Raw genomic sequence first — 56531 nt, 5'->3', positions numbered from 1 at the left:
CTGCTGAATAATATCCTCCTCGCTGCTTTTCGGCGTTTGCCCTGATAAAAAGATCAGGTTGCCATATTCGACGCTGGCGGAAAGACGCGGCTGCGGATTGTTACGGATAATGTTCATGCTGATTTTTTCCATGTCAGGCCATCTAAAGCGATGGCGGGGTTTTCTCTATCGAGCAGGGCGCCGAGCACCGCCGCGCTGCCGGCGGCGAGGGTGAAGCCCAGGCTACCCTGGCCGAGGTTCATCCACAGGTTTTGGTAGCCGGCGCGTCCCAGCAGCGGAGGGCCGGCTGGCGTAGAAGGGCGCATACCGCTCCAGGCCTGCGCATCCTCAATGCCCTGGAGCTCGGGGAAGCTGCCGGTAACAATTTTTTTCAACGCCGCAATACGCTCAGGGCGCAACCCGTCGCCGTCGTAGCCGATATCAACCATCGCGGCGATACGCAGCTGATCTCCGAGGCGGGCATAGACAATTTTGTGCCCATAGTCGGTGACGCTGACATCCGGCGCGATCCCGGCCTGGGCCGGATAGGGCAGCGTCAGGCTGTAGCCTTTCAGGCCGCAAAGCGGCACGTGAACTCCCGTGCCTGCCAGTAACGGGCTGCTGCCATTGCCGGCGGCAACCACAAAATCATCGCCGGCAATCGTTCCCCGGCTGGTTTCCGCCGAGTGAATACGACCGCCTTTTTTATTCAGACGGCGAACATCACAGTCGCCGGTGAGGGTAAAGCTGGCGCTGGCGTTGAGTTTCTCCAGCAGCGCCAGGCAAAACTGATGGCAGTCAGCGGTTTCGTCGCCGGGGGAATAAATACCGCCGCAGAGCGAGGCGCGGATATGCCTGAGCGCGGGTTCAAGTTCGATACACTCGGCGCCGCTCAGGGAGCGCTGATATTGCGGATTGATCCCTGTTTCCGCTTTATTCAGATCGTACTCCCGGCGATGGACGACTAATTTCCCGCAGCGTCGCCAGTGAAAGTCGCTCAGATTATCCTCATTCAACCACGCCTGCATAACCTGACGGCTGAGTAGCGACAGGCGAAGGATATGATCGCCGTTAACCTTATTGGTCCGGCTGTTGCAGGCACGCAGGAACTGCAGCAGCCAGCGCCACTGGTCTGGCGACATCCTCAGTCGCATATTGAGCGGCGAGTCGCTCCTGCCCATCCACTTTATTCCCTGTAGCGGCACGCCGCGGTCGGCCAGCGGCGCGACGTAGCGGTAGCTAAGCTGGCCGCCGTTAGCAAAGCTCGTCGCCAGGCCGGGGGTCGCATTGCGCTCCAGCAGTTGGACCTCGTGGCCGCGCTTAATGAATACGTAGGCCGTCGCCAGCCCGATAACGCCCCCACCGATAATAACAATGCGCTTTTTCATAACCTGAGATATCCACCGCTGATAAATGCAATGGCGTTATGTCAAAGCATTTACCCCTGCGGCGCAATTGACTTTTTATTTTCAGGGTATAACCCCAGGTTAATTTCCTGCAGCTGTTTACGCAGCTGCCGGCAGATAAAATCGACAAATTTATGCGCAATCGGACTCAGGGAAACATCCGCCCGACGCAGCAGGCAGAGAGGGATCGTCATCGGCGGTGAAATAGGGTGGATCATCGTCGGGGTCAGGTTATGACGCGCGGAAAAAATATCGGTAATGCTGCAGCCCATGCCGCGTTTAACAAATTCAGTTGCCATGTAATAGGTCTGAACGTTGAGGCGGGTCGTCGAGAAGTCGCGACGGGTAGCAATGGCGGCCGACAGCGAGTGGGGGCCGGGAGAGATCCAGCGCTGCTGGTCTATCTCATCAATTGCCACCACGCCCTGGCGGTAGTCACGGTCGATGTAGACCAGCGGCACTTCGGCAATGGTGGTGGTGATGATTTCGCCCTGCTGAACCGGCTGGAGCGTCAGGGCCAGATCGATCTCGCGCAGATCCAGTTTCTTGACCAATGTCTCAGTATGTTCCGTGGTCAGGGTCATCACCAGATTCGCATTTTGCTGATAGAAGTCGGTCACCATTTCCGGCACCAGGCTCAGCCCGAGGCTGGGTAAACAGCCGAGGCTAATTTTCGCCCGCGGGTCGCGCGCCAGGTTGTCGGCAAGCAGGCGTAGATTATCCAGATCCTGGTAGATATTCTGCGCCTTCTCGAACAGCGTCAACGCTTCGCTGCTCGGCAGCAGCTTGCCGCGAACGCGCTGAAAGAGCTTAAAACCCAGCTTCATTTCGGCGTTTTTGAGCGCCTTACTGGCCGCCGGTTGAGAGATATTCAGCGACTCCGCTGCTCGTGAAAGGGGGCCGCAGGTCATCACGGCGTGGAAGATTTCCAGGTGACGCAGTTTCATCAGGGGTTAACTCAGGGTTATAGGTGCCAGATAAAAATTCATTTTCTACTAACAATAAATTAACATAAATTCAATTCACAATCAGCGTTCTGTTTACTTATTGCGCTTTTTGCCCCGCCGGTAGGCGGATAATCCGATTCTCAGAACAATACCTGTTGTCCCTACGCAAACCCTCAGGCCTTCGCGCCAACAATTATAACGAGGGGGATATTTTCTGAGCTGGCCCAAATGCGCTGACCTGAAATAGCGGTTGGTTTTATTGGCATCAAGGAGTTGTATGAGTGACTCAACGCTCTCCGGTAATCCTGTTACCCGAAGAACTATTACCAGGAAAAATATCGTTATTGGCCTGCTGTCAGGGCTGTTTTTATTGATTGCATTTTGGTGTCATGGCCGCCCCAGCGCAGAGCTGGGCCTTCTCAGCTTTACCCCGCTGGTAGCATTAGCCGTGCTGTCGCTTATTGGCGTGGATATCGTGCTGGCGGTTATTTCATCAATTATTATTGCGATGATCATGACCTCTACCGGGCTGCCGGAAATGGGCACGATGCTGGCGAAATCGACCGGCTCTTTTATTGCCACCGTCGGGCTAATCATTATGCTCGGCGCCGGGGTGGGGGAAGTGGCTACCCGCACCGGCGCGGCGGTAGAGCTGGTGAAATTCGTGGTTCATCGCATCGGGCTGTCCAGCCAGACGCGGGTGAAATTTGGTATCGTCGCCTCCTCGATTCTGATTTGCGGCGCCCTGGGCACCATGGCCGGCGGTAACGCTATTATCGTCGCGGTGATTATTCCCATCGCCGCTGCGGTGCGCCTGACGCCGCCAACGGTGGCCGCGCTGATGATGACCGCCGGTTCCATCGGGCTGTTTACCGGCCCCTTTACCCCGAGTACGGTGACTATTCTTAAGCTCGGAGGCCTGAGCTATCCGGACTATTTGCTCTATGTCGGTCTGCCGATGAGCGCCGTCACGCTGCTGGCCGGCTGGGCCATGGCGGGGCGTATCCAGAAGATGACCGAGGGCAAGCTGCGCTATGAGGTTAACCTTGCTGAGCAGCCGCAGGATGAGAATAACCCGACTCTTACCCGCCGCAGAAAGCTGAGCGCGCTGGCCTTTGCGGCAACGATTATCGTGATGGCGGTGGTGGGCGTGGTCATTAAGGCCGGCTTTAGCTTCGCTATTATCGTGATGCTGCTGGTGGCGCTGATTACCGGCCTGGTCGGCGGGCTGCGGCCAACGCAGATCCTGCAGGCGCTGTACCACGGCTGCGGTCGGCTGGTGTGGATGTTCCTGCTGTACTGGCTCTACAACCCCATTCTTGAACTGATGGACGGGCTGCACGCTTACCAGGGGCTGCTGGACTACACCCAGCCGCTGCTCGAGGGGATCTCTCCCGCCTGGCTGTGCTTTAGTATTTTTGCTTTTAATATTATTGGCCATGTCCCCGGCGCGGCGGTAGCGCAGATGACCTTTACCCATAAAATCTTCGGCCCAATGCTGATGGCGGCAGGCGTCCCGCCGCAGGGGACGACCGCCGTGCTGCTGGCATCATCGCAGGTTGACTGGTTTGGCCCCTTCCCGTCGTCGGATATGTTTGGACAGATGGGGCTGGCGCAGTCCACGCATTTGAAATATATGCTCTATAACGGCTGGGCCATCGTTCTGGCCAATATTGTTCTCTTCGCCGTTCTGTTCCAGGTCCTGGTGTAACCGCTGCGCTAGCGGGCAGCGCGATTCTGCCCGCTAGCATCCGTCGATATGCGCCATGAGCCGATGTTTTGCTTTTCTCCCCGCAATACCCACCGTAAAATCAAATACATCTCTTTCTTGCATCCCGGTATTTATGCAGACCTTTGCTCAAATTCAACAGCGCCGCAGCCGGCGCTGGCTCGTTGCTTTACTGCTGCTGCTGCTGGCGATGATGGCCGCCAGCCTCTGCGCGGGCGATCTCTGGATCCCACCGCAGGAGTGGCTCAGCGCCAGGGGGCAGCTCTTCATCTGGCAAATTCGCCTGCCGCGCACCCTGGCGGTGCTGCTGGTGGGCGCCGCTTTAGCGCTCTCCGGGGCGATCATGCAGGCGTTGTTCGAAAACCCGCTGGCGGAGCCGGGGCTGCTGGGGGTCTCTAACGGCGCGGGGGTCGGGCTCATCGCCGCCGTCCTGCTGGGTAAAGGGTTCCTCCCGGGCTGGGTGTTGGGGCTTTGCGCCATTGCCGGAGCGCTGGTTATCACCTTTATTTTGCTGCGTTTTGCCCGCCGGCACCTCTCAACCAGCCGTCTGCTGCTGGCAGGCGTTGCGCTGGGCATTATCTGCAGCGCGCTGATGACCTGGGCCGTCTATTTCTCCACCTCGTTCGATTTACGTCAGCTGATGTACTGGATGATGGGCGGCTTTGGCGGCGTAGACTGGCAGCAGCTGTGGCTGATGCTGGCGCTTCTGCCGGTGCTGGCCTGGGTGGGGCTACAGTCGCAGCCGCTGAATATGCTGGCTTTGGGAGAGGTATCGGCTCGCCAGCTGGGCTTACCGCTGTGGCTGTGGCGTAAGCTGCTGGTGGTCGCCACCGGTTGGCTGGTGGGGGTGAGCGTGGCGCTGGCCGGAGCCATCGGTTTTATTGGCCTGGTGATCCCGCATATCCTACGGCTATGCGGCTTAAGCGATCATCGCGTTCTGCTGCCGGCCTGCATGCTTGCCGGGGCCAGCGCGCTGTTAGGCGCCGATATCGTCGCCCGCCTGGCGCTGTCGGCGGCGGAGCTGCCGATCGGCGTGGTGACCGCGACGCTGGGCGCGCCGGTGTTTATCTGGCTGTTGCTGAAGTCCGTGCACGCGCAATAAGCGCCGAATCCAGGCGCATCGGCAGGGCGTCTATCGCCTGCCGATGCGCAGATTAAGTGCTATTACCACCCTTTGATGGCATCACCTTTATAAACTTCCAGCGCTTTGTCAGCGACCTCTTTAGTCTGGAACGCCTCTTTCAGCTCCTGAACTTTTTTGCTGTCTTTATTATCTTCGCGAGACACGATAGCGTTCACGTACGGCGAGTCCTGGCCTTCCATAAACAGACCATCCCGCGCGGCGGACAGGCCAACCTGCGCCGAGAAGTTGGTGTTAATAATCGACAGGCTAACGTCAGGATCGTCCAGGGTACGCGGCAGCTGCGGGCTGTCCACTTCGACAATTTTCAAATGCTTAGGATTGTCGATAATGTCCAGCGCCGTTGGCAGGTAGCCGACGCCATCTTTCAGCTTGATCAGGCCCTGCGCCTGCAGCAGCAGCAGGCTGCGCCCCAGCGTCGTGGTCTCGTTGGAAATAGATACCGTCGCACCATCCGGCAGCTCGCTGATATTTTTTATCTTGCGAGAGTAGGCGGCGATAGGGAAAACAAAGGTTTTGCCGACGACGGCGAATTTGTAGCCACGCTCTTTCGACTGCGCTTCGAGGTAGGGCAGCGTCTGGAAGGCGTTAGCGTCGACGTCTTTATTATTTAACGCTTCGTTAGGCAGGACGTAATCATTAAAGGAGATCACCTCGACGTCGAGGTTATATTTATCCTTTGCAACCTGCTCAACGACTTTCCAGATAGCCTCATCCGGACCGGTATTGATCGCCACCTTGACCTTATTATTATCGTCAGGGGAGCAGGCCGATAACAGCACCACCGATGAGGCAATCAGCACCGAACTCAACAGCTTCTTCATCTATAAAACTCTCTTAAATTAATCAGTAACGAAATGCTATTACATCCGTTTAACACTGTACACTGAATTGCGCGACGTCCCTATTGAGAGGAATTCATGTTGCCGCACGGGCATGGTACGGTATGCCGGTCAGACGATTCAAAGTACAATGACCGCGCCTCAATCCGCTACAGTAGATAGGGATCACCTGAACCAGAAATCGCTTTTATTCACAGAGGGAAGGCTATGCAACACACTATTCTTGATACCGAAGTTACCACTATCGATGGCGAGAAAACGACGCTTAACGCCTATGCGGGCAAAGCGCTGTTAATCGTTAATGTAGCCTCAAAATGCGGCCTGACGCCGCAGTATGAACAGCTGGAAGCGCTGCAGCAGGAGCTTGAGAACGACGGCTTCACGGTGCTGGGTTTCCCCTGTAACCAGTTCCTTGGACAGGAGCCGGGCAGCGAGGAGGAGATCAAAACCTTCTGTAGCACCACCTATGGCGTGACTTTCCCGCTGTTCAGTAAAGTTGACGTCAACGGCGAGCATCGTCATCCGCTATACCAGAAGCTGGTTGAGGCTGCCCCGCAGGCCGTCGCGCCGGAAGGGAGCGGCTTTTACGAGCGGATGGCAAGCAAAGGCCGCGCGCCGCAGAACGATGGCGATATTTTATGGAATTTCGAAAAGTTCCTCCTGAGCGCCGATGGCCAGACTATCCAACGCTTCTCGCCCGATATGGCGCCGAACGATCCGCTGCTGCTGGCGGCGATTAAAGGAGCTTTAGCGAAATAATGCCGTTTTTGATGCAGCTACAGGACGTAGAAGAGCCGGGGCGGCTGGCAGCGTTTAGCGCCGAGGTTCGAGCGGGAGAAATGATCCATATCGTCGGGCCGAACGGGGCCGGGAAAAGCACGTTGCTGATGCGCATGGCCGGCCTGACGACGGGACCCGGGCACATCATCCTCAACGAACGGCCGCTAAAAACGTGGCCGGCCTCCGAGCTGGCGCGGCATCGTGCTTACCTGAACCAGCATCAGGCGCCACCCTTCGCGATGCCGGTCTGGCACTACCTGTCGCTGCATCTGCAAAATAACGCGCGGAGCGATCTGCTCGGCGCGCTGGCCGAGAGGCTGGGGCTGAGCGATAAGCTTGGGCGTCAGGTCAATCAGATTTCGGGCGGCGAGTGGCAGCGCGTGCGGCTGGCGGCGGTCATTCTGCAAATCGACCCGCTGGCCAACCCTGCGGGACAGCTGCTGCTGCTCGATGAGCCGATGAACAGCCTCGACGTGGCGCAGCAGGCGGCGCTCGACAGCGTTCTCAGCGAACTGTGCGCGGCAGGGATCTCGGTGGTTATGAGCAGTCACGATCTCAACCACACGCTACGGCATGCGCAGCGGGTGTGGCTTATCTGCCGGGGAAAAACGATAGCCTGTGGCTATACCTCAGAGGTATTGACCGAAGAGAATTTAACCGCCGCCTATGCGATTTCTTTCCAGCGGGTGGCGTTTGGCGGTCATTTTATGCTCATCGCGTCACAGTAGCACGAAGCAAGCTTGTCAGTTCATTGATAAACCAGCTAAATTATCCTGACAATAAGATAAGGAACAGAGGAATCGTCTGAGATGCGTTTGTGGTTCATTCTTTTGACGGCACTATTTCTGGCAGGCTGCAGCAGTCACCGGGCGCCGCCGCCCAATCCCCGGCTTGCGGATTCTATTACCGTCATCGCTAATCTTAACGATCAGCTGCGGAACTGGCGGGGTGCGCCGTATCGCTACGGTGGGATGACGCCGCGCGGGGTGGACTGTTCCGGCTTTGTGGTGAGAACCTTCCGCGATAAGTTTTCCATGCAGCTGCCGCGTGAAACCCGCGAGCAGGCAGAGATCGGCACCCGCATTGATAAAAGCGAACTGCTGCCTGGGGATCTGGTGTTCTTCAAGACCGGCTCCGGCGAGAGCGGTTTGCACGTAGGGATCTACGATACCGATAACCAGTTTATCCATGCTTCGACCAGCAACGGCGTCACGCGCTCTTCGCTGAATAACGTGTACTGGAATAAAAAATTCTGGCAGGCACGCAGAATCTAGCGTCGCAGGTGGTTTGTCAGGGCGGAGCGGCGTTCATGCCGGCCAGTTAATTAACTGACCGGCATTTTTGTGTCTACGTACCGCGATTTTGAACGCCCTGTAGTGAAAAGGCATGCAGCGGGGCCCTTGCTCCCCGCTGAAATCGGCGAACCGAAGGCCGGAAGACAAGGGCTGGCCGCCAGGGATGACGGCAAGAGGCGAATCGAGACAGGAGCGAGCCCCGGAACGGGCGAGCAGGTCGAGTTGAGCCGACCGCAGGCTGCTGGCCGGGAGGTGAGCGCAGTGCGCAGCACCGATTTCCGTGCGGGACCGCGGGGATTGTTAAGGGGAAGACGGTTATCTTCCCCTTAACCCGGTCACCTGGCGCCAAGGCTACATGTTCTGCCAGACGTCCGGTGAGCGGAACTTCTCTTAGTTAACAAACGCAGGTACAAACGCGAGACCCCCGGCTTCCTCACTTTATCTTGATAACCCTGCTATTCGCCCGTGTTAATACTTTGTTGAAGGCACTACACTGAAGGCCGGAGGAACCCATGACCCTGTCTTTTACAACCCACTGGCGTGATGAACTGCCAGATTTCTACACCGCCCTGACCCCGACGCCGCTGAGCAATGCGCGGCCGATCTGGCACAACGCGCCGCTGGCGCAGACCCTGGGCGTGCCTGAGGCGCTATTTCAGCCGTCAACGGGCGCCGGCGTATGGGGCGGCGAAGCGCTGCTACCCGGCATGTCGCCGCTGGCGCAGGTCTATAGCGGCCATCAGTTCGGCTCCTGGGCCGGGCAGCTGGGCGATGGCCGCGGGATCCTGCTGGGCGAGCAGCAGCTGCCCGATGGCCGGCGGATGGACTGGCACCTGAAGGGCGCCGGACTCACGCCCTACTCGCGAATGGGCGACGGGCGCGCTGTGCTGCGCTCGACGATCCGCGAAGGCCTGGCATCGGAAGCGATGCACGCTTTGGGCATACCCACCACCCGCGCGCTATCGATCGTGACCAGCGACACGCCGGTGTATCGTGAAACCGTCGAGCAGGGAGCGATGCTGATGCGCATCGCTGAGAGCCACGTGCGCTTTGGCCACTTTGAGCACTTTTACTATCGCCGGGAGGCGGAAAAGGTGCAGCAGCTGGCCGACTACGTGATTCGTCACCACTGGCCCGAGCTCGACGGAGAGGCGGATAAGTACTTTCTGTGGTTCCGTGACGTTGTCACTAAAACGGCGACGCTTATCGCCAGCTGGCAAACGGTAGGCTTTGCGCATGGGGTAATGAATACCGATAACATGTCTATTCTCGGCCTGACGATGGACTACGGCCCGTACGGGTTCCTCGATGACTTCAAGCCTGATTTCATCTGCAACCATTCGGATTACCAGGGGCGCTATAGCTTTGAGAATCAGCCGGCGGTAGGGCTGTGGAATCTGCAGCGTTTGGCGCAGTCGCTGTCGCCGTTCATCAGCGCCGATGCGCTAAACGCGGCCCTGGATGGCTACCAGCACGCGCTGCTGAGCGCCTACGGCCGCCGCATGCGCGAGAAGCTTGGCCTGTTTACCCAGCAGCAGGGCGATAACGATCTGCTGGACGGTCTGTTTGCGCTGATGATGCGCGAAGGCAGCGATTACACCCGCACCTTCAGGATGCTGAGCGCCAGCGAGCAGCTCAGCGCCGCCTCGCCGCTGCGCGATGAGTTTATCGATCGCGCCGCCTTTGATAGCTGGTTCGACGGCTACCGTGCGCGCCTGCGTGATGAGCAGATTGATGATGTGCAGCGTCAGCAGCATATGCGTGCCGTCAACCCGGCGCTGGTGCTGCGTAACTGGCTGGCGCAGCGGGCCATCGAGCAGGCGGAACAGGGGAACACCGGCGAGCTGGAGCGGCTGCATGAGGCGCTGGTTCAGCCGTTTATCGACCGGGAAGATGATTACGTCAGCCGCCCGCCGGACTGGGGAAAAGGGCTGGAAGTCAGCTGCTCCAGCTGATGCATCGCTTCAATCGGAGGCAGTGCTCTCCTCGCGCCAGGCGGCGGGGAGGGCTATTTTGTCAGGATCAGCTTGCCGGCATGGGTTTGACGCAGCAGATAGCGCTGGCCGTCATGCTCGATCACCACCCGACCTTCGGGACCTAGCAGCACCCGGCTGCAAATTTTGCGATCCGTGGCGACAGGGTAAGGGGCATTGTCTTTTGTTTTTTCAGCTGTGGCAGTGTTATCCATTCGCGTCATAGCACCAAAAATAAAAATAAAAGTAACAATGATAATCATTATCAGTAATGTTAATTTTTACGGCAAGCGTTTTTTATCAAAGTACTATATTTGGCAGGTTAGCGGTGGGGATATTCTGGCGCGTGGGGGACGAATTCCCACCGCATGCGCGGTGGGAGAGAGCGGCTACAGGCGAGTGGCGGTTGCCCCAGCCAGTTCAGCCAGCAGGCGCTCGCTGTCTTCCCAGCTCAGGCACGGGTCGGTAATCGACTGACCCCAGGTCAGCGGCTGCCCGGCGACCACTTTCTGCGTCCCTTCCTTGAGGAAGCTTTCCGCCATGATGCCGGCGATAGCCGTCGAACCGTCGCGGATCTGCTGACACACGTTTTCGCACACTTCCAGCTGGCGACGATGCTGCTTCTGACAGTTGCCGTGGCTGAAATCCACCACCAGCTGCTCCGGCAGATCAAACTCGCGCAACGCATCGCAGGCGGCGCTAATATCCGCCGCATGATAATTTGGCCGTTTGCCGCCGCGCATAATGATATGCCCGTAAGGGTTGCCGCTGGTCTGATAGATGGTCATCTGACCCTGCTTGTCCGGAGAGAGGAACATATGGCTGGCGCGGGATGCGCGAATAGCATCAACCGCGATGCGCGTGTTGCCATCGGTCCCGTTTTTGAATCCGACCGGGCAGGAGAGCGCGGAGGCCATTTCACGGTGGATTTGGCTCTCGGTGGTGCGCGCGCCGATGGCGCCCCAGCTGATCAGATCGGCAATAAACTGTCCGGTCACCATATCGAGGAATTCGGTGGCGGTCGGCACGCCCAGCTCGTTGATCTGCAGCAGCAGGCGACGCGCTACTTCGATACCGTGATTGACCCGATAGCTGCCGTTCAGGTCAGGGTCGGAGATCAAACCCTTCCAGCCGACAACGGTGCGCGGTTTTTCAAAATAGGTGCGCATCACGATTTCCAGCTGCGGCTGGTAGCGCTCACGCATCGCCTGCAGGCGGTGCGCATACTCCAGCGCGGCCTCGGTATCGTGAATGGAACATGGGCCAATAACCACCAGCAGGCGGCGATCTTCACCGTTAAGGATCTTTTCAATTCGGCGGCGGGAAGCGGAGACGTGTGCCGCGACATCGGCAGATACGGGATGCCGCTGGGCCAGCTCCGCAGGCGTTACCAGGCTTTCAATGCGCGCGGTACGCAGTTCGTCTGTTTTATTCATTGGGGTCTCAAAAATCTGTTTCTTCCGCGACGAAACTGCCGGGAAGTGATGCGCATCACGATAAACCAATCCCCGCTTATTGCAAGAGCGGGGGATGATGCTGTATAGGCCACGGGTGATAGCATAAACAAATTTTCAACAATGTACTAGTTCGTTAGTACATTCTTCGTTTCAGTCCCATGATGTCCATGATTTTCGTCGCGATTTCCTCGACCGAATAGTTGGTACTATTCAGGCAGGGAATTTTATTTTTGCGGTACAGGGCCTCCACCTCGGTGACCTCCATTCGACACTGACGCATCGAAGCATAGCGGCTGTTTTCCCGACGTTCTTCGCGGATCGCCGCCAGGCGCTCCGGATTAATGGTCAGACCGAACAGCTTGTGCTGGAGAGGTTTGAGCGAGGCGGGCAGGATTAAATTATCCATATCGTCGGCGATAAACGGATAGTTGGCGGCGCGGATACCGTACTGCATGGCCAGATACAGGCTGGTCGGCGTTTTGCCGCAGCGCGAGACCCCCAGTAGGATCACCTGCGCCTGATCGAGATTGCGCAGCGAGATGCCATCGTCGTGGGCGAGGGTGTAGTCAATGGCGGCAATACGCGCATCGTACTTGTTCAGGTTACCCGGCGTCAGGCCGTGGGTACGATGAGCGATCGGCGTGGGGTCGAGGTGCAGCTCCTGCTGCAGCGGCGCCACCAGCGCCTGAACGATATCCTGACAGAATCCTTCACTTTGCACGATAATGTCGCGAATTTCCGGAATTACAATGGAGTAAAAGACCAGCGGACGGATACCGCTTTGCTGATAGATCGCGTCGATTTGCTCCTTCACCGCCCGCGCCCGGCTGATGTTCTCCACGAACGGCAGGGTAACGCTGCTGATAGCGACCGGAAACTGCGACATCACCGCGTGCCCCAGCACTTCGGCGGTAATGGCCGTTCCGTCGGAAATATAAAATACGTGGCGATCTACAGCACTTTCCATTTTGACCATCCGGTATAATGAGTTTAATTACCTGAAAGCAGTTATTAAATTTAAGCATATCCGTTTATGTTTTGTCTCATTTTAAAAATGAAACGCTATTTTTATTTTTAATGAAAAGGTAGGTTCATTTTTGCTGGCTGGTTGTTTTTTGTTTCTTATTGCAGCAGATTTAAGAAGAATCATTGAGTTAGCTATATCAGGTGAACTGTCCTAAAAAAGAAAAAATAATTTGCTTGAACGATTCACCGTTTTTTTCAGCCGCGTAAATATGTCAGGATAAATCCCGTAGTTGATCGTGAGTTTTTTATCACTGGTATTAAATCACAAAAGGATTGTCTCGATGTCCAACAATGGCTCGTCACCGCTGGTGCTTTGGTATAACCAACTCGGCATGAATGATGTAGACAGAGTTGGGGGCAAAAATGCCTCCCTTGGTGAAATGATCACTAATCTGTCCGGTATGGGTGTTAGCGTACCGAACGGATTTGCCACCACCGCTGATGCCTTCAATCAGTTCCTGGACCAAAGCGGCGTAAACCAGCGCATTTATGAACTGCTGGATAAAACCGACATTGACGACGTTTCCGCATTAGCGAAAGCGGGGGGACAGATCCGTCAGTGGATCATCGATACCCCGTTCCAGAGCGAACTGGAAGACGCGATTCGCGATGCCTATAAGCAGCTGTCCGCCGACAACGCTGAGGCCTCTTTTGCCGTGCGCTCCTCCGCCACGGCCGAGGATATGCCTGATGCCTCCTTCGCCGGGCAACAAGAGACATTCCTGAACGTGCAGGGCTTCGATGCCGTGCTCGTCGCAGTGAAGCACGTGTTTGCTTCGCTGTTTAACGATCGTGCGATCTCCTATCGCGTGCATCAGGGTTACGATCACCGCGGCGTGGCGCTTTCCGCCGGGGTGCAGCGCATGGTCCGCTCTGACCTGGCCTCGTCCGGCGTCATGTTCTCCATCGATACCGAATCCGGTTTCGACCAGGTGGTGTTTATTACCTCTGCCTGGGGCCTGGGGGAAATGGTGGTGCAGGGCGCGGTAAACCCGGATGAGTTCTACGTCCATAAGCCAACGCTGGAAGCTGGCCGTCCTGCTATCGTGCGCCGGACCATGGGATCGAAAAAAATCCGCATGATTTATGCGCCGACCCAGGAGCACGGCAAGCAGGTGCGTATCGAGGATGTGCCGCAGGCGCAGCGCGATATTTTCTCGTTGACCGACGAGGAAGTGCAGGCGCTGGCGAAGCAGGCGGTGCAGATCGAGAAGCACTACGGGCGTCCGATGGATATCGAGTGGGCGAAAGATGGCCATACCGGCGAGCTGTTTATCGTCCAGGCTCGTCCGGAAACCGTGCGCTCGCGCGGCCAGGTCATGGAGCGCTATACGCTGCATGCTCAGGGGCAGATTGTCGCTGAAGGACGTGCCATCGGCCACCGCATTGGCGCGGGCCCGGTGAAGGTTATCCATGATATCAGCGAGATGAACCGCATCGAGCCGGGCGACGTCCTGGTTACCGACATGACCGACCCGGACTGGGAACCGATCATGAAGAAAGCAGCAGCCATCGTGACCAACCGCGGCGGGCGTACCTGCCACGCGGCGATTATCGCCCGTGAGCTGGGGATCCCGGCGGTGGTGGGCTGCGGCGACGCGACCGATCGTATCCAGGAAAACCAGAACGTGACCGTCTCCTGTGCGGAAGGCGATACCGGCTACGTCTATGCTGAGCTGCTGGACTTCAGCATCAAGAGCTCCAGCGTGGGCGAAATGCCAGACCTGCCGCTGAAAATTATGATGAACGTCGGTAACCCGGACCGGGCATTTGACTTTGCCTGCCTGCCAAACGAAGGCGTAGGCCTGGCGCGTCTGGAGTTCATCATCAACCGCATGATTGGCGTTCATCCGCGCGCGCTGCTGGAGTTCGATGACCAGGAACCTGGCCTGCAGAACGAAATCCGTGAGCTGATGAAAGGCTACGATTCACCGCGAGAGTTCTACGTTGGTCGCCTGACGGAAGGGATCGCCACGCTGGGCGCGGCATTCTATCCGAAACGCGTTATCGTGCGCCTGTCTGACTTCAAATCTAACGAATACGCCAACCTGGTGGGCGGCGAGCGCTATGAGCCGGAAGAAGAGAACCCAATGCTCGGCTTCCGCGGCGCCGGCCGCTACGTTTCCGACAGCTTCCGCGACTGCTTTGCGCTGGAGTGTGATGCGGTTAAGCGCGTGCGTAACGACATGGGGCTGAGCAACGTCGAGATCATGGTGCCGTTCGTCCGTACCGTCGCCCAGGCGAAAGCGGTAGTGGAAGAGCTGGAGCGTCAGGGCCTGAAGCGCGGCGAGAATGGCCTCAAAATCATCATGATGTGTGAAATTCCATCCAATGCCCTGCTGGCGGAGCAGTTCCTTGAGTACTTTGACGGCTTCTCTATCGGTTCGAACGATATGACGCAGCTGGCGCTGGGCCTGGATCGCGACTCTGGCGTTGTTTCTGAGCTGTTTGACGAACGTAACGACGCGGTGAAAGCGCTGCTGTCGATGGCGATTCGCGCGGCGAAGAAGCAGGGTAAATATGTCGGTATTTGCGGGCAGGGCCCGTCCGACCATGAGGACTTTGCTGCCTGGCTGATGGAAGAGGGGATTGATAGCCTGTCCCTGAACCCGGACACCGTGGTGCAAACCTGGCTTGGTCTGGCTGAGCTCAACAAATAACGCACCCTTTGCCCATGCAAACCCCGTCGCTAATGGCGGGGTTTTTTATTTTCCATAGCCTCCTTGTTATATATTTTACAGTCAGTCTTATAGAGCGAAAAATATCCTAAGTAGCAGAGGGTTTTGTTATTCATAAAGCCAGCGACCTGATTTGGCAGACTTAACGATCATTTCCACCGTAAGTGGTTTAAATTCTCTTTCAAGGGGGGCGTTTTGCCAGAATGGATACTCATATTCAAAATAGTTCGTCCCGTCAAAGCCGGAGTGTTCAAACACGTCCAACAGAAAATCATGTGCATCTTCGGGTGAAAATTTGAAATCATCCTGAAGCGTCCATTCTTTTGTCACCTGTTTCAAACCCGGTTTTAACCAGTGGCGCCTTACAGGATAGTTATCCATTAAATATTGTATAACTTCTGATTCAAAATCTCTCATTAGAAGTCAGTCCATAATATACGGTCTGAAGGTCTGGCAATCTGGTTGTATTTATCTCGAGAACGCTTGGCTGTCACTGTAACTGCCACAATCAATTGAGTATAACCTATGAACGGTACCCAGCGGCCTATGAACGTTGCTAGTTTAGGCGTTGAAACCATCTTAAGTTTAGAGAGCTTACCCATAGGTGCTGAGAATTTGAGACTGTAATCTAAATTGTGTAATTGCCTGTATATTCCTGACCCATTCGCTCAGCCGTGTCAGTGTCAGATCTTTTTGCCAGAACATCCTGCAACATCGCCTTGTCGAGGCTGAGATCGGCAATCGGCCTCTTCAGCCTGAGATTTTTCTCTTCCAGCTGCCATATATGTTTGAGTTCAGAAGGGGAAATCCCATCGTATTTTTTATGTCACGTGTAAAACGTGGCATCAGAGATACCGCAGCTTGCGCCTGACATCCGGTAAGGACGATACTGCCAGTTATGGCTGTTTACTTACCGTTTAAGACCGTGTCAACGGGCCATTCTCTGCTTACTCAATGGGCGGGATGTAGTCAAAATTAGACACATATTCAGGCAGGCAATACACACTCCATCTCTTTGATTTTGAAGTGGGTACTATGGATGCCCCTGAACCCCCTGGCTGTACATAAGTAGTGCATTGAGCGTTTGCGATATATATCTAAGTAATCGGTTTTAGACAAAAAAATGCCCATCATGGGAGATGGGCAAAGACTACACACAGCAATTCGTTGTTTCACTCAGGGGATTTCCATGCTTATAAATCAAGGTGTTGATTTATAACCGTGCTCATATAGTAGACACGGGGACTTTTTGCGTCGATCGGATTCCTCTCAATAGTTAAATTGAAGTGAAGAATATGCGTGGGATATGTAGCCAAAGGTACGGTGAGAGCGTCAGGCAGGCATGAATGTATAAGGTTTATTTATGTTTAAGGCGGGTTTCCCCGCCTTACTATGTCCCTGCCAGATCTTATTTGCTGTTTTTGATATTGCCGTCATTAAGCTCGGTGAGCTCGGCCAGCACCTGCTCGGGGTCTTTCGGCGGCGGCGGAACTTCGTGCACCCAGGCGTCGTACAGCCGCCATGACACGGCGAGCAGGACCGGGCCGATAAACAGGCCAATCATGCCAAAGGCAATCAGGCCGCCGATAACGCCGGAGAGGATCAGGATCATCGGCAGGTCGGCACCCATGCGGATAAGCACCGGACGGATGACGTTATCCATGGTCCCCACCACGCAGCTCCACACCAGCAGCACGGTGCCCCAGGTAGTATCGCCGCTGTAGTACAGCCAGATAATGGACGGGATGAGCACAATCAACGGCCCCAGCTGAACGAGGCAGGTGAAGATCATCACCACCGTCAGCAGCGCGGCGTAAGGCACGCCGGTGACCGCCAGGCCGATGCCGCCCAGTACCGCCTGAGTCAGCGCGGTAACCACCACCCCCAGTGCCACGGCGCGAATGGCCTGTCCTGCCAGCAGTACCGCGGCGTCGCCGCGCTTGGCCGCCAGGCGAGTGGCGAAATAGCGGAAGCCATAGGCCACCTTTTCACCCTGCCAGTAGAGCAGGGCGCTAAACAGCAGCATCAGCCCGCAGTAGACCAGCAGTTTGCCAATGTGCGCCGCCTGGCCCACAAACCAGGTGGTGGTGGTGCCGATATAGGGTCGAATTTTGGCCATGATCGCCGCTCCCCCCATATCCAGCAGGCCATGCCATGCGGAGTAGAGCTTGCCGCCAATCAGCGGGATGCTGTTCAGCCAGGCAAAATCCGGCAGGCTCACGCTGCCGGTGGTAAACATTTTAATCAGCGGCGCGCTGTTATCGACCAGGCTGTTGACCAGCAGCGCGATCGGGATAACGAACAGCAGGAATAACAGCACGGTCATGACCAGCACCGCGAGAGCGCGTTTGCCAAACAGCAGCCGCTGCAGGCGGAGAAGTACCGGCCAGGTGGCAATGACCACGGTACCTGCCCAGGCAAATGACAGAATAAAGGGCTGTACGACCCACAGGCAGGAAACAATAATCAGGGACAAAAACAGCACCGATAGCAGAACCTGCGGTATATCCCGGGGCTGACGATCGTTAATCATAGAGAAATTTTACCTTTCCAGTGGCGCCAAAAGGCTGACGCAGCGTAATTCCATATACGGATAATAATACCAATAATTTCACCAGCCTGATTCTGCACATAAATCTGGTGGGCGCATATGAAAAAAATGTGATAAAAAGTTGACTGCACTACGCAATCGTTTAGTTACCCACACGCAAAATCATCCAGGATACCTCGAACCGGCAGGTGAAAGCTCGCGACGTTTGCCTAAGTCAACGTTCGGCGCAGCAAAAGCGGCTGACGACAGCGCTCCTAAGGATGAAGTTTTTACAACACAACATAGTCAGGCAGGGTCAAGCGTTATGATCCCACAAATTTCTCAAGCACCAGGCGTTGTTCAGCTGGTATTGAATTTTTTGCAGGTACTGGAGCAACAAGGTTTTACCGGCGATACCGCCACCAGCTATGCCGACAGGCTGACGATGGCGACGGATAACAGCGTCTATCAGCTGCTGCCGGACGCGATTTTATTTCCCCGTTCCACGGCGGACGTCGCGCTGCTGGCGAGAGTGGCGGCGGATGAGCGTTTTAAAACGCTGGTCTTTACGCCACGCGGCGGCGGCACCGGCACCAACGGCCAGTCGCTGAACGCGGGGATAGTCGTTGATATGTCCCGCTATATGAACCGCATTATCGAAATTAACCCGGAAGAGGGCTGGGTTAGGGTCGAAGCCGGGGTCATTAAAGATCAGCTCAACCAATATCTTAAGCCGTACGGCTATTTTTTTGCGCCGGAGCTTTCAACCAGCAACCGCGCCACCCTCGGCGGAATGATCAATACCGATGCCTCCGGCCAGGGGTCGCTGGTGTACGGTAAAACCTCCGATCACGTGCTGGGCGTGCGCTCGGTGCTGATGGGGGGCGATATTCTGGATACCCAGGCGATTCCCGCGGCCCTGGCAGAAACACTGGCAAACGAGCAGTCGGCAATCGGGCGCATTTACCGCACCGTCTACCAGCGCTGCAAAGCGCAGCGCCAGCTGATTATCGATAAATTCCCCAAACTTAACCGCTTCCTGACCGGCTACGATCTGCGCCACGTCTTTAATGACGATCTCAGCGAATTCGACCTGACGCGGGTATTAACCGGTTCGGAAGGGACGCTGGCGTTTATTACCGAAGCGCGTCTCGACATCACCCGGCTGCCGAAGGTGCGTCGGCTGGTGAACGTTAAGTATGATTCGTTTGACTCCGCGCTGCGCAATGCGCCGTTTATGGTGGCGGCCAACGCGCTGTCGGTGGAAACCGTCGACTCGAAGGTGCTCAACCTCGCGCGCGAGGATATCGTCTGGCACTCCGTCAGCGAACTGATCGCCGACGTGCCGGATAAAGAGATGCTGGGGCTGAACATCGTCGAGTTTTCCGGCGATGACGTCGAGCTGATCGACGGCCAGGTGGCTTCGCTGTGTCAGCGCCTGGAGCGGCTGATCGCGCAGGGTGAAGCCGGCGTCATCGGCTGGCAGGTATGCGGCGAGCTGGACGGCGTTGAGCGTATCTATGCGATGCGTAAAAAGGCGGTAGGGCTGCTGGGTAACGCGAAGGGCGCGGCTAAACCGATTCCCTTTGCCGAAGATACCTGCGTGCCGCCGGAGCATCTGGCGGATTACATCGTCGAGTTTCGCGCGCTGCTGGACGCCCACGGCCTGAGCTACGGCATGTTTGGTCACGTTGATGCCGGGGTGCTGCACGTGCGCCCGGCGCTGGATATGTGCGATCCTCAGCAGGAAGTGCTGATGAAGCAGATCTCCGATGAAGTGGTTGCCCTGACGGCCAAATACGGCGGCCTGCTGTGGGGTGAGCACGGGAAGGGGTTCCGCGCCGAGTACAGTCCGGCGTTCTTTGGCGACGAGCTCTACGGCGAGCTGCGGAAGGTGAAGGCGGCATTTGACCCGGATAACCGCCTTAATCCGGGTAAAATTTGCCCGCCGGAAGGCGTCGATGCGCCGATGATGAAGATAGACGCGGTAAAACGCGGCACCTTCGATCGCCAGATCCCTATTGCCGTACGCAGCTCATGGCGCGGGGCGATGGAGTGTAACGGTAACGGCCTGTGCTTTAACTTTGATGTTAAAAGCCCGATGTGCCCGTCGATGAAGGTGAGCAATCATCGTATCCATTCGCCGAAAGGCCGGGCAACGCTGGTGCGCGAATGGCTGCGTCTGCTGGCCGATCGGGGTATCGATCCCAATCAGCTGGAGAGCCAGCTGGCGGAGAAACGCGCCAGCCTGCGCGAGCTTATCGAGCGTACCCGCAACAGCTGGCACGCGCGCAAGGGCGAGTATGACTTCTCCCATGAGGTCAAAGAGGCGATGTCCGGCTGCCTGGCCTGTAAAGCCTGCTCTACCCAGTGTCCGATTAAAATCGACGTTCCTGAGTTCCGTTCGCGCTTCCTGCAGCTTTACCACAGCCGCTATCTGCGCCCGGTTCGCGACCATCTGGTGGCGACGGTGGAATCCTACGCGCCGCTGATGGCGCAGGCGCCGAAAACCTTTAACTTCTTCATTAACCAGCCGTGGATGCGCAAGCTGTCGGAAAAGCACATCGGGATGGTGGATTTACCGCTGCTCTCTACGCCGTCGCTGAAGCAGCAAATGGTCGGCCACCGTTCGGCGAATATGACGCTGGAACAGCTTGAAGCGCTGAGCGCCGAGCAAAAGGCCAAAATGGTGCTGGTGGTGCAGGATCCGTTCACCAGCTACTACGATGCGCAGGTGGTGGCTGATTTTATCCGGCTGGTGGAAAAGGTCGGCTATCAGCCGGTGCTGCTGCCGTTTTCACCAAACGGTAAGGCGCAGCATATTAAAGGCTTCCTGTCGCGTTTCGCCCGTACGGCGCAGAAAACGGCGGACTTCCTCAACCGGATGGCGCAGCTCGAGATCCCGATGGTCGGCGTCGATCCGGCCCTGGTGCTGTGCTATCGCGATGAGTACAACCAGACGCTGGGCGATAAGCGCGGCGACTTCCGCGTGATGCTGGTGCATGAATGGCTGCCGCGGGCGCTGCCTGAAAACGCGGTGCAGGATAACGGCGGCGAGGCGTGGTATCTGTTTGGCCACTGCACGGAGGTCACGGCGCTCCCGACGGCCCCGAAACAGTGGGCCGAAATCTTTGCGCGCTTTGGTGCGAAGCTGGAAAACGTCAGCGTGGGCTGCTGCGGTATGGCCGGAACCTACGGCCATGAGGTTAAAAACCATGCCAACTCGCTGGCGATTTACGCGCTTTCCTGGCAACAGGCGATGCAGCGTTTGCCGCGCAACCGCTGTCTGGTGACCGGCTACTCCTGTCGTAGTCAGGTTAAGCGTATTGAAGGCAGCGGCGTACGTCACCCGCTGCAGGCGCTGCTGGAGATTATGGGATGATTTGGAAACGTCAGACAACGCTGGAACAGCTCAACGGCATGGGCGAGGGCAATATGGTGGGTCTGCTGGATATCCGCTTTGATGTGTTTAGCGATGACACCCTTGAAGCCACGATGCCGGTAGACAGCCGAACCCATCAGCCGTTCGGCCTGCTGCACGGCGGCGCATCGGTGGTGCTGGCCGAAACGCTGGGTTCGGTTGCCGGCTATTTATGCAGCGAGGGCGAGCAAAAGGTGGTGGGGCTTGAGGTTAACGCTAACCATATCCGTTCGGTTCGCGGCGGTCGGGTGCGTGGCGTCTGCAAAGCACTACACGTCGGGTCTCGCCATCAGGTGTGGCAGATTGAAATATCCGACGAGCAGGGACGTCTGTGCTGCTCATCGCGGCTGACGACGGCGGTGGTTTAAGACCGCGCTCGTTGCCTGAAGTGATATATGGGGGAAATTTTTCCCCCATATTCTTTATAGCGATTCATCCTTAATTATTTCACTCGGGCCATTCTTCTGCACCGAGGCAATTCCTTTTTTCGCCGCATCCTTCGAGGAATACATTTCACTGGTGGCGATGGTTTCGTGGTTATCGGCCTTCAGTAAGAAATACCAGGGTTGGGACACGCTCTTCTCTGACTTCTTAATGACGTAATACCCCATCTTTTACCTCTTTTAACGTTAACAGCTCCCCATGATATGTAGACCATGACGGCTTGTGCGGCAAGTAATCATCTAATAAATATATAATTCATGATTCATTCGTTCTGCGTATGCTACTATTTAGTTACTGTACTTGCAGAGCAACAAAGAGGACGGAGTTAACCATGGGTATCATTTCCTGGATCATTTTTGGTCTTATTGCCGGTATTTTAGCTAAGTGGATCATGCCGGGCAAAGACGGCGGCGGCTTTTTTGTCACCATCATTCTGGGGGTCATTGGTGCGGTAGTGGGCGGCTGGATCAGCACCTTCTTTGGTTTTGGCAAGGTTGACGGGTTTAATTTCGGGAGCTTTGTCGTTGCGGTAATTGGCGCGCTGGTGGTGCTGTTTATCTACAAAAAAATTAAGAGCTAATAGCCCTTCAGTATCAGACTGAGTCGTTTGATATAAAAGCTGCCGCTATTACTGGCAGCTTTTTTTCGTTTGCATAATAGCCATGCCAATGCGTCGGGTGACAAACAACCCCATAAACCCGGCGGGCAAATCCATTTCAACCGCTTATTCATCGCGCCTGCACGGTTTAATTAAGCCGACAAAATCACAGGGGCCCGGTCTCTGCCATATTGGGTACGGCGACGACTTCGACATGGACTTCATAATGCCGGGCTTTGCTGGCAGGGATTAACGCGGTGAGCTTATTAATGGTATCAGTCGGATTATCGCTGGCAACGGTCGCGGAGAAGAGCAGCGGCTTTCTCGGCGGCAAGGGCATGGGGCCACGCTGCTGGTTCATCTCAAACGGCGGCTGTCCGGCGTTATCCCGCGCAGGCGGCGTTTCGCTTTTATCCGCGGCGAAGGCGCTGGCGGCGGCAATAGAAACGGTTGCTAACAGGGCAATGATTGTTCCTTTCATCTTCGTTACCTCTTAAGTGTGTGGCTAAAATCTTAGAGGTTAGGTTTCGGGCCGACAATCCCACCGGGGGCGAATCCTCCAAATCTCCTTATTTATTAACGACTGTGGAGGGCGTGCGGGAAGGTAAAACCGAGGGCCGGTTTCATCAGGACACGGCTATGGCCGGCCGATAAACGGCGAGAATCGGAACAGCGGCGGCATAAAGTTGTGGCGCAACAGGCTTTCAGTCCAGCAGTACGCTCATCACCAAAAGAACGACCATGCACATCGACATAATACTGATATCTATCATCCGTTACGACAAAAGCTCCAGGTTATCAGTGGCTCCGACATCATGCCGAAACCTGTAGAAATTATAGACGAGGATTGTACACCAGCTTGATCATAGCGATTAAAACTTAATCCCCGAAGGACGGTCGACTTTATAACCAAAATGTCTACACATAGCCACACAACAACCCCTGTTTTCAGATAATGCTTATAGATTGGGTGTGATATTCGTGAGGTCAGTCAACGTTATGCGATTGGGTCAGGTTTTTAGCGGCATAGCTGAAAAGCCGCCGCGCCTTCAGCGCCGGGCGGGAAGAGACCGGAGGCGCTTGATGGCGCAACGTTGTGACTATATAACCCCTTGAATATCCGATAAGTCACTGAAAGGCGGATTTTTTCATCTCCTGGCTCAAAAATCGGTATTTTCGATGCATCTTTTCCATTGCCGCATCTTCTGCCAACCCACATCAAATAACTTATTATTTTTCAGTCTATTAAATAGAAAAAAAGAGACCTGATAAGCAGTAAAGCAGGGTCTATGCTTATAAAAAGGGCCATAAAAGGGTCGCATGGGCGAATACCCCTTCTCCAGATGGGTTGAAGTGATAATCGTTATCACTAACATGGTGAGATGCCCTGATGGCGCCAACCAATGAGGTAGACCGATGGAATTACAAGCAGGAACCTTTAACCCCGACGATTTTAGTTGGCGTGGCCTGATCATGACGCCCGCTGCTGCCGCCCATATCCGTGACCTGGTGAGCAAGCAGCCGCCAATGCAGGGGCTGCGTCTTGGCGTGAAAACCAGCGGCTGTGCCGGCTTTGCCTACGTGATGGAGCTTATCGCAGAGCCCGCGAAAGACGATCTGCTGTTTGAGTTCGAAGGCGCGAAGCTGTGGGCGCCGCTGCAGGCCATGCCGTTTATTGATGGTACGGAGCTGGATTACGTTCGGGAAGGATTAAATGAAATCTTTAAGTTTCATAACCCGAAAGCGCAGCACGAGTGCGGCTGTGGTGAAAGCTTTGGGGTTCAGGCGGAGTAATTATGTCTCGTAATACTGAAACAACTGACGATGTCAAAACCTGGACCGGCGGGCCGCTGAATTATAAAGAAGGCTTTTTTACCCGGTTACAGACTGATGAGCTGGCCAAGGGCATCAACGAAGAGGTGGTGCGGGCGATCTCCGCCCGCCGCAACGAGCCGGAGTGGATGCTTGAGTTCAGGCTGAACGCCTTCAGAGCGTGGCTGGAAATGGAAGAGCCGCACTGGCTCAAGGCGCACTACGATAAGCTGGACTATCAGGACTATAGCTACTATTCCGCGCCCTCCTGCGGCAACTGCGACGACACCTGTGCCTCCGAGCCGGGTGCGGTGCAGCAAACCGGCCCCGCTGACTATCTGACCAGCGAAGTTGAAGAGGCCTTCAATCTGCTGGGCGTGCCGGTGCGCGAAGGGCGTGAAGTGGCAGTTGACGCCATCTTTGACTCGGTCTCGGTTGCCACCACCTACCGGGAAAAGCTGGGAGAGCAGGGCATCATCTTCTGCTCCTTTGGCGAAGCGATCCACGATCATCCGGAGCTGGTGAAAAAATATCTCGGCACCGTGGTGCCCGGCAATGACAACTTCTTCGCCGCGCTGAACGCCGCGGTCGCCTCCGACGGCACCTTTATCTACGTGCCGAAAGGCGTGCGCTGCCCGATGGAGCTATCGACCTATTTTCGTATCAATGCCGAAAAAACCGGCCAGTTTGAACGCACGATCCTCGTCGCCGACGAGGGCAGCTACGTCAGCTATATCGAAGGCTGCTCGGCGCCGGTTCGCGACAGCTACCAGCTGCACGCGGCGGTGGTTGAGGTCATCATCCACAAAGATGCCGAAGTAAAATACTCCACGGTGCAGAACTGGTTCCCCGGGGATAACAACACCGGCGGGATCCTCAACTTCGTCACCAAGCGAGCGCTCTGCGAAGGTGAAAACAGCAAAATGTCGTGGACCCAGTCGGAGACCGGCTCGGCGATAACGTGGAAGTATCCGAGCTGCATTCTGCGCGGCGACAACTCCATCGGCGAGTTCTTCTCGGTGGCGCTGACCAGCGGCCACCAGCAGGCGGATACCGGCACCAAAATGATTCATATCGGTAAAAACACCCGCTCGACGATTATCTCCAAAGGGATCTCCGCCGGTAAAAGCCAGAACAGCTACCGCGGGCTGGTCAAAATTATGCCGACGGCGACCAACGCGCGAAACTTTACCCAGTGCGACTCGATGCTGATCGGACCGGACTGCGGGGCGCACACCTTCCCGTACGTCGAGTGCCGTAACAACAGCGCCCAGCTGGAGCATGAAGCCACCACCTCGCGAATTGGTGAAGATCAGCTTTTCTACTGCCTACAGCGCGGGATCAGTGAAGATGATGCGATCTCCATGATCGTTAACGGCTTCTGTAAGGATGTCTTCTCAGAGCTGCCGCTGGAATTTGCCGTGGAAGCGCAAAAACTGCTGGCGATTAGCCTTGAACACAGCGTCGGTTAACAGTCTGGCCCATGCCGGCTGCGCGATGGCGCCGCCCGAAGCAGACTGCCGAATTAAGGAATATACATGTTAAGTATTAAAGATTTGCAGGTATCCGTTGACGATAAAGAGATCCTGCGCGGGTTGAACCTCGATATCCGACCCGGCGAAGTTCACGCCATTATGGGGCCCAACGGCTCCGGGAAAAGCACGCTCTCCGCAACGCTTGCCGGGCGGGAAGACTACGAGGTGACCGGCGGCAGCGTTGAGTTTAAGGGCAAGGATCTGCTCGAGCTCGCGCCGGAGGATCGCGCGGGGGAGGGGATCTTTATGGCCTTCCAGTACCCGGTGGAAATTCCGGGCGTCAGCAACCAGTTTTTCCTGCAAACGGCGCTGAACGCGGTGCGCCGCTATCGCGGGCAGGAGCCGCTGGATCGCTTCGATTTTCAGGATCTGATGGAAGAGAAAATTAAGCTGCTGAAGATGCCGGAAGATCTGCTGACCCGCTCGGTCAACGTCGGTTTTTCCGGCGGCGAGAAAAAGCGCAACGACATTCTGCAGATGGCGGTGCTGGAGCCGGAGCTGTGCATTCTCGATGAGTCCGATTCGGGGCTGGATATCGACGCCCTGAAGATCGTATCTGACGGCGTCAACGCGCTGCGCGACGGTAAGCGCGCGTTTATTATCGTCACCCACTACCAGCGTATTCTCGACTATATCAAGCCTGATTACGTCCACGTGCTGTATCAGGGGCGGATCGTCAAATCCGGCGACTTCACCCTGGTCAAACAACTGGAGGAGCAGGGCTATGGCTGGCTTACCGAACAGCAGTAACGCGCTGCAGCAGTGGCACCACCTGTTTGAAGAGCAGGCGGAGCTGAGAACGCCGGAAGCGCACCAGCACCTGCAACAGGCGCTGCGCCTGGGGCTGCCGACGCGTAAACATGAGCACTGGAAATATACCCCGCTGGATGCGCTGCTTGGCGGTACCTTTGTTGCCCCGCAGCCCGAGGCGCTAACCGAGGCGCAGCGGGACGCGCTGGCGCTCTCCGTCGACGCCTGGCGGCTGGTGTTTATCGATGGCCGCTACAGCGAAGCGCTGAGCGACGCGCTGGGCGACAGCGGTTACGAAGTGAATATCGATAACCAGCGTCAGGCACTGCCCGACGCGCTGCAGCCGGAGCTGTTTCTGCACCTGACCGAAAGCCTGGCGCCGACGGTGACCCGCATTCGCGTGAAGCGCAACCAGCGCCCCGCGAGGCCGTTGCTGATTATGCACGTGACGCGCGGGCTGGCGGGCGAAGAGATGAACACCGCGCACTACCGGCATCATCTGGAGCTGGAGAGCGGCGCAGAGGCGACGATTATGGAGTACTACGTCAGCCTCAACGAGCAGCGCCATTTTACCGGCGGACGGCTGACCGCCGCGGTGGCGGATAACGCCCATCTGCAGCATATCAAGCTGGCGTTTGAAAATGCCCAGAGCTACCACTTTGCCCACAACGACCTCTCTCTGGGCCGCGATGCGTCGGCCTTTAGCAGCAGCTTCCTGCTCGGCGGCGCGGTGCTGCGGCAGAATACCAGCGTGCAGCTGCGGGGTGAGAACAGCAACCTGCGGATCAACTCGCTGGCGATGCCGGTCAAAAACGAGGTCTGCGACAGCCGCACCTGGCTGAACCATGACGTCGGCTACTGCAACAGCCGCCAGCTGCATAAAACCATCGTCAACGACAAAGGCCGGGCGGTGTTTAATGGCCTGATTAACGTTGCGCCGAACGCGATTAAAACCGATGGCCAGATGACTAACAACAATCTGCTGTTAGGCCGGCTGTCGGAGGTGGATACCAAGCCGCAGCTGGAGATTTACGCCGATGACGTCAAGTGTAGCCACGGCGCCACCATCGGGCGCATCGACGACGAACAGCTGTTTTACCTGCGCTCGCGCGGCATTACCCAGCAGGCGGCGCAGCACATGATCCTGTACGCTTTCGCCGCCGAGCTGACGGAAGCCATCGGCGACGTGGCGCTCAGGCAGCAAATCCTCGCGCGCATCGGCCAGCGTTTACCGGGAGAGACAGCATGACATTTTCTGTTGAACGAGTCCGCGCAGATTTTCCGCTGCTCGGCCGGGAGGTCAACGGCCAGCCGCTGGTCTATCTGGACAGCGCCGCCAGCGCGCAAAAGCCGGAGGCGGTGATTCGCGCCGAGGCGGAGTTTTACCGCCACGGCTATGCTGCCGTGCATCGCGGTATTCACACTCTCAGCGCGGAGGCGACGACGCGCATGGAGCAGGTTCGCCAGCAGGCGGCAACCTTCCTCAACGCGTGCTCAGCGGAGGAGCTGGTCTTCGTTCGCGGCACTACCGAAGGCATTAACCTGGTCGCCAATAGCTGGGGTAACGCCAACGTGAGGGCCGGGGATAACATCATCGTCAGCGCCATGGAGCATCACGCCAATATCGTTCCGTGGCAGCTGCTCTGCGCCCGGGTGGGCGCCGAGCTGCGGGTGATCCCGCTCAATCCGGACGGAACCCTGCAGCTGGATGCGATACCGGGCCTGTTTGACGCGCGTACCCGCCTGCTGGCCATCACCCAGGTCTCTAACGTGTTGGGCATTGAAAACCCGGTGCCGGCGCTGATCGCCCTGGCGCATCAGCACGGAGCCAGGGTGCTGGTGGACGGCGCTCAGGCGGTGATGCATCACGCGGTGGACGTCCAGGCGCTGGACTGCGACTTCTACGTCTTCTCCGGACATAAGCTGTACGGCCCGACCGGGATCGGGATCCTCTACGGTAAAGCGGACCTGCTGGATGAGATGCCGCCGTGGGAAGGGGGCGGTTCGATGATCGCCACCGTCAGCCTGACTCAGGGCACCACCTGGGCAAAAGCGCCGTGGCGCTTTGAGGCGGGGACGCCAAATACCGGCGGGATTATCGGGCTTGGCGCGGCGCTGGAGTACGTCAGTGCGCTGGGGCTTGCGCAGATCGGCGAATATGAACAGACCCTGATGCGCTACGCGCTGCAGGAGCTGACAAAAGTGCCGGAGCTTATCGTCTACGGCCCGTCGCAGCGGCTCGGGGTGATCGCCTTTAATCTCGGGGCGCACCACGCCTACGACGTCGGTAGCTTCCTCGATAACTACGGCATCGCCATCCGCACCGGCCATCACTGCGCCATGCCGCTGATGGACTTCTTTAGCGTACCGGCGATGTGTCGGGCGTCGCTGGCGATGTACAATACGACGGAAGACGTGGATCGGCTGGTCGCAGGACTACAGCGCATTCACCGGCTATTAGGCTAAAGGAAGCAATCATGGCGGCGTTACCGGATAAAGATAAACTGCTGCGCAACTTCAGCCGTTGCGCGAACTGGGAAGAGAAGTACCTCTATATTATTGAGCTTGGCCAGCGGCTGGCGCCGCTGAGCGCCGAGGAGCATACGGCGCAAAATATTATCCAGGGCTGCCAGAGCCAGGTATGGATTGTTATCGAGCAGAGCGAATCGGGCGTGCTCGCGCTGCGCGGCGATAGCGATGCGGCTATCGTCAAGGGGCTCATCGCCGTGGTGTTTATCCTCTATGACCAGATGACGGCCAAAGATATCACCGCTTTTGACGTTCGCCCGTGGTTTGAAAAGATGGCGCTGACTCAGCACCTTACGCCATCGCGGTCGCAGGGGCTGGAAGCCATGATTCGCGCAATTCGCGCGAAAGCCGCAAATCTTAGCTAGAATAAACAGGTAGATTTCATTCTGTTACGTTCGGTGGGAACGCGTTTCCCGCCGATATACAGATCCTGGCGTTTTATTAGCGAAAGAAGGAATCTCAGTATGAAACGCGCGACTCTCCTCACGATATCCCTTCTGACGGCCCTGAGCGCTCAGCACGGCGCCTGGGCGGTAGATTACCCACTTCCTCCTGCTAACAGCAGGATCATTGGTCAAAATCAATTCTGGACGGTACAGGAGGGGGATCGCAACCTGCAGGCGATTGCTCGTCATTTTGATACCGCGGCAATGCTGATCCTCGAAGCTAACGATACGCTGGCGCCGGTGGAGCCTAAACCGGGCACCCAGGTGCTGATCCCGTCGCAGATGCTGCTGCCCGACACGCCTCGGGAGGGGATTGTGGTGAACCTGGCGGAGCTGCGGCTGTACTATTTCCCGCCGGGGCAAAATTTGGTTCAGGTCTATCCGCTCGGCATTGGCCAGCTTGGTCTGGAAACGCCGGAGATGACCACCCGCGTTGGGCAGAAGATCCCCAATCCAACCTGGACCCCGACGGCGGGCATCCGCGCCCGCTCGCTGGAGAAAGGGATTAAGCTGCCGCCCGTTATCCCGGCGGGGCCAAACAACCCTCTGGGACGCTATGCGCTGCGTCTGGCGTACGGTAACGGCGAATACCTCATTCACGGCACCAACGCGCCGGACAGCGTTGGCCTGCGGGTCAGCTCCGGCTGTATGCGCATGAACGCCGCCGACATTCAGGCGCTCTTTAGCCAGGTGAAGACCGGTACGCCGGTACGCATTATCAATCAGCCGGTGAAGTTTGCGGTTGAACCGGACGGCAGGCGCTACGTCGAGGTACACCGGCCGCTGTCGCAGGATGAAAGCGGCAATACCCGCACCCTTGCCTATACGCTGCCGGCAGAATTCCATCAGTTTTCCGGCGATAAGTCCGTTGATGAGGCGCAGCTGAAGCGCGCGCTGTCGAGACGAGCGGGCTATCCGGTGGTGGTTTCTGGCGGTGAGCAGAGCAGTACTGGAGGGGCGGTATCGAATTTGTCGGTGCAGAATGCGCCGGTGGATGAGAGCAAAAGAGTGCAGTAAATCGGGTTGAGCGGAATAAAAAAAATGGCGCACAATGTGCGCCATTTCTATTATACAGGCACTATTACTTACGGTATTTAGTAGCCTGGTTGTCCAGACGCTGGTTAGCGCGTGCTGCGTCATCTTTAGCAGCCTGAACGTCGGAACGCATTGCGTTCACGTCGTTGCTCAGCTGGTCAACTTTAGCGTTCAGAGTCTGAACGTCAGAAGACAGCTGATCGATTTTAGCATTGCTGGAGCAACCAGCCAGCAGAGTAGAACCCAGGATTACCGCGCCCAGTACCAGTTTAGTACGATTCATTATTAATACCCTCTAGATTGAGTTAATCTCCATGTAGCGTTACAAGTATTACACAAACTTTTTTGGGATGAGAATATTTTTTTACGGTAATACGCCTATTTTTGATCGTTCGCTCAAAGAAACAACGAATTTGGAGGATTAGTTTAAAAAGCCGTGTGAAAACAGGACGCTTCCATCGGATTCATCTTAGATAATCTCTTATTAAATAGTAAATTCCGATTTGCATTTTTATTAAGAGCAGCTAGGGATTGAATAAAAAAAAGCGCCTCAGGGAGGCGCCTTTAAAAAAACAGGTATTAGCCTGTAAATTATTACAGCACGTGCACGGATGCGGTATTGGTTGTTCCGCTCGGAACCAGCGCACCGGAGACCATCACAACAACGTCGCCTTTACGCGCCAGACCGCTCTGCAGGGCCAGCTCTTTGCCCAGACGGTAGAAGTCGTCGGTAGAGGCCAGCTGCTCAACCAGCTGCGGTACAACGCCTTTGGTCAGCACCAGCTGACGGGCGGTGGTCTGGTTGGTGGTCAGCGCCAGGATGGTGGCATCCGGGAAGTATTTACGCACGGCGCGAGCGGATTTACCGCCCTGGGTAGCGACGACGATCAGCGGCGCTTCCAGTTTTTCGGCGGTCTCAACGGCACCACGGCAAACGGCTTCGGTGATGCGCAGCTTGCGGTTGTCGTTGTTGAACTCCAGACGGCTGGTCATCACGCGATCGGTACGCTCGCAGATGGTCGCCATGATAGTGACGGCTTCCAGCGGGTATTTACCCTTGGCCGATTCGCCGGACAGCATCACGGCGTCGGTGCCGTCGAGGATGGCGTTAGCAACGTCGCCGGCTTCCGCACGGGTCGGACGCGGGTTCTTGATCATGGAGTCCAGCATCTGGGTCGCGGTGATAACCACTTTGCGCGCGCGGATACATTTTTCGATGATCATTTTCTGGGCGAAGATAACTTCTTCAACCGGGATTTCAACGCCCATATCACCACGAGCAACCATGATGCCGTCAGAGGCTTCAAGGATTTCGTCGAAGTTGTTCAGGCCTTCCTGGTTTTCGATCTTGGAGATGATCTGGATGTTGTCGCCGCCGTTAGCTTTCAGGTGCTCGCGGATTTCTACCACGTCAGAACGCTTACGGATAAAGGATGCGGCAACAAAGTCAACGCCCTGTTCACAGCCGAAGATCAGATCCTGTTTGTCTTTCTCAGCCAGCGCCGGCAGAGCGATAGAGACGCCCGGCAGGTTAACGCCTTTGTTCTCGCCGAGGTCGCCGTTATTCAGCACTTTACAGATAACGTTTTTACCTTCGATGGCGGTCACTTCCATGCCGATCAGACCATCGTCAACCAGTACGGTGTTGCCTACGGAGAGGTCAGAGGTAAAACCTTCATAGGTAACGGCGACGATTTCGTTGTTGCCGACCACGGATTTGTCAGTGGTAAAGGTGAAGGTCTGGCCCGCTTTCAGGGAGACGTCGTTGCCACCTTCCAGCTTGATGGTGCGAATTTCCGGACCTTTGGTATCCAGCAGGATAGCGGCGGTTTTACCGGTTTTGCTCACCACATTGCGCAGGTTCTGGATGCGCTGACCGTGTTCAGCATAGTCGCCGTGAGAGAAGTTCAGACGCATGACGTTCATGCCCGCGTCCAGCATCTTGGTTAACATCTCTTCGGATTCGGTTTTCGGACCGATGGTGCAAACGATTTTGGTCTTTTTCATGAAGGTATTAGTCTTTAAGTTGTGAAGGATTGGGGAATCTCGCTCCGTGGGCGCAGTGCCGTGGAGTCAAACCTGTATTGCGAAAGTTGCTATGGCACGCTCTAAGGATAGGTGACAACAAAAAAGCGTGCAGAAGAATGTGTGCTGGCGGTTCAGCCCATGAAAAGAGGCAATTTTGTATGCTTTTAGTCATGCAGTCCAATGTGCTGAAACCATTCAAGAAAGATTCGGTGTGCATTATACGACGATGAAACAAAAAAGGAAAATGAAAACAACGTTTCATTTTTCGTTATACAAACGCAACAAAACTCACACCAATTACAATCTTATCCGCAACACAAATTTTCGCCAGTCGATAAGCTAAATCGTTCCCGACGCGCGGTTTTTGCCGTGGTTTTGTTGCGGAAATTCGCCATTAGCGAAGAAACGACGGGCTGGTTTGATTTATACGGAAAACATATCAATAATGATTTGATTGATAATGATAATTTGTGAGTGAGATTCGATGGGAAACCGAGCAAAAGACGACGAGTTGTACCAAGAAATGTGCCGCGTGGTGGGGAAAGTGGTGCTCGAAATGCGCGATCTTGGTCAGGAACCGAAACATATCGTGATTGCCGGCGTCGTGCGCACCGCGCTGGCGAATTCAAAAATCGCCCGCTCTGAGCTGACTCATGAAGCGATGACCCGGGTTATTCACGCCTTATCCGGACATGAATAACGCCGACGGCCGCCCTTCAGGCTTCAGGAGATAACGAAGCGCACCACCGCTTTTACCGCGATATCACAGTGGTGGGCGACCATCGCTTCATCGTCGATTTCCGGCAGCGGATCGTCGAGATAGAGGCTGCTGAAGGTGTAAAAGTTCGAGACCTGATAAAAGCTAAAGCTGCTGATCAGCCGATGAACGTCCCGCGCCTCGAGCCCGGCCTGAAAAATTCCCTGCTGCTGCCCGCGCTGGAGAATATCCTCCAGGATGGACAGGGCGGTTCGGTTCAGCGGTTTTAGCTGCCCGGATGCCTGCAGCCACTTCCCGCGCTGCATATTCTCCATACAGATAACGCGCATAAAGTCGGCGTGCGTCGCGTGATAGCGCACGCTCCACTTCACCAGCTGAACCAGCGCCTCAACCGGAGGAAGCTGCTCCAGCCCAAGCTGCTGCTCCGTCTCGCGGATGCGGGCGTAGACGTGCTGCAGAACCGCCTGATACAGCTGCTCTTTAGTTTTGAAGTAGTAGACCACCATCCGCTTGGTGGTCTGCGCTTCGACGGCGATCTGCTCCATCCGCGCCCCCGAAAGCCCGTGTTCGGCAAATACGGCAATCGCGGCGGCGAAGATCCGCTCTTTCAGGGATTGTGCTTCATCATGAGCAACCACGGACATAACCACTCCTTTTTTTTGAGAGACAAAAAATACACATAACGATCACAATTTAGCAACCTTGTGTGGCGCGAATGAACCAGATGATACATATTCAGGGCTCACGTCCGCTGATGACACGAGGATCTATGCAGCGCTCAATCGCCACCGTCTCGATTTCCGGTACCTTACCTGAAAAGCTTCACGCCATTGCCGCTGCGGGTTATCAGGGCGTCGAAATCTTCGAAAACGATCTGCTCTATTATACGGGCACGCCGGCGGATATTCGTAACCTGGCGACTGATTTAGGGCTAAAAATCACGCTTTTTCAACCCTTTCGCGATTTTGAAGGCGCCAGCCGCACGCAGTTTGCGGCCAATCTGGCGCGCGCGAAACGAAAATTCGCGCTGATGCATGAGCTCGGCTGCGACACCATGCTGCTGTGCAGCAACGTACAGCCGGACTGCTCCGCCGATATCGCCCTGCAGGTGGCCGATCTTCGCGCCCTGGCGGATCTGGCGGAGCAGGAGGGGATTATCGTCGGCTATGAGGCGCTGGCCTGGGGGACGCACGTTAACCTCTGGCATCAGGCCTGGGAGCGGGTAAAAGCGGTCAACAGCCCGGCAATGGGCATCGTGCTCGACAGCTTCCATATCCTCGCGCGCGGCGATAATCTGGCGCGCCTGCACGAAGTGCCGGTGGCTAAAATCACCTTCCTGCAGCTTGCCGACGCGCCGCTGATGAAGATGGATGTCCTCGAGTGGAGCCGTCATTTCCGCTGTTTCCCCGGCCAGGGGCAGCTGCCGCTGGTGGATTTTGCCTGCGAGCTGACCCGCTGCGGCTATCGCGGCCCGTGGTCGCTGGAGATCTTTAACGATGGTTTTCGCGCCTCGCCGAACGGCGCGACGGCGAAAGACGGCTACCGCTCGCTGCTGTGGCTGGAAGAGCAGACCCGGCGCCAGCTGGCAAGCAGCGATGCGGCGCTGTTTGACGCGCCGGAACCCGCGCACTACGCCGGGCTGGAGTTTATTGAGTTTGCCGCCAGCCCCTCCGAGGCCAAAACCCTCGGTCAGCGCCTGGCGCAGTTGGGTTTTCAGCAGGAGGGCCAGCATCGTTCGAAACAGGTGGCGCTGTGGCGTAACGGGGCGGCAAGAGCCGTCGTCAACTTTCAGCCGCACAGTTGGGCCGACCATTTCTACCAGCGCCACGGGATCTCGCTGTGCGCGATGGCCCTTAGCGTCAGCCGCAGCGCGCCGATTATTGCCCGCGCTCGCGCCTACGGCTACGCCACCTGGCAGGGCGACGCCGGGCCGAATGAAAGCCCGATTCCGGCGGTTTGCGCCCCGGACGGCAGCCTGATTTATCTGATTGAGCACGAGGACGATATCTACGCCCGCGATTTCCACCTGCAGCCGCCTGCGGCCGTGCGCGATGATTACAGCGGCATCGATCACCTGGCGCTCGGGATGGAGGCGGACAGCCGCGACAACTGGATTATCTTCTTCCGCACGGTCTTCGGCTTTACGCTCGAACACGAACAGACGCTGCCGGACCCGTACGGTCTGGTGCGCAGCCTCGCGGTGCACAGCCCGCAGGGCAACATCCGCCTGGCGCTGAATATTTCTCAAAGCCGCGGGACGCAGATTGCCCGCTCCGTTGCCTGTTATCAGGGCGCGGGGCTGCAACATGCGGCCTTCGCCTGCCGGGATCTGCCGGCCACCCTCGATACCCTGCCTGAGGTCTCCCTCGACGCGCTGCCGATCCCGGCAAACTACTACGAGGATTTGGTGGCGCGCTTTGGCGCCGACGAGCGCGCGGCGCAGCTCAAACGTTTGCAGATCCTCTACGACCGCGATGGTCAGGGCGGCGAATTCCTGCATCTCTACACCCGACCGTTCTCATCGGGGCGTTTTTTCTTTGAATTGACCGAAAGACGCGGCGGCTACGCGCTCTACGGCGCGGCAAACGCGGCGGTACGCCTTTCGGCGATGCAGTACGGCTAGTTTGTATCAAATGGTTCATTGAGTGCGTATCACCCATACAATAACAACATTCATCTGCACCCCACGCACCGCATCATTCGCGCTGCGCTAAGGCGGCAACGTTCCTGCCGTCCGCGCAAAAGCGGCCCGGGTGATAACGTGTCTATGACAGGAAACAACTATGAGTTCTTATAGCCATAACCACGCGGCGACGGCAGAGACCGCGACCACCGCTCGCCGCTCCCGGCGGCGGATCGGGATCCTTTCGCTGCTGGCCGTCGGTACGATGATTAACTACCTTGACCGCACGGTGTTAGGCATTGCGGCCCCCAGCCTAACCTCCGAGCTCGGCATTGACGCTGCGGTGATGGGGATCGTCTTCTCCGCCTTCGCCTGGACCTACGCGCTGGCGCAGATCCCCGGCGGCCTGTTTCTCGACCGCTTCGGCAACAAGGTGACCTATTTTCTGTCGTTGACCCTGTGGTCGCTGTTTACCCTGTTTCACGGCATGGCGATTGGCCTCAAGACGCTGCTGCTTTGCCGTTTTGGCCTTGGGGTCAGCGAAGCGCCGTGCTTTCCGGTCAACAGCCGGGTCGTCAGCGCCTGGTTCCCCCAGCAGGAGCGAGCCAAAGCCACCGCGGTGTATACGGTGGGCGAATATCTTGGGCTGGCCTGCTTCTCACCGCTGCTGTTCTGGATCATGGGTAGCTTTGGCTGGCGAACGCTGTTTATCAGCGTCGGCGCGGTTGGCGTGCTGTTCGCGCTGGTGTGGTGGCGCTGCTACCGCGATCCGCATGAGGATAAGCAGCTGAGCCAGCAGGAGCGCGAGCATATTGCCAGCGGCGGCGGCATGACTAACGCGACGCAGCAGCGGATGGTCTTCAGCTGGCCGCTGGTCCGCCAACTGCTCGGCAAGCGGCAGATCCTCGGCGCCAGCATCGGTCAGTTTGCCGGCAATACGGTACTGGTCTTTTTTCTGACCTGGTTCCCAACCTACCTGGCGACCGAGCGCCACATGCCGTGGCTGAAGGTGGGCTTCTTCGCCATCCTGCCGTTCCTTGCCGCCGCCGGCGGGGTGATGTTCGGCGGCTGGGTCTCCGACAAGCTGCTGAAGGCCACCGGCTCGGCGAACCTCGGGCGCAAGCTGCCTATCGTTGCCGGCCTGCTGATGGCCAGCACGATTATCTCCGCCAACTGGCTGACCAGCGATCTGGCGGTGATCCTCGTGATGTCCTTCGCCTTCTTTGGTCAGGGCATGGTCGGCCTCGGCTGGACGCTGATTTCCGATATCGCCCCGCAGGGGCTGGGTGGGCTGACCGGTGGGCTGTTTAACTTCTGCGCCAATCTGGCCGGGATCCTCACGCCGCTGATTATTGGCTTTATCGTCGCGGCCTTCGGCAGCTTCTTCTACGCGCTCATCTATATCGGCGGCGCGGCGCTGCTCGGGGTGGTGGCGTATCTGTTTATTCTTGGCGACGTCAAACGTATCGAGCTGGCAAAATAGGGAAAGGGATAGAACATGGTGATTAGTGGCAATACGCGGCTGATAGCGCATCTTGGCTATCCGACCGCCAGTTTTAAGGCGCCAATGATTTATAACCCGTGGCTGGCAAACCAGCAGGTGGACGTCAAAGTGGTGCCGATGGGGGTCAAACCGGAGGATTATGCCGCCTTTATCGCGCCGCTGTTCTCGATGACCAACATCGTCGGCGCGCTGGTCACCATGCCGCACAAGATTGCCACCTGCGGCCTGGTGCAGCATCTCAGCCCGGCGGCGGCCATTGCCGGGGCGTGCAACGCCATTCGTCGCGAGGCCGACGGCAGCCTGAGCGGGGATATGTTTGACGGCGACGGCTTCGTTCTTGGCCTCCGCCGCAAGGGCTTTCAGCCTCAGGGCGCGCGGGCGCTGGTGGTCGGCTGCGGCGGCGTCGGTTCGGCGATCGCCGCGTCGCTGGCGGCGGCGGGGGTCAGCGCCCTGACGCTCTACGATAGCCATCCGCAGGCGGCGCAGGCGCTGGCCGGGCGCCTGCTGCAGCACTATCCGGCGCTGGATCTCAGCCTGATGCAGCGCGATCCGCAGGGGCATGACCTGGTGGTCAACGCCACGCCGCTGGGGATGAAGGCCGACGACCCGCTGCCGCTGGACCCGCAGCGGCTGTCGCCCGCCTGCTGGGTGGGAGAAGTGGTGATGACCCACGAAATGACGCCTCTGCTGCGGGCGGCACAGGCGCGGGGCTGCGCGATCCAGCGCGGTACCGACATGCTGTTTGAGATGATCCCCGCCTATCTGCGCTTTTTCAATTTACCGGTGGCGACGCCGGAACGGCTGCGGGAACTGGCGGAAATTCGCTACTGAAACGCGCTCGGGCCGGTTACCATAGCCGGTATTTCCGGACTTGAGCGAGAGACCTATGACACCGCGTATCGTTCTGCTGGCGGCGGGGAGCCTGAAAGGCGCCTTTGTCCCACTGCTGGCGCGTTTTCATCAGCTTACCGACATTGAGGTCGAGGCGCATTTTGGTCCCGCGGGCCTGCTGCGCGAGCGAATTGAGGCCGGGGAGCGCTGCTCGGTTTTCGCCTCCGCCAACGGCCAGCATCCGCAGGCGCTGCGGCAGGCGGGTCTGGCGGGCGAGTGCCGGGCGTTCGCGGCTAACCGGCTGATGATCACCGTACGACGAACCGCCGCCGGCGAGGAGGCCGACTGGCTGACGCTGCTCCGCGACCCGCAGCTGCGGCTGGCGACCTCAACGCCGGGCTGCGATCCCTCTGGCGATTACACCTGGCAGCTGTTCGCACGAATTGAGGCCAGCTATCCGGGAGCCGGACGGCAGATGATGGCCCGCGCGCAGCAGCTGGTGGGGGGCAGGGATTCGCTCCAGGTCCCGCCGGGCAGCACGGCGGCAGCCTGGCTGATTGGCGAAGGGTTAGCGGACCTGTTCATCGGCTACGCCCACTACGCCAGCCAGATGCCGGCCAGCGACGCGCTGCGCTGCGTTGTCATTCCGCCGCCGTGGAACGTGCGCGCCGACTACTACCTGACGCTGACCGAAGAGAGCGCCGACGCGCAGCGGCTCTGCCGCTTTATTCTCGGCGACGAGGGGCAGGGCTTCCTGCGCGCGGCGGGCTTTTTGTCGCTCATCGGCGGATCGTAAACTGCGGCGCCAGCAGCGGTACGGCCGATCCGGGGTGGTCGATTTTGCGGACCGGTAAACCGTAGGCGCGCTGCAGATTGGCTTCGCTCAGCACCTCGGCGGACTCTCCTGCCAGCCATTCGCCCTCGGGCAGCAGGAGTAACGTGTGGCTGGCTATTTGCAGGGCGTGGGTCGGATCGTGGGTGGTGAACAGCACCGTGCGCGTCTGACGGTGCGCCAGATCGCTAATCAGTTGCAGCACCACCTGCTGGTTGGCGAGATCCAGCGCCGAGCAGGGCTCGTCAAGCAGGATATTTTGGCTGGCGCCCACCAGCGCGCGGGCGATCAGCACCAGCTGCTGCTGGCCGCCGGAGAGCGCGCGAAAGGCGGCGGCCGCCAGATGCGCAATCCCCAGCTGGCGCAGCGCCTCCTGCACCTGCCGTCGGTCCTCGGCGCCGGGCTGGGCAAACAGATCGACGTGGCGAGCCCGGCCCATCAGCACCACCTCCTGTACCTGCCAGCTAAACGCCGGGCGAAAAGACTGCGGCACGATAGCGGTGCCGCCGATCGACTCAAACCGGCCACCGAGCGGCGCCAGCACGCCGGTCAGCGTATCAAGCAGCGTGCTTTTTCCGCGCCCGTTAGCGCCCAATATCGCCCAGACTTCTCCGGAGCGGCAGCGCAGGCTAAGCGGGGCAAACAGAGGCTGACGATGACCATAGAGCAGCTGCGTCAGGCTAAGGGAGACTTCCATCAGGCGGTTCCTCGGTGGCGCGAATGGAAAAGCAGCCAGCTAAACAGCGGCGCACCGAGCAGGGCGGTGATAATCCCGATCGGGATCTCCGCCTGAGTTAAGGTGCGGGCCAGGCTGTCCACCACCACCATAAAGCCGCCGCCGAGCCAGAAGGCGGTTGGCAGCAGGCGTCGATGGTCGGCGCCGACCAGCAGACGCGCAAGGTGCGGGATAACCAGCCCGACCCAGGCGATGCTGCCGCTGACCGCCACCTGCGCGGCCACCAGCACGGCGCAGCAGACCAGCACGCTGCGCCGCAGCGCGGCGACCGATACGCCCAGCCCGCGGGCGTCCTTCTCCTCCAGCGCCAGCAGGTTAATTCGCCAGCGCAGCCGATAGAGCAGGGTTGCGGCGGCGATAATCGGCAGCGCCATCAGCAGCACCTTATGCCAATTGGCGGTGGCGAAGCTGCCCAGCAGCCAGAAGACGATATTCGGCAGCGTCTCTTCGCTATCGGCCAGATACTGCATCAGGCTGACCAGGGCGGCAAAAAAGCCGCTGAGGATAATGCCCGAGAGGATCAGCACCAGGGTATTTTCCCGCCCCTGCAGCGCGGCAATCAGATACACCAGCATCAGCGCCAGCAGGCCAAACCCGAAGGTTGAGGCCATCATCAGCAGCGTGTCGAGGCCTAAGAGGATGGCCAGGGTTCCGCCGAAAGCGGATCCGGAGGTCACACCGATGATATGCGGGTCGACCAGCGGGTTTTGAAATACCCCCTGCAGCGTGGCCCCGCACAGCCCCAGCGCGCCGCCGGCCAGCAGCGCCATCACCACCCGCGGCAGCCGCACCGACCAGACAATCTGCCCGGCCACGCCGTCGGCGGGCGACAGGTGGCCCAGTTGGCGAAAGACTTCGCCGAGGCTCAGCGGGTACTGGCCTAAACAGAGTGACGTCACGGCAATCAGCAGCGTTGCCAGCGCCAGCCCGCCCTGCAGCAGGGCCGGATGACGATTACTGAGCATCCGGCGTCCATTTTACGCGGTAGAAGCGCTGGTAATAGTCCTGCGCCCTGGCGTCGACGTCGACGGTGCTATAGCGGGACGGATAGAGCTTTTTCGCCATCCACAGTTCGCCGATCGCCAGCGCTTCCGGCATCGGGTAGCCCCAGGCCTTGGCGTATTCCGGCATCAGCCACACGCGATGGTTTTTCACCGCGTCGATCCCTTGCCACTGCGGGTCGCTGTTAATTTGTTTTACCACTTCCGGATAGCGGTCCTGGACAAAGATCACCTGCGGGTTCCACTGCAGCACCTGCTCCAGCGAGACCTGGCGGGCGCCCTTCACCGAGGCAGCCGCCACGTTCAGCGCGCCCGCGTGCTTCATCATCAGGCCGGTATACTTCCCGGAGCCGTAGGTATTGAGATCGGGGTTAGCCATATAGACCCGCACCCGCTGGTCGTTGGGAATGTCGGCAACCGGGGCGTTGGCTTGCGCCCGGGCGCTGAAGGTGTAGCGAATCAGCTCTTCCGCCTGGACCTGGCGATTAACCACCTCGCCAATCAGGCGAATACCCTGTTTCAATCCTTCGCTATAGGCCTGCTCTTCGTCGGCCATCGACGGGTTCATTTTGTTCTTTTCACCCTCGGCGTCCTGGCGCAGCGACACGGCGACAACCGGGATCCCGGCATTCTGAATCTGCTGAATCATCGCCTGGGGCGCGTAGTTGGCGACGAACACCACCTGCGGGTGCAGCGCCAGCAGGCTTTCTATATTGACCTGGGTTAAATCCCCCGGCGTTGGCAGACCTTCGATGGCGGGCATAAAGCGCGCAAAAGCTGGGCCGAGCTGCTTTTTCCAGCTGCTCATGACACCGACAACGTCGTCGGCGGCGTTAAGCTGCACCAGCAGGTTCAGAGTCTGGTGCTGGAGCACGACGACGCGGTTAACGCGATCCGGCAGGGTGACTTCACGCCCGGTCTGGTCGGTGAGGGTGCGATCGGCAAAGGCGTTCGCGGCAAACAGCGTGCTGGCGACCAGCGTCAGGCTGAGTAAGAAACGAGGTAGTGTGGACATAGGCGGCTCGGTTAGAGAGTAAAGAATCGTTGTGTATTAAAATATATAGCGTTGGCGGAAGCAACGCTAAACGTCGTCTGTACCCCTTAAGATCAAGATGTTTTAACATTTTCCCCTGCCGGGCAGCCGCCTTGCGCATCCGCTAACTTTGGCATACGGTAAATCATCATTAATTCATTTTACCGCCATCATGTCCTTTCAATCCCGGTTATTAAGCGCTATTCCCGGCATCCGCCACGCCTTCCTCGACGTGCACGAGACCGCCGCCTTCCCCTATGCCGAGATGGCGCCGGTTAAGCTGGTGCACGGCAACGTTGTCCATCACTATCAGGTCCCGTTGGCCGAACGGCCGCACGCCGACGCGGTGTTCACCGCCCTGAGCGGGCAGAAGGTGGGGGTGGTGACCGCGGACTGCCTGCCGATGCTGATGGCCTCCCGCGACGGGCGCTACGTCTGCAGCGTCCACGCCGGCTGGCGCGGCGCGGCGAGCGGCATCGTCGAAAACAGCCTCGCGCTGTTCCGCCAGCATCGGGTGACGCCGGAGGAGATAGTGGTGGCGATCGGGCCGCATATCCACGCCTGCTGCTATGAAGTCTCCGGCGAATTTTATCAGACCCTGCTGGCGATGCCGGCGGGGGAGCTGGCGTGGCAGCATCGTGACCTCCTGTTCCATCAGCGCCCCGCGCAGCCAGCCAGAGCGGAGCAGGCCCGGGGGACGGAGGCGGATAATTTGTGGTTCGATCTGCGGGCTTTTGCCCGGCTGCTGCTGCAGCGCGCCGGCGTGGCGGATGAAAACGTCGAGTGGCTGGGAAGCTGCACCTACTGCACGCCGCAGACGCTGGGCTCGTTCCGGCGGCGCACCCATTTCCCGGCAGCGAAAAGCTTCCAGTACTCGTGGATTATGCGTGCGCCTGACCGCGAGAACGGCAGCGCCGGCTAGCGCACCCTAAAGCCGTGGCTGGCGTCGCGCGCCAGCTGATCGACGAGCCCGAACTCCCAGTCCAGATAGGCCTGCATCGCCTCGGAAGAGTTATCCGTTCCCTCGTACGGGCGGCGATAGCGGTCGCTGGCTTCGCTCGCCAGGCGCGTATTGCCCCGTTCCAGCGGCAGGTCCGCCGCTATCCACGCCTGCGTGCCGCCGCGCAGCAGCTCTACCGGCTTACCGGTGAGCGCCGCGACTTCGGTGACGGCGTAACGCGCAAGCAAGCTGCTGCCGCAGGTGAGCACGTAGTGCTCGGCGGGCGGGATCGCCTCCAGCGCCTGCCTGAGTTCGGAGCGCACCAGCCACCAGGCGCCGGGAATATGCCGCGCCGCGTAGTTGGCGCTGGTGGTGAAATCCAGCACCACGGTGCCCGGTTCATTCAGCAGCTCCGCCAGCCGCTGGGGGGCGATCTCTTTCGCTACCGGGGCCGGCGGGACGCTGGCTGCCGGTACGCCGCGCTCGCTAAACGCTGCCGGATTCGTTTCGCGCAGTACCGCGACCTCCCAGCCCATCTGCGCCAGCCACGAAGCGGTGATGGCCGCGCGAACGCCGTCATCGTCCAGTGCGACGATCCGCGCGCCGCGCACGCTGGCGTGGTGGTCGGTCTCCTGCACCAGCTGTCCGCCGGGAGCGCTAAGACTGCCGGGCAGGTGGCCGGCGGCGTACTCCTCCGGGCTGCGGACGTCGAACAGATAGGTGGTGCGATCCTCCTGGCATCGCCAGCGCTGCAGCGTAGTCTCATCAATAAACGCCACCCCGGCGCTTTCGGCCAGCGCGCGCACCTGCTGGCGCCGCGCGGTCGATGGCTGCTGCGCCGGGTCATAGCGCCGCTGCTGGCCGTGCTCCAGCGCCAGTCCGGCCAGCGTCCAGCCGATGGTGCCGTTACGCAGGGCGTAGACCGGATTACGCACTCCGGCGTTGCGCAGCGACTGGGCGCCGATAATGCTGCGGGTGCGTCCCGCGCAGTTAACCACGATCGGCGTCTGCTCCGAGCCTACGAGGCCGTCAACCCGTAGCGCCAGCTCGCCGCCGGGAACGCTGATGCTGCCGGGAATACTCATGGTCTGATACTCATCGAAGCGTCGGGCGTCTAGCACCACCACCGGCTGCGGGCCGTCAATTAGCGCCTGCACCTCCTGCGCGCTCAGCGAAGGCGTGTGGCGCTGGCTCTCAACCAGCTCGCCAAACGCTTTGCTCGGGGAGTTGACGTCCTGAAACAGCTCTCCGCCGCTGCGCTGCCAGCCCGCCAGCCCCTCGTCGAGCAGGGCAACGTCCCGGTAGCCCCAGTCGCGCAGGTGTTCGAGAGCGACGATTGCAAGACCTTCACCGTTATCGTAAACGGTTATCGGCGTCGTCAGGCGCGGCACCCGGCGGCTGATTTCCAGCTCCAGCTTACTGAGCGGCAGGTTTGCGGCGAACAGCGGATGCGCGGTGGCGAAGTGCGCTTCTTCACGCACGTCGATCAGCGCCAGCTCCGCGCCGTCGAGCAGCGCCTGGCGGATCTGTGCGGCCTGGCGTAGGGAGTGTTCGGGCATATTAATTATCCTTAGAGAGATCCCAGAGATTGGGTAAATGGCGGTTGGAGTAGCCGGAGATAAAGGGTTTGCTGAGTCCTTCCGGGGTATACACGGCGCGCCTGACGGCGCCGATATTGCCGCCGTAAACGTGGATGCTGACGGACACGCTATCCGCCAGCGCGTTGCTGACCCGGTGAATATCGCCGTCGCGGGCGGAGACTTTCTCGACCTCGCCGGGGGAGAGGCGCTGGGCTATACCGTCAGCCACCGGCGTGCCGGCGTCGTCGAGGCGGTAGCGCTGATTCTCCTCCGCCCCGCGCAGCATGCCGATCGCGCCCCACACCCGGTGGTCGTGGATCGGCGTCGACTGTCCCGGTCCCCAGACGAAGCTGACGATTGAAAAGCGCTGCCCGGAGTCGGCGTGCAGCAGATACTGCTGATAATGGTGGGGATGCGGCAGGGCGTACTCGTCCGGCAGCCAGTCATCCTGCTTCACCAGCGCCGCCAGCCGCAGGGCCACCGCGTTCAGCAGCGGCTCCGGCCGGCCGATCTCGCGATGCAGGACGTCAACGTCTTGAATAAAATGGCGTAATTTTTCCAGTCGGGATGTGCTCATCATCGGTTCCTGTCAGGGGGACTGGTCAATACGCTAACAAAGGCGTTAATATTATTTAAATGCAATTTCCGCATATATTAATATGCAAAATAAACATTAAGAGTTTGGCGAGGCCGACTCTAAGGAATCTATGCGCATTGATGACATTGACGCCCTGTTAGCCACCGTGCAGTACTCCTCCCTGAATCAGGCGGCGGAGTATCTGGGCATTACCCAGTCGGCGATCACCCGTCGGCTGCAGCGGCTGGAGCAGACGCTGAACGTGACCCTGCTGGAGCGGCAGACCCGGCCGCTGACCCTGACCGCCGCCGGGCATCGCGTCTACGAGCAGTGCCTGACCATCAAGCGGGAAACCAAAAAGCTCTACGGGCTGCTGGACCCGGAGGCGGAGCCGCGCGGCGTTCTGCGCCTTGGCCTGCCGCAAAGCGTGGCGGAAATCGCCCTCCAGCCGGCGCTGACGGCGCTGCATCAGCAGTTCCCGCACCTCCAGCCGCAGGTGACCTGCGGCTGGAGCGGCCAGCTGCAGAAGCGCCTGGAGAGCGTCGAGCTTGACGGCGTGCTGGCGATGGGCCCGGCGCAGCAGGCCTTCGCGGAGGGCTACAGCGGGCGGCTGCTCTGCCCGCTGGATATCGTGGTGATTGCCGGCAGGAGCCTGCGCCTCTCCGCCGGGGCGCTGCGGGAGTGCGCGGCGCACGGCTGGGTGCTCAATCCCGACGGCTGCGGGCTGCGGGCGGGATTGATCCGCGAGCTGCAGGCCCAGGGGCTGCGGCTGCAGCTGAATACCGAGACCGCGGGGGCCCAGCTGCAGATTGGCCTGGTGGCTCAGGGGTTGGGATTGGGCATCGTCCCCCGGGCGGCGCTGGCAGCCAGCCCGTGGCGCGATGAGATTAGTATCCTGGCGCTGGCCGATTTCCAGCCCGCGGTCTGCCTGTGGCAAATCAGCGCCCAGAATCTGGCTAATCTCCAGCAGCCGCTGACTTTTTTTGCCGCCAAAATCGTCCAGAAGCTGGCTTTATATGACTGAAAAATAGCTGTAATTTATCTAAATGCTTATTTGGCATATTAGGATATGATAAAAATGCATTTTGTTCATTAATCTCCGATGTATAGGGTAACGATATTGCGCCGCCGCCGCGGCCGGCCCGTTACCCTGACCCAAGGAGTTTGTATGAGCATTCAGTTTCTCGGCATGATCGGCCACCGTCTCGCGTCCGAAACTATCGCCCCGGCAGGGCCGATTTTTGACCGCGACTATATCGTTCGTTTTGCTCAGGCTCACGAGGCCGCCGGCTTTGACCGGCTGCTGGTGGGGCATTGGTCCGATCAGCCCGATGGCTTTCTGGTTACCGCCCTGGCCGGGCTGTCGACGCAAAAAATCAGCTTTCTGCTCGCCCACCGCCCGGGTTTTGTCTCGCCCACGCTCGCCGCGCGTAAATTCGCCACCCTTGAGCACCTGCTCGGCGGGCGCCTCGCGGTGCATATTATCAGCGGCGGCAACGATGCCGAACAGCGGCGCGACGGCGACTATCTCAATCACGACCAGCGCTATGCGCGCACCGACGCCTTCCTTGAGACGGTACGCAAAATCTGGACCGCAGAGCAGCCGGTCGATATCGCCAACGAGTTCTACCAGGCCGAGCAGGCATGGTCGGCCATTCGTCCGCTGCAAAAACCGCATATTCCGCTCTATTTTGGCGGCTCTTCAGAGGCTGCCATTCGGGTGGCCGGTAAGCACGCCGACGTCTTTGCCCTGTGGGGCGAATCGCTGGGACAAACCCAGGAGACGGTGAAACGGGTGCGGGCTGAAGCGGCAAAGCATCAGCGCGAAATTGACTTCAGCGTCTCCTTCCGACCGATTATCGCCGATAGCGAAGCGCAGGCCTGGGAAAAAGCCGAGCATATTTTACACGTTGCCTCCGAGCGCGCGGCGCAGACCGACGGTGGATTTAAGGCCAAGCCGGAGAGCGTCGGCGCCCAGCGCCTGCGGGCGACGGCGGAGCAGGGGAACGTGGTGGACAAGCGCCTGTGGACCGGCATTGCGAAGCTGGTGGGCGGCGGACATAACTCCACCGCGCTGGTGGGCACGGCGGAACAGGTTGCCGACGCGCTGCTCGACTACTACGACCTCGGGGTACACAACTTCCTGATCCGCGGCTTCGACCCGCTCAACGATGCGCAGGAGTACGGCAAGGCGCTGCTGCCGATCGCCCGCGAAAAGGCGGCGCTGCGGGCGGCTAAGGCGCGAGTATCGTGAACACGCCTCCCCAGGCTTCGCCTCAGCCGACGGCCAGCTGGCCGCAGCGGCTGACGAATATCCGCCGACAGATGGCGGAACGGGCGGCGGAACTAGACCAGAGCGGCGAATTTCCCCGCCATAACCTCGACCTGCTGTACCGGGAGGGCTTTCTGAGCCTGGCCACGCCGCGGCGCTACGGCGGCGCGCAGGCGGATCTCCCGCAGCTGCAGGAGGCGATTTCCGCTATCGCGTGGGGCGAGCCGGCGACGGCGCTGATCGTCTGCATGCAGTATCTGCACCATCTGCGGCTGGCGGAGAGCGAAGGCTGGGCGGAGCCGCTGCGCGAGCGGGTCTTTCGCGACGCCGTCGAACGCGGGGGGCTGATCAACAGCCTGCGGGTTGAGCCAGAGCTCGGTTCCCCGGCGCGCGGCGGCCTGCCGCAAACCGTCGCCACCCGCACCGCGCAGGGCTGGCGGCTCAACGGCCACAAGCTCTACACCACCGGCGTTGAGGGGCTGAGCTGGCTGGCGGTCTGGGCGCGAAGCGATGACCCCGACCCGTGGGTGGGGACCTGGCTGGTGCCGGCAAAAAGTGACGGTGTCACTATTATTAAAAGCTGGGATCACGCCGGCATGCGCGCCACCGGCAGCCATGAAGCACTCTTTCGTAACGTGCTGCTGGCGCCGGAGAGCGCGGTGGAGACCTGGCCCGCGGCGACGCCGCCGGGGCCGAATGCCGAACAGACGCGGCTGTTTGCCAACCGCCACGCGGCGCTGCTGGCGGCCATTTACGACAGCGTCGCCCGCGCCGCGTGCGACTGGCTGCTGGGCTGGCTGCGTTCACGTATCCCGGGAAGCCTTGGGCAGCCGCTGAGCCAGCTGCCGCGGGTGCAGGAAAAAGTCGGGCAGATCGAGGGCGCGCTGCTGACCAACCGCTGCCTGCTGCAGCGGGCGGCCGAGCTGGGATTTACCACCGCTGAAGCCAATCTGGCGAAGGTGACCATCACCGACAACGCCATTTCGGCGGTTAGCCTGGCGCTGGAGCTCACCGGCAATCACGGGCTCAGCCGCCAGCATCCTCTGGAGCGTCACTATCGCAACGTGCTGTGCGGGCGGGTGCATACGCCGCAGAGCGACAGCGCCTGGCAGGCGGCGGGCAAACAGGCTTTTCAATTATAAGGATAATCACCATGCGCGAACGAAAGAGAACCCCTTTAGCCGCGGCGCTCGTGCTGCTGGCGCTGAGCGCCCATGCGGCGGCGCAGGAGCGCGTCACCCTGCGCATTGCCGATCAAAAGGGCGGCATGCGCTCGCAGCTTGAAGCCGCGAATGCGTTGCAAAACCTGAACTACGATATCAAGTGGGCGGAGTTTCCCGCCGCCGCGCCGCTGGCGGAAGCGCTGAACGCCGGTGCGGTTGATGCCGGGATTATCGGCGATGCGCCGCTACTCTTCGCCCTCGCCAACGGTGCGCCGGTAAAGGCGATCGCCGTCGATAAAAGCAACCCCGCCGGCACCGCGGTGCTGGTCCCGCCGGGCAGCCCGCTGAAAAGCGCGGCGGACTTAAAGGGCAAACGCATCGCGACCGGGAAGGGGTCCATCGGCCACTTTGTCGCCCTCAAGGCGCTGGAGCAGGCGGGGATATCGCCCGGGGACGTGCAGTGGGTCTTCCTCGGCCCGGTGGATGCCAAAGTGGCATTGCTTAACGGATCGGTGGATGCCTGGGCGACCTGGGAGCCCTACACCACCCAGATGGTGAAAACCGCCGAGGGGCAAATTCTGGTCAGCGGCAAGGGGCTGCTGCCCGGCAACACCTTCCTTGCGGCCACCGACGCCAGCCTTAAGGATCCGGCTAAGCGGGCGGCGCTGCAGGACTATCTGCATCGCCTGGCGGGCGCCGAGCGCTGGGCCTATGCCAATCTGGACAGCTACGGCAAAACCCTCGGGGAGATCATTCGTTTCCCGCCGGAGATCGCCCGGGCGCAGTTCGCGAACCGGCAATCGCAGTGGCAGCGCCTGGACTCGCGGATCGTCGACCAGCAGCAGGCCACCGCCGATTTTTATCAGGCCAACGGGCTGATCCGCGCCAGGCTGGACGTCACGCCGACCTTTGATGACGGCTTTACCGTCCCCGCGCGAACCGCGCCTCAGGAGACCACGCCATGATCCAGACCTCTTTTTCCCGCCGCCGTTTTCTTCAGCTGAGCGCCGGTACGGCATTGGCGGCGACGGCCTGGCCGCTGTGGGCGCACGATATGGCGGCGATGCCCGCCGAGGGGGAAAACCCGGCGCTGCGCCTGGCCGAACCCTACAAAATCAGGCTGGCGATCAACAAAAGCGCGGTGTGCCTTGCCCCGGTCGCGGTGGCCGAGCAGCAGAAGTTTTTCAGCAAGTACAATCTCGACGTGGAGTTCGTTAATTTTGGTAACTCGACCGACGTTCTGCTGGAGGCGATAGCTACCGGCAAGGCGGACGCTGGCGTCGGGATGGCGCTGCGCTGGCTGAAGGCGTTGGAGCAGGGCTTTGACGTCAAGCTCACCGCCGGGACGCACGGCGGCTGCCTGAATCTGCTGACGGCAAAAAATTCGCCGTTTGGCGGCCTCGAGAGCCTGAAGGGGCAGACTATCGGGGTGACCGATATGGCCGGCCCGGATAAAAATTTCTTCGCCATTTTGCTCAAACGTCACGGGATCGATCCGCTCAGCGACGTGCAGTGGAAGGTCTATCCCGCCGATCTGCTGAGCGTGGCGCTCGACAAGCGCGAGATTGCCGCCATCAGCGGCAGCGAACCCTTTAGCTATCGCCTGCTGGAGACCGGCAAGTATCAGCTGATCGCCAGCAATATGAGCGGGGATTACGCCAACTTGAGCTGCTGCGTGCTGGGGGTGAGCGGATCGCTGGCGCGGGACCATAAGCCGGCCGCCGCCGCGCTGACCCAGGCCATTCTGGAGGCGCACAGCTACGCTTCGGCCCACCCGGAAAGCGTGGCGCAGGCGTTTATGGCCCACGCGCTGAATACCAATGAGGCCGAGGTCTCGGGGATCCTTCACGGCCAGGGCCACGGCCACCACGCCGTCGGCGAGGCGTTCGTCAAAGAGCTGACCCAGTACGCCATTGACCTGCAGCGGGTGCAGGTGATCAAGCCCGGGACCGATCCTCATCAGTTTGCGGAGAGTATCTATGCCAACGTATTCGCCTGAGCAGGCGCTGTCGCGGCCTCGGGCCGGCGGAGCGCTGTGGGCTGAAGGCGCGCTGGCCGCCGCGCTATGGCTGGCGGGCGGGCTTTTTACCCTGAGGTGGCCGGATGCCGGGCGGCGCTGGCCCTACAGCGAAGGCTGGGCGCTGACGCAGTTGGCGATCGCCGGTGGGCTTCTGCTGCTGGCGCTGAGCTACCGCTACTGGCGCCAGCGGGGCGGGCGCCTGCAGCATGCCGGGAAATGGCTGGCGCTGCTGCCGGTGCTGTTTGGCCTGTGGGAGTGGCTGACGGCGAAATCCGCGCTGCTGCCGGTGCCGTTTTTTGCCCCACCGCAGGCGCTGATCGAAGTCCTGTATGACGACTGGCCGCGCCTGCTCGATAGCCTGCTGCACTCGCTGGGCCTGCTGAGCCTCGGGGTGCTGCTCGGAACGTCCAGCGGCTTTATCAGCGGGCTGGCCATTGGCTGGTCGCAGCGCATTGGCTACTGGCTGCATCCGGTGCTGCGCCTGCTCGGGCCGGTGCCGTCAACGGCGCTACTGCCGCTGTGCCTGTTTATCTTCCCTTCCAGCTTCGGGGCCAGCGTCTTTTTAATTGCCCTCAGCACCTGGTTTCCGGTCACCGTACTGACGTGGTCCGGGGTGGTGAGCATCGACAAAGCCTGGTACGACGTGGCGCGCACGCTGGGGGCCAGCCAGCGTTTTCTGATCCTGCGGGTGGCCATTCCCGCCGCGCTGCCGAACGTTTTCGTTGGGCTGTTTATGGGATTAGGCGCCTCGTTTTCGGTGCTGATCGTCGCCGAGATGGTCGGCGTTAAATCGGGGATCGGCTTCTATCTGCAGTGGGCGCAGGGCTGGGCGGCCTATCCCAACATGTACGCCGCGCTGCTGGTGATGGCCTTTCTCTGTTCCGGCCTGATTAGCGGACTGTTTATTTTACGCGACCGGCTGCTGAGCTGGCAGCGGGGAGGCATGACATGGTAACGACCGCGACTACGGCGACGCCGGCCGGTGCGGCCATCGACATCGCCCATCTGAGCCACGCCTTTGCGCTGGGCCGCCAGACGGTGCCGGTGCTGGAGAATATCAGCCTGCGGTTGCGCCCCGGAGAGAGCGTGGCGCTGCTGGGGCCGTCCGGCTGCGGGAAATCCACCCTGTTGCGGCTGCTGGCGGGGCTGGAGGTGCTGCAGAGCGGGCAGGTGCAGATCGACGACCGCCGCATGGGCCCCCCGGGGCCGGAGCGGATCCTGGTGTTTCAGGACCCAACCCTCTATCCGTGGCTGACGGTGCGGCAAAACGTGCTGCTCGGGCCGCAGGCGCAGGGGAGGAAAGGGCTGGAGCCAAAGGCCGACGCGCTGATTGCGCGGATGGGGCTGGAGGCGTTTAGCGCCGCCTGGCCGCGTCAGCTCTCCGGCGGGATGGCCCAGCGGGCGGCGCTGGCGCGGGCGCTGCTCAATGAGCCGCGGCTGCTGTTGCTCGATGAGCCCTTAGGCAAGCTGGATTCCCTGACGCGCATCGGCATGCAGCGCGAGCTGATCGCGCTTTGGCAGCAGCAGGGCTATACCAGCCTGCTGGTGACGCACGATATCGAAGAGGCGCTGCTGCTGTGCGAAAGGGTGCTGGTGATGTCGCCCCGTCCGGGGCGAATTATTGCCGAATTTACGCTGCCGCTGCCCTTCCCGCGCCACCGTGATAATCCGCAGCTGGTCGGTCATCGGCAGGACATTTTGCGCATCCTGGGCCAGGCGGAGGACTGGTAGGATTGGCGATGGGGAGTCTCTCCCGGCGGCAACGCTGCGCTGCGCGGGAGAGCGTCAGGCGCTTAAAAGTCCATCTTCACCGTAAACTGCACTTCGCGCGGGTCGCCAATCTGGTTGCCCAGGTTATTGGTGCCGACCGAAGAGGTGTAGTAGGTCTTATCGAACAGGTTTTTGACGTTAACCTGCAGGGTGACCGGATACTGCAGCTTCATCTTGTAGGCGGCGAACGCGTCCGCGACGCCGTACCCCGGCAGGTAATAGTCCGCGCCGTTGGTGGCGGAACGCTTGCTGACCGCGTGTCCTCCCGCGCCGAGCGTCAGGGTATTGCCGGCGTAGACGTTATGCACGTCATAGGTCATATACAGCGAGCCGGTATGTTTTGGCACGTTTGGCATCGGCTTACCGGCGTAGTCCGGATCGTCGAGCACCTTGGCGTCGGTATAGCCGTAGCTGGCGATGATGCTCAGGTTGTCGGTGAGCGACCCGGCGACGTCCATCTCCACGCCCCGCGAGCGCACCTTGCCCGCCGTTTTGGCAATGGTTTCATCCCCGACCGTTTCGTTGTACAGCACGTTGCGCTTATCGATATCGAACAGGGCGATATTGGCAGTCACGCCGCTGAACAGCTCAAACTTGGCGCCCAGCTCATAGGAGGTGGACTCTTCCGGCGGCAGGTTGCCGATATAGCTGGCGATGGACGACTGCGGCATAAACGACTGCGCCACGTTACCGAACAGTGAAATGGTCGGCGTCAGCTTATAAACCAGGCCAAACTTCGGCGTCCACTTCTGGTCGCTGCTGTCGGTATTGACGTTAAACGGACGCCCCTTGCCGGCGTACTGGGTGTAATACTGGTAGCGCACGCCGGCGACGGCGATCCAGCTGTCGTTGAGGTAGAGCGCGTCCTGCAGGTAGGCGGCGTAGCTCTCCTGCTGAATGCGCTGATCGCTATCGGACGCCGACACGCTGGTGCATTTATCGACGGTGCCGTAGACCGGATTGTAGATATTGAATCCCTTGGTATTCTTACAGCGGATCATGTCGGTGCGCAGCAGATCGTAGTTCTCGTAGGCGATACCGCTGAGGATCTCGTTGTAGAAACCGCCAATCACCACGTCGCCCTGCAGATCGGCGCGGGTCGAGTGCATCTTCTGGGTTGAGCCGTGGGTGGCGTCCACGCGGCGGGTCAGGTCGCCGGTGGCCGAATCATAGGCCATGACCCGCGCCTGATCGTCGTTGTAGTGATCCTGGCTGTAGCTGTAGTCAAAGCGGGCGGTCCAGGCCTCGTTAAGCCGGTATTCGGCGTTAATCTGCGCCAGATCGGAGTAGCCGTCGGTAATATTGAACGGCTCGTCGAAGCGGGTTTTACGATCGACGTTGACCGCCTTTTTGGTATTGAGATCGAAAATCGTCCCGCGATCGAACGGCGTACTGTAGTCGCGATGCGAGTACGCCACGTTGACCGTGGCGCGGTCGCCAAACCAGGTCAGGGAAGGGGCGATAAAGCTGCTCTTCTCTTTGCCAAAGCTGCGCCAGTAGTCTTCACGCTGATATTCGCCGATGACCCGGTACGCGAGGCGCGTCCCTTCGATGGGCCCGGTGACGTCAAACTGGCCGCTGCCGCCGCCAAAGCTGGTGGAGGTCGCCGAAATCGAGCCGCCGAAGGTTTTTTGCGGGCGTTTAGTCACCACGTTAATCAGCCCGCCGGGGTCGAGAATGCCGTACAGCGTCGAGGCTGGGCCTTTCAGCACCTCCACGCGCTCGGCGGCGGCGTTGAAGCTGCGCGGCAGGACGGTGCGCAGCCCGTTGGTCATAATAGAACCGTCGCGGTTGGCGCCGAAACCGCGGCGGGTAAAGGCGTCCTGGGTGCCGCCGAGGGTATTGGTCTGCACGACGTTGGCGACGTTATACAGCGCTTCGTCAAGCGAGGTGACGTGCTGATCTTCCAGCACCCGATCGCTGACGGTGTTAACCACCTGCGGGATATCCAGCAGCGGCATTGAGGTCAGCGTCGCGGTCGCGCTGCTGAGCGGCTGATAGCCGCTGGTGGCGTTCTGCTGGCTGCCGTCGGCCACCACCGTAATGGTTTCGTCGGCGGCTTTTTTATCTTTTTCCGCCGCGGTTTGCGCGGCGATAATCCCCGGAGAGGTAAAGGAACCTAAAAAAATCAGTGAAAAAAGTGCACGCCCTTTCAATGTCGTGAAAGGGACAGTTGATTGCGTCATTTGTCTGTTTCTCGTGAACGAATCCGTCCTTTGCGGACAGAAAAAGCCAATTAAATCATTGCCCTTAAAAATATTATCTATCCGTTATCCACCATAATTGGCGCTCAGATATGTAATTGAGAATCATTCAACCACGTAGCAATGTAGTAGTAAACGTTATGTAAGATAAAAAATCGCTGCCGGCGAAAGCGGCGTTTTGGCGGTGGCATGAATTGCAAAAATAGTATTTATCATTCTGTTTTTAATGGATTTAATTAAGGTTGTGCCGCTATGGCAGGTGACAGGTAGCGCCTTTTCGCTGCGCGTAAAACAGAGTGTTGACTACTACATTCATTCACATCATGATCAAAAGAGAATGAGATGTATTTTTGTTTGAGTGCAGTCCGTGCGGGCCTGATGCCACGCCGCTGCGGTGCGGGAGCGAGTTATGCCACAGCGGGTGATGCCTGCAGAGCAGGGGATTGTGCTGGATTCCCTGTCGGCCGGATACGGCCAGACCCTTATCGTCAACGATATTAATCTGACGATCCCCCACGGCAAAATGACGGTACTGGCCGGGGCCAACGGCTCCGGGAAATCGACCCTGCTATCGACCATCGCCCGAATGCTCAAGCCGCTCGGCGGCAGCGTGCGCCTCGACGGTGAGGTTATCCACGAGCTGCCCACCCGGACGGTATCGCGCCGGCTGGGGATACTGCCCCAGTCGCCGCTCACCCCGGAAGGATTGACGGTTTTCGAGCTGGTCGCGCGCGGGCGCTATCCCTGGCAAGGGCTGATGCGCCAGTGGTCGGCTGACGACGAGCGGGCGGTGGAGGAGGCGCTGGCGCTGACCGGCACCGCGGAGTTCGCCCATCTGCCGGTGGACAGCCTCTCCGGCGGCCAGCGCCAGCGCTGCTGGATAGCGATGGCGCTGGCCCAGCAGACCGCCACCATTCTGCTCGACGAACCCACCACCTGGCTCGATCTGCGCTATCAGGTCGATATTCTCGAGCTGCTGCAGACCCTGACCCGCGAACACGGGCGCACGGTGGTCACCGTCCTGCACGACCTGAACTTTGCGGTGAACTATGCCGATACCCTGGTGTTTCTTAAGCAGGGGCGCATTGCCGGGGTGATTGGTGAAAATGAAACCTGTACGCCGGAGCTGATTAAAACGGTGTTTGACGTTGACGTGCAGATGTCGCTGAACCCGCAAACCGGTAAACCGTTCTTTATGCCCTTTCGCGCCCGCCAGGCGGCCGGACAATGAGCGCCAGCGCGCTGATGCTCCGGCGCCGACGCGCCCGGCCGCGGCTGTCCGTGGTGGTGCTGACCCTGCTGCTGATCGGCGGTTCGCTGGTGCATCTGGGGCTGGGGGCGCGCTGGATTGCGCCGCCCACCATACTGCAGGCGCTGCTCCATTACGATCCGCGCAGTTTTGACCAGCGAATTATCATCGATTTACGCCTCGTGCGCCTGGCCGCCGCGCTGCTGACCGGTGCCGCGCTCGGCATCGCGGGCATGCTGCTGCAGACGGTGATCCGCAATCCGCTCGGCGAACCGCATATTCTCGGCCTCAATGCCGGCGCGTCGCTGGCGGTGGTGGCGACCTCGGCGCTGGGCCTCGGCGAAGCGGCGTTCGGCCGCCCGCTGACCGCCGCCTGTGGCGCAGGGCTGCTGTTTGGCGCCGTGATGCTGCTGGCCTCCTCCGGACGCGGCGGCATGACGCCGCTGCGCATCACCCTGTGCGGGGTGGCGCTCTCGGCCTTTGCGTCGGCGGTGACCGCGGCTGTCCTGATTCTGGACGAACAAACGCTGCTGGCGATGCGCACCTGGCTGGCGGGCGATCTGGCTGGGTTGAAGTGGCAGACGCTGCGCGCGGCGCTGATCCCGGCGCTGGGCGGGCTGCTGGTCGCCATCGCCATCGCCCCGCGGCTTAACGTCCTGGCTTTGGGGGATAAGGTCGCCCTCGGTCTGGGGGTGAAAATTGCCCAAACCCGGCTGCTGGGGCTCGCCGCCATCGCGCTGCTGTGCGGTTCGGCGGTCGCCGTTGCCGGGCCTATCGGCTTTGTCGGCCTGGTGGTCCCGCACGTGGTGCGGCGGCTGATTACCGAGGACATTCGCCTGGCGCTGCCGCTGGCGGCGCCGGTTGGCGCCCTGGTGCTGGTGCTGGCGGATATTGCGGCGCGCACCCTGGTGGCGCCCCAGGAGCTGGCGACAGGGGCGATGACCGCCCTGGTGGGCGCGCCGCTGTTTATACCTGAATGAACACCACCTCCTATGGAGGTGGTCAGCAAAAAGTTGGCTCTGCCAGTAATGCTACTCATGGGAAAATCCGAATCTGTTATCCCCATAACTGATAAGGATTTAACCATGAGTAGATTC

At 59.3% G+C, this 56531-nt stretch carries 52 protein-coding genes, 1 other RNA gene and 2 pseudogenes (1 of these 55 running past the window's edge); 32 read left to right on the top strand and 23 right to left on the bottom strand.

What is annotated here, in order from left to right:
• The 3 genes in view from GVK32_RS17385 to GVK32_RS17375 are tightly spaced (at most 38 nt apart) and all read right to left on the bottom strand, a layout consistent with a single transcriptional unit that may run on beyond the window.
• On the bottom strand, positions 1 to 117 hold the 5' portion of the coding sequence (locus GVK32_RS17385; RefSeq protein WP_159871141.1) for a RidA family protein. It extends 237 nt beyond the left edge of the window; only the first 117 of its 354 coding nucleotides appear in the window; it begins with the start codon at positions 115 to 117; its stop codon lies beyond the left edge, outside the window.
• The gene (locus GVK32_RS17380) at positions 114 to 1379 is read right to left on the bottom strand and encodes a D-amino acid dehydrogenase (protein ID WP_227698068.1); all 1266 of its coding nucleotides are present in this window, start codon (positions 1377 to 1379) and stop codon (positions 114 to 116) included. The genes GVK32_RS17385 and GVK32_RS17380 overlap by 4 nt, the downstream gene beginning before the upstream one ends.
• Before the next feature lie 38 nt (positions 1380 to 1417).
• On the bottom strand, positions 1418 to 2332 hold the full coding sequence (locus tag GVK32_RS17375) for a LysR family transcriptional regulator (RefSeq protein ID WP_159871135.1): 915 nt from the start codon (positions 2330 to 2332) through the stop codon (positions 1418 to 1420).
• 277 nt (positions 2333 to 2609) lie between these two features.
• On the opposite strand from GVK32_RS17375, the gene GVK32_RS17370 reads away from it, so the two are divergent.
• Together GVK32_RS17370 and btuC are read left to right on the top strand one after the other, a co-directional pair.
• Positions 2610 to 4043 carry a gluconate:proton symporter gene (locus GVK32_RS17370; RefSeq protein ID WP_159871132.1) on the top strand — a complete coding sequence of 478 codons (1434 nt, stop codon included), beginning with the start codon at positions 2610 to 2612 and terminating at the stop codon, positions 4041 to 4043.
• Positions 4044 to 4176: 133 nt separating this feature from the next.
• Positions 4177 to 5163: a vitamin B12 ABC transporter permease BtuC gene (gene btuC, locus GVK32_RS17365; protein ID WP_133598221.1), complete on the top strand. Its 987-nt coding sequence runs from the start codon at positions 4177 to 4179 to the stop codon at positions 5161 to 5163.
• A 62-nt stretch (positions 5164 to 5225) separates the two neighbouring features.
• Here the strand turns inward: btuC and GVK32_RS17360 are convergent, their stop codons facing one another.
• The gene (locus tag GVK32_RS17360; RefSeq protein WP_128877944.1) at positions 5226 to 6026 is read right to left on the bottom strand and encodes a MetQ/NlpA family ABC transporter substrate-binding protein; all 801 of its coding nucleotides are present in this window, start codon (positions 6024 to 6026) and stop codon (positions 5226 to 5228) included.
• Positions 6027 to 6251: 225 nt separating this feature from the next.
• On the opposite strand from GVK32_RS17360, the gene GVK32_RS17355 reads away from it, so the two are divergent.
• The 4 genes from GVK32_RS17355 (at position 6252) to selO (ending at position 10074) form a co-directional block, all read left to right on the top strand.
• A complete protein-coding gene (locus GVK32_RS17355; RefSeq protein WP_045858875.1) occupies positions 6252 to 6803 on the top strand; it encodes a glutathione peroxidase in 552 nt (183 codons plus the stop codon).
• Positions 6803 to 7552 (top strand): vitamin B12 ABC transporter ATP-binding protein BtuD, encoded by a 750-nt coding sequence (gene btuD, locus GVK32_RS17350; RefSeq protein WP_159871129.1) that lies wholly within the window; start codon positions 6803 to 6805, stop codon positions 7550 to 7552. Before GVK32_RS17355 ends, btuD begins: the two co-directional genes overlap by 1 nt.
• Before the next feature lie 81 nt (positions 7553 to 7633).
• Positions 7634 to 8098, top strand: coding sequence for an NlpC/P60 family protein (locus GVK32_RS17345; RefSeq protein WP_041146044.1), 465 nt, complete (start codon positions 7634 to 7636; stop codon positions 8096 to 8098).
• A 533-nt stretch (positions 8099 to 8631) separates the two neighbouring features.
• Entirely contained in the window at positions 8632 to 10074 is a 1443-nt protein-coding gene (selO, locus tag GVK32_RS17340) for a protein adenylyltransferase SelO (protein WP_159871126.1), read from the top strand.
• Positions 10075 to 10127: 53 nt separating this feature from the next.
• On the opposite strand, the gene hemP is transcribed toward selO, so the two are convergent.
• The 3 genes from hemP to GVK32_RS17325 all read right to left on the bottom strand — a co-directional run bounded on the left by hemP (position 10128) and on the right by GVK32_RS17325 (position 12516).
• Positions 10128 to 10307 carry a hemin uptake protein HemP gene (gene hemP, locus GVK32_RS17335; protein ID WP_161795705.1) on the bottom strand — a complete coding sequence of 60 codons (180 nt, stop codon included), beginning with the start codon at positions 10305 to 10307 and terminating at the stop codon, positions 10128 to 10130.
• Between the two features lie 174 nt (positions 10308 to 10481).
• Entirely contained in the window at positions 10482 to 11528 is a 1047-nt protein-coding gene (gene aroH / locus GVK32_RS17330; RefSeq protein ID WP_159871123.1) for a 3-deoxy-7-phosphoheptulonate synthase AroH, read from the bottom strand.
• Between the two features lie 154 nt (positions 11529 to 11682).
• Positions 11683 to 12516, bottom strand: coding sequence for a pyruvate, water dikinase regulatory protein (locus tag GVK32_RS17325; protein ID WP_159871120.1), 834 nt, complete (start codon positions 12514 to 12516; stop codon positions 11683 to 11685).
• A 340-nt stretch (positions 12517 to 12856) separates the two neighbouring features.
• Between GVK32_RS17325 and ppsA the strand changes: the two genes are divergently transcribed.
• The gene (gene ppsA, locus GVK32_RS17320) at positions 12857 to 15235 is read left to right on the top strand and encodes a phosphoenolpyruvate synthase (protein ID WP_123708287.1); all 2379 of its coding nucleotides are present in this window, start codon (positions 12857 to 12859) and stop codon (positions 15233 to 15235) included.
• Between the two features lie 126 nt (positions 15236 to 15361).
• Here ppsA and GVK32_RS17315 read toward each other — a convergent pair whose 3' ends face one another.
• The 5 genes and pseudogenes from GVK32_RS17315 to ydiK form a co-directional block, all read right to left on the bottom strand.
• Positions 15362 to 15670 (bottom strand): DUF1493 family protein, encoded by a 309-nt coding sequence (locus tag GVK32_RS17315; protein WP_159871117.1) that lies wholly within the window; start codon positions 15668 to 15670, stop codon positions 15362 to 15364.
• Positions 15670 to 15873, bottom strand: a pseudogene (locus GVK32_RS29560) (STM2901 family protein); the annotation flags it as partial. The pseudogene GVK32_RS29560 and the gene GVK32_RS17315, both read right to left, overlap by 1 nt.
• Before the next feature lie 65 nt (positions 15874 to 15938).
• Positions 15939 to 16109: pseudogene (locus GVK32_RS29225) on the bottom strand (IS3 family transposase); the annotation flags it as partial.
• A gap of 259 nt (positions 16110 to 16368) precedes the next feature.
• Positions 16369 to 16476: antisense sRNA RprA (gene rprA / locus GVK32_RS17310), an RNA gene on the bottom strand.
• Positions 16477 to 16661: 185 nt separating this feature from the next.
• Positions 16662 to 17786, bottom strand: a complete 1125-nt coding sequence (gene ydiK, locus GVK32_RS17305; RefSeq protein ID WP_159871114.1) for an AI-2E family transporter YdiK — start codon at positions 17784 to 17786, stop codon at positions 16662 to 16664.
• Between the two features lie 322 nt (positions 17787 to 18108).
• Between ydiK and GVK32_RS17300 the strand changes: the two genes are divergently transcribed.
• Together GVK32_RS17300 and menI are read left to right on the top strand one after the other, a co-directional pair.
• Positions 18109 to 21165: an FAD-binding and (Fe-S)-binding domain-containing protein gene (locus tag GVK32_RS17300; protein ID WP_159871111.1), complete on the top strand. Its 3057-nt coding sequence runs from the start codon at positions 18109 to 18111 to the stop codon at positions 21163 to 21165.
• Positions 21162 to 21572: a 1,4-dihydroxy-2-naphthoyl-CoA hydrolase gene (gene menI, locus GVK32_RS17295; protein WP_133598199.1), complete on the top strand. Its 411-nt coding sequence runs from the start codon at positions 21162 to 21164 to the stop codon at positions 21570 to 21572. Before GVK32_RS17300 ends, menI begins: the two co-directional genes overlap by 4 nt.
• Positions 21573 to 21626: 54 nt before the next feature.
• Here menI and GVK32_RS17290 read toward each other — a convergent pair whose 3' ends face one another.
• Complete coding sequence (locus GVK32_RS17290; protein WP_123708282.1) at positions 21627 to 21815, bottom strand: YegP family protein; 189 nt, start codon at positions 21813 to 21815, stop codon at positions 21627 to 21629.
• A gap of 164 nt (positions 21816 to 21979) precedes the next feature.
• On the opposite strand from GVK32_RS17290, the gene GVK32_RS17285 reads away from it, so the two are divergent.
• Entirely contained in the window at positions 21980 to 22228 is a 249-nt protein-coding gene (locus GVK32_RS17285; protein ID WP_159871108.1) for a GlsB/YeaQ/YmgE family stress response membrane protein, read from the top strand.
• Positions 22229 to 22412: 184 nt separating this feature from the next.
• Here GVK32_RS17285 and GVK32_RS17280 read toward each other — a convergent pair whose 3' ends face one another.
• On the bottom strand, positions 22413 to 22727 hold the full coding sequence (locus GVK32_RS17280; RefSeq protein WP_159871105.1) for a hypothetical protein: 315 nt from the start codon (positions 22725 to 22727) through the stop codon (positions 22413 to 22415).
• 935 nt (positions 22728 to 23662) lie between these two features.
• On the opposite strand from GVK32_RS17280, the gene sufA reads away from it, so the two are divergent.
• From sufA to GVK32_RS17245, 7 genes are all read left to right on the top strand, one after another.
• Entirely contained in the window at positions 23663 to 24040 is a 378-nt protein-coding gene (sufA, locus tag GVK32_RS17275) for a Fe-S cluster assembly scaffold SufA (RefSeq protein WP_123708280.1), read from the top strand.
• A gap of 2 nt (positions 24041 to 24042) precedes the next feature.
• A complete protein-coding gene (gene sufB / locus GVK32_RS17270) occupies positions 24043 to 25530 on the top strand; it encodes a Fe-S cluster assembly protein SufB (protein ID WP_159871102.1) in 1488 nt (495 codons plus the stop codon).
• A gap of 66 nt (positions 25531 to 25596) precedes the next feature.
• The gene (gene sufC / locus GVK32_RS17265; RefSeq protein WP_041146029.1) at positions 25597 to 26343 is read left to right on the top strand and encodes a Fe-S cluster assembly ATPase SufC; all 747 of its coding nucleotides are present in this window, start codon (positions 25597 to 25599) and stop codon (positions 26341 to 26343) included.
• Complete coding sequence (gene sufD / locus GVK32_RS17260) at positions 26318 to 27592, top strand: Fe-S cluster assembly protein SufD (RefSeq protein ID WP_159871099.1); 1275 nt, start codon at positions 26318 to 26320, stop codon at positions 27590 to 27592. The genes sufC and sufD overlap by 26 nt, the downstream gene beginning before the upstream one ends.
• On the top strand, positions 27589 to 28809 hold the full coding sequence (sufS, locus tag GVK32_RS17255) for a cysteine desulfurase SufS (protein WP_159871096.1): 1221 nt from the start codon (positions 27589 to 27591) through the stop codon (positions 28807 to 28809). Before sufD ends, sufS begins: the two co-directional genes overlap by 4 nt.
• A gap of 11 nt (positions 28810 to 28820) precedes the next feature.
• Positions 28821 to 29237 carry a cysteine desulfuration protein SufE gene (gene sufE, locus GVK32_RS17250; RefSeq protein WP_041146026.1) on the top strand — a complete coding sequence of 139 codons (417 nt, stop codon included), beginning with the start codon at positions 28821 to 28823 and terminating at the stop codon, positions 29235 to 29237.
• Positions 29238 to 29336: 99 nt separating this feature from the next.
• On the top strand, positions 29337 to 30335 hold the full coding sequence (locus GVK32_RS17245) for a L,D-transpeptidase family protein (RefSeq protein ID WP_159871093.1): 999 nt from the start codon (positions 29337 to 29339) through the stop codon (positions 30333 to 30335).
• Between the two features lie 64 nt (positions 30336 to 30399).
• Here GVK32_RS17245 and lpp read toward each other — a convergent pair whose 3' ends face one another.
• Both lpp and pykF read right to left on the bottom strand, forming a co-directional pair.
• Positions 30400 to 30636 carry a murein lipoprotein Lpp gene (gene lpp, locus GVK32_RS17240; RefSeq protein ID WP_001082307.1) on the bottom strand — a complete coding sequence of 79 codons (237 nt, stop codon included), beginning with the start codon at positions 30634 to 30636 and terminating at the stop codon, positions 30400 to 30402.
• 311 nt (positions 30637 to 30947) lie between these two features.
• Positions 30948 to 32360: a pyruvate kinase PykF gene (gene pykF, locus GVK32_RS17235; RefSeq protein WP_076947623.1), complete on the bottom strand. Its 1413-nt coding sequence runs from the start codon at positions 32358 to 32360 to the stop codon at positions 30948 to 30950.
• 505 nt (positions 32361 to 32865) lie between these two features.
• On the opposite strand from pykF, the gene fumD reads away from it, so the two are divergent.
• Positions 32866 to 33081 carry a fumarate hydratase FumD gene (gene fumD, locus GVK32_RS17230; RefSeq protein WP_041146023.1) on the top strand — a complete coding sequence of 72 codons (216 nt, stop codon included), beginning with the start codon at positions 32866 to 32868 and terminating at the stop codon, positions 33079 to 33081.
• 23 nt (positions 33082 to 33104) lie between these two features.
• Here the strand turns inward: fumD and GVK32_RS17225 are convergent, their stop codons facing one another.
• Positions 33105 to 33743 carry a TetR/AcrR family transcriptional regulator gene (locus tag GVK32_RS17225; RefSeq protein ID WP_159871090.1) on the bottom strand — a complete coding sequence of 213 codons (639 nt, stop codon included), beginning with the start codon at positions 33741 to 33743 and terminating at the stop codon, positions 33105 to 33107.
• Between the two features lie 125 nt (positions 33744 to 33868).
• Here GVK32_RS17225 and GVK32_RS17220 point away from each other — a divergent pair, with 125 nt between their 5' ends.
• The 4 genes from GVK32_RS17220 (at position 33869) to GVK32_RS17205 (ending at position 38853) form a co-directional block, all read left to right on the top strand.
• Complete coding sequence (locus GVK32_RS17220) at positions 33869 to 35722, top strand: bifunctional sugar phosphate isomerase/epimerase/4-hydroxyphenylpyruvate dioxygenase family protein (protein ID WP_159871087.1); 1854 nt, start codon at positions 33869 to 33871, stop codon at positions 35720 to 35722.
• Positions 35723 to 35882: 160 nt separating this feature from the next.
• Positions 35883 to 37205, top strand: coding sequence for an MFS transporter (locus GVK32_RS17215; protein WP_159871083.1), 1323 nt, complete (start codon positions 35883 to 35885; stop codon positions 37203 to 37205).
• A gap of 15 nt (positions 37206 to 37220) precedes the next feature.
• Positions 37221 to 38057, top strand: coding sequence for a shikimate dehydrogenase (locus GVK32_RS17210; RefSeq protein WP_159871080.1), 837 nt, complete (start codon positions 37221 to 37223; stop codon positions 38055 to 38057).
• A gap of 55 nt (positions 38058 to 38112) precedes the next feature.
• Positions 38113 to 38853: a substrate-binding domain-containing protein gene (locus GVK32_RS17205; RefSeq protein ID WP_159871077.1), complete on the top strand. Its 741-nt coding sequence runs from the start codon at positions 38113 to 38115 to the stop codon at positions 38851 to 38853.
• On the opposite strand, the gene GVK32_RS17200 is transcribed toward GVK32_RS17205, so the two are convergent.
• From GVK32_RS17200 to GVK32_RS17190, 3 genes are read right to left on the bottom strand one after another with little or no spacing between them, the layout of a single operon-like run.
• Entirely contained in the window at positions 38837 to 39586 is a 750-nt protein-coding gene (locus GVK32_RS17200; RefSeq protein ID WP_132514081.1) for an ABC transporter ATP-binding protein, read from the bottom strand. The genes GVK32_RS17205 and GVK32_RS17200 overlap by 17 nt on opposite strands.
• A complete protein-coding gene (locus GVK32_RS17195; protein WP_128877962.1) occupies positions 39586 to 40590 on the bottom strand; it encodes an iron ABC transporter permease in 1005 nt (334 codons plus the stop codon). The genes GVK32_RS17200 and GVK32_RS17195 overlap by 1 nt, the downstream gene beginning before the upstream one ends.
• Positions 40580 to 41641, bottom strand: coding sequence for an ABC transporter substrate-binding protein (locus GVK32_RS17190; protein ID WP_159871074.1), 1062 nt, complete (start codon positions 41639 to 41641; stop codon positions 40580 to 40582). Before GVK32_RS17190 ends, GVK32_RS17195 begins: the two co-directional genes overlap by 11 nt.
• Before the next feature lie 190 nt (positions 41642 to 41831).
• Between GVK32_RS17190 and GVK32_RS17185 the strand changes: the two genes are divergently transcribed.
• The gene (locus tag GVK32_RS17185; protein WP_159871071.1) at positions 41832 to 42581 is read left to right on the top strand and encodes a polyphenol oxidase family protein; all 750 of its coding nucleotides are present in this window, start codon (positions 41832 to 41834) and stop codon (positions 42579 to 42581) included.
• Here GVK32_RS17185 and GVK32_RS17180 read toward each other — a convergent pair.
• Complete coding sequence (locus GVK32_RS17180; protein WP_159871068.1) at positions 42578 to 44158, bottom strand: rhodanese homology domain-containing protein; 1581 nt, start codon at positions 44156 to 44158, stop codon at positions 42578 to 42580. The genes GVK32_RS17185 and GVK32_RS17180 overlap by 4 nt on opposite strands.
• 1 nt (position 44159) lies before the next feature.
• On the bottom strand, positions 44160 to 44756 hold the full coding sequence (locus GVK32_RS17175; protein WP_159871065.1) for a cysteine dioxygenase: 597 nt from the start codon (positions 44754 to 44756) through the stop codon (positions 44160 to 44162).
• Positions 44757 to 44886: 130 nt separating this feature from the next.
• Between GVK32_RS17175 and GVK32_RS17170 the strand changes: the two genes are divergently transcribed.
• The 7 genes from GVK32_RS17170 to GVK32_RS17140 all read left to right on the top strand — a co-directional run bounded on the left by GVK32_RS17170 (position 44887) and on the right by GVK32_RS17140 (position 51942).
• Positions 44887 to 45780 (top strand): LysR family transcriptional regulator, encoded by an 894-nt coding sequence (locus tag GVK32_RS17170; RefSeq protein WP_159871062.1) that lies wholly within the window; start codon positions 44887 to 44889, stop codon positions 45778 to 45780.
• Positions 45781 to 45924: 144 nt separating this feature from the next.
• Positions 45925 to 47010 carry an LLM class flavin-dependent oxidoreductase gene (locus tag GVK32_RS17165; protein WP_041146013.1) on the top strand — a complete coding sequence of 362 codons (1086 nt, stop codon included), beginning with the start codon at positions 45925 to 45927 and terminating at the stop codon, positions 47008 to 47010.
• Between the two features lie 71 nt (positions 47011 to 47081).
• A complete protein-coding gene (locus GVK32_RS17160; protein ID WP_159871249.1) occupies positions 47082 to 48170 on the top strand; it encodes an acyl-CoA dehydrogenase family protein in 1089 nt (362 codons plus the stop codon).
• An 11-nt stretch (positions 48171 to 48181) separates the two neighbouring features.
• Positions 48182 to 49156 (top strand): ABC transporter substrate-binding protein, encoded by a 975-nt coding sequence (locus GVK32_RS17155; protein WP_159871059.1) that lies wholly within the window; start codon positions 48182 to 48184, stop codon positions 49154 to 49156.
• A complete protein-coding gene (locus tag GVK32_RS17150; protein ID WP_159871055.1) occupies positions 49153 to 50190 on the top strand; it encodes an ABC transporter substrate-binding protein in 1038 nt (345 codons plus the stop codon). The genes GVK32_RS17155 and GVK32_RS17150 overlap by 4 nt, the downstream gene beginning before the upstream one ends.
• On the top strand, positions 50171 to 51166 hold the full coding sequence (locus GVK32_RS17145) for an ABC transporter permease (RefSeq protein WP_159871052.1): 996 nt from the start codon (positions 50171 to 50173) through the stop codon (positions 51164 to 51166). Before GVK32_RS17150 ends, GVK32_RS17145 begins: the two co-directional genes overlap by 20 nt.
• Complete coding sequence (locus tag GVK32_RS17140) at positions 51160 to 51942, top strand: ABC transporter ATP-binding protein (RefSeq protein WP_159871049.1); 783 nt, start codon at positions 51160 to 51162, stop codon at positions 51940 to 51942. The genes GVK32_RS17145 and GVK32_RS17140 overlap by 7 nt, the downstream gene beginning before the upstream one ends.
• 62 nt (positions 51943 to 52004) lie before the next feature.
• On the opposite strand, the gene GVK32_RS17135 is transcribed toward GVK32_RS17140, so the two are convergent.
• Positions 52005 to 54167 carry a TonB-dependent siderophore receptor gene (locus tag GVK32_RS17135; protein WP_159871046.1) on the bottom strand — a complete coding sequence of 721 codons (2163 nt, stop codon included), beginning with the start codon at positions 54165 to 54167 and terminating at the stop codon, positions 52005 to 52007.
• 427 nt (positions 54168 to 54594) lie between these two features.
• On the opposite strand from GVK32_RS17135, the gene GVK32_RS17130 reads away from it, so the two are divergent.
• Both GVK32_RS17130 and GVK32_RS17125 read left to right on the top strand, forming a co-directional pair.
• Complete coding sequence (locus tag GVK32_RS17130; RefSeq protein ID WP_159871043.1) at positions 54595 to 55416, top strand: ABC transporter ATP-binding protein; 822 nt, start codon at positions 54595 to 54597, stop codon at positions 55414 to 55416.
• The gene (locus GVK32_RS17125; protein WP_159871040.1) at positions 55413 to 56414 is read left to right on the top strand and encodes an iron ABC transporter permease; all 1002 of its coding nucleotides are present in this window, start codon (positions 55413 to 55415) and stop codon (positions 56412 to 56414) included. Before GVK32_RS17130 ends, GVK32_RS17125 begins: the two co-directional genes overlap by 4 nt.
• Positions 56415 to 56531: the final 117 nt, after the last annotated feature.

The sequence above is a fragment of the Klebsiella sp. 18074 genome, from assembly GCF_902705905.1.
In the GTDB taxonomy this organism is placed as follows: Bacteria; Pseudomonadota; Gammaproteobacteria; order Enterobacterales; family Enterobacteriaceae; genus Klebsiella; species Klebsiella terrigena.
Note: the sequence above shows the minus strand (reverse complement) of the source record. Positions and strands in the feature narration are given on the sequence as shown.

Coding starts and splice junctions, on each gene's coding strand:
- GVK32_RS17375 (WP_159871135.1), bottom strand. CDS start 2,332: ATGAAACTGCGTCACCTGGAAATCTTCCACGCCGTGATGACCTGCGGC.
- GVK32_RS17370 (WP_159871132.1), top strand. CDS start 2,610: ATGAGTGACTCAACGCTCTCCGGTAATCCTGTTACCCGAAGAACTATT.
- btuC (WP_133598221.1), top strand. CDS start 4,177: ATGCAGACCTTTGCTCAAATTCAACAGCGCCGCAGCCGGCGCTGGCTC.
- GVK32_RS17360 (WP_128877944.1), bottom strand. CDS start 6,026: ATGAAGAAGCTGTTGAGTTCGGTGCTGATTGCCTCATCGGTGGTGCTG.
- GVK32_RS17355 (WP_045858875.1), top strand. CDS start 6,252: ATGCAACACACTATTCTTGATACCGAAGTTACCACTATCGATGGCGAG.
- btuD (WP_159871129.1), top strand. CDS start 6,803: ATGCCGTTTTTGATGCAGCTACAGGACGTAGAAGAGCCGGGGCGGCTG.
- GVK32_RS17345 (WP_041146044.1), top strand. CDS start 7,634: ATGCGTTTGTGGTTCATTCTTTTGACGGCACTATTTCTGGCAGGCTGC.
- selO (WP_159871126.1), top strand. CDS start 8,632: ATGACCCTGTCTTTTACAACCCACTGGCGTGATGAACTGCCAGATTTC.
- hemP (WP_161795705.1), bottom strand. CDS start 10,307: ATGGATAACACTGCCACAGCTGAAAAAACAAAAGACAATGCCCCTTAC.
- aroH (WP_159871123.1), bottom strand. CDS start 11,528: ATGAATAAAACAGACGAACTGCGTACCGCGCGCATTGAAAGCCTGGTA.
- GVK32_RS17325 (WP_159871120.1), bottom strand. CDS start 12,516: ATGGAAAGTGCTGTAGATCGCCACGTATTTTATATTTCCGACGGAACG.
- ppsA (WP_123708287.1), top strand. CDS start 12,857: ATGTCCAACAATGGCTCGTCACCGCTGGTGCTTTGGTATAACCAACTC.
- GVK32_RS17315 (WP_159871117.1), bottom strand. CDS start 15,670: ATGAGAGATTTTGAATCAGAAGTTATACAATATTTAATGGATAACTAT.
- ydiK (WP_159871114.1), bottom strand. CDS start 17,786: ATGATTAACGATCGTCAGCCCCGGGATATACCGCAGGTTCTGCTATCG.
- GVK32_RS17300 (WP_159871111.1), top strand. CDS start 18,109: ATGATCCCACAAATTTCTCAAGCACCAGGCGTTGTTCAGCTGGTATTG.
- menI (WP_133598199.1), top strand. CDS start 21,162: ATGATTTGGAAACGTCAGACAACGCTGGAACAGCTCAACGGCATGGGC.
- GVK32_RS17290 (WP_123708282.1), bottom strand. CDS start 21,815: ATGGGGTATTACGTCATTAAGAAGTCAGAGAAGAGCGTGTCCCAACCC.
- GVK32_RS17285 (WP_159871108.1), top strand. CDS start 21,980: ATGGGTATCATTTCCTGGATCATTTTTGGTCTTATTGCCGGTATTTTA.
- GVK32_RS17280 (WP_159871105.1), bottom strand. CDS start 22,727: ATGAAAGGAACAATCATTGCCCTGTTAGCAACCGTTTCTATTGCCGCC.
- sufA (WP_123708280.1), top strand. CDS start 23,663: ATGGAATTACAAGCAGGAACCTTTAACCCCGACGATTTTAGTTGGCGT.
- sufB (WP_159871102.1), top strand. CDS start 24,043: ATGTCTCGTAATACTGAAACAACTGACGATGTCAAAACCTGGACCGGC.
- sufC (WP_041146029.1), top strand. CDS start 25,597: ATGTTAAGTATTAAAGATTTGCAGGTATCCGTTGACGATAAAGAGATC.
- sufD (WP_159871099.1), top strand. CDS start 26,318: ATGGCTGGCTTACCGAACAGCAGTAACGCGCTGCAGCAGTGGCACCAC.
- sufS (WP_159871096.1), top strand. CDS start 27,589: ATGACATTTTCTGTTGAACGAGTCCGCGCAGATTTTCCGCTGCTCGGC.
- sufE (WP_041146026.1), top strand. CDS start 28,821: ATGGCGGCGTTACCGGATAAAGATAAACTGCTGCGCAACTTCAGCCGT.
- GVK32_RS17245 (WP_159871093.1), top strand. CDS start 29,337: ATGAAACGCGCGACTCTCCTCACGATATCCCTTCTGACGGCCCTGAGC.
- lpp (WP_001082307.1), bottom strand. CDS start 30,636: ATGAATCGTACTAAACTGGTACTGGGCGCGGTAATCCTGGGTTCTACT.
- pykF (WP_076947623.1), bottom strand. CDS start 32,360: ATGAAAAAGACCAAAATCGTTTGCACCATCGGTCCGAAAACCGAATCC.
- fumD (WP_041146023.1), top strand. CDS start 32,866: ATGGGAAACCGAGCAAAAGACGACGAGTTGTACCAAGAAATGTGCCGC.
- GVK32_RS17225 (WP_159871090.1), bottom strand. CDS start 33,743: ATGTCCGTGGTTGCTCATGATGAAGCACAATCCCTGAAAGAGCGGATC.
- GVK32_RS17220 (WP_159871087.1), top strand. CDS start 33,869: ATGCAGCGCTCAATCGCCACCGTCTCGATTTCCGGTACCTTACCTGAA.
- GVK32_RS17215 (WP_159871083.1), top strand. CDS start 35,883: ATGAGTTCTTATAGCCATAACCACGCGGCGACGGCAGAGACCGCGACC.
- GVK32_RS17210 (WP_159871080.1), top strand. CDS start 37,221: ATGGTGATTAGTGGCAATACGCGGCTGATAGCGCATCTTGGCTATCCG.
- GVK32_RS17205 (WP_159871077.1), top strand. CDS start 38,113: ATGACACCGCGTATCGTTCTGCTGGCGGCGGGGAGCCTGAAAGGCGCC.
- GVK32_RS17200 (WP_132514081.1), bottom strand. CDS start 39,586: ATGGAAGTCTCCCTTAGCCTGACGCAGCTGCTCTATGGTCATCGTCAG.
- GVK32_RS17195 (WP_128877962.1), bottom strand. CDS start 40,590: ATGCTCAGTAATCGTCATCCGGCCCTGCTGCAGGGCGGGCTGGCGCTG.
- GVK32_RS17190 (WP_159871074.1), bottom strand. CDS start 41,641: ATGTCCACACTACCTCGTTTCTTACTCAGCCTGACGCTGGTCGCCAGC.
- GVK32_RS17185 (WP_159871071.1), top strand. CDS start 41,832: ATGTCCTTTCAATCCCGGTTATTAAGCGCTATTCCCGGCATCCGCCAC.
- GVK32_RS17180 (WP_159871068.1), bottom strand. CDS start 44,158: ATGCCCGAACACTCCCTACGCCAGGCCGCACAGATCCGCCAGGCGCTG.
- GVK32_RS17175 (WP_159871065.1), bottom strand. CDS start 44,756: ATGAGCACATCCCGACTGGAAAAATTACGCCATTTTATTCAAGACGTT.
- GVK32_RS17170 (WP_159871062.1), top strand. CDS start 44,887: ATGCGCATTGATGACATTGACGCCCTGTTAGCCACCGTGCAGTACTCC.
- GVK32_RS17165 (WP_041146013.1), top strand. CDS start 45,925: ATGAGCATTCAGTTTCTCGGCATGATCGGCCACCGTCTCGCGTCCGAA.
- GVK32_RS17160 (WP_159871249.1), top strand. CDS start 47,082: ATGGCGGAACGGGCGGCGGAACTAGACCAGAGCGGCGAATTTCCCCGC.
- GVK32_RS17155 (WP_159871059.1), top strand. CDS start 48,182: ATGCGCGAACGAAAGAGAACCCCTTTAGCCGCGGCGCTCGTGCTGCTG.
- GVK32_RS17150 (WP_159871055.1), top strand. CDS start 49,153: ATGATCCAGACCTCTTTTTCCCGCCGCCGTTTTCTTCAGCTGAGCGCC.
- GVK32_RS17145 (WP_159871052.1), top strand. CDS start 50,171: ATGCCAACGTATTCGCCTGAGCAGGCGCTGTCGCGGCCTCGGGCCGGC.
- GVK32_RS17140 (WP_159871049.1), top strand. CDS start 51,160: ATGGTAACGACCGCGACTACGGCGACGCCGGCCGGTGCGGCCATCGAC.
- GVK32_RS17135 (WP_159871046.1), bottom strand. CDS start 54,167: ATGACGCAATCAACTGTCCCTTTCACGACATTGAAAGGGCGTGCACTT.
- GVK32_RS17130 (WP_159871043.1), top strand. CDS start 54,595: ATGCCACAGCGGGTGATGCCTGCAGAGCAGGGGATTGTGCTGGATTCC.
- GVK32_RS17125 (WP_159871040.1), top strand. CDS start 55,413: ATGAGCGCCAGCGCGCTGATGCTCCGGCGCCGACGCGCCCGGCCGCGG.